The organism is Pseudomonas sp. GW822-FHT07A10 (assembly GCF_058798795.1).
Window position 1 is genome coordinate 1 of the sequence record NZ_JBXAKV010000026.1, and the last position, 46,914, is coordinate 46,914.

General features: G+C 59.3%; 43 protein-coding genes. 22 read left to right on the forward strand and 21 right to left on the reverse strand.

The window, feature by feature from the left end:
* Positions 1-81 precede the first annotated feature (81 nt).
* The 11 genes from AC1RL4_RS28295 to AC1RL4_RS28345 form a co-directional block, all read right to left on the reverse strand.
* Positions 82-1,311 (reverse strand): multifunctional CCA addition/repair protein, encoded by a 1,230-nt coding sequence (locus AC1RL4_RS28295; protein WP_230175392.1) that lies wholly within the window; start codon positions 1,309-1,311, stop codon positions 82-84.
* Positions 1,312-1,374: 63 nt separating this feature from the next.
* Positions 1,375-2,937, reverse strand: a complete 1,563-nt coding sequence (locus tag AC1RL4_RS28300; protein WP_018928846.1) for a SpoVR family protein — start codon at positions 2,935-2,937, stop codon at positions 1,375-1,377.
* Entirely contained in the window at positions 2,934-4,205 is a 1,272-nt protein-coding gene (locus tag AC1RL4_RS28305; protein ID WP_018928847.1) for a YeaH/YhbH family protein, read from the reverse strand. Before AC1RL4_RS28305 ends, AC1RL4_RS28300 begins: the two co-directional genes overlap by 4 nt.
* 203 nt (positions 4,206-4,408) lie before the next feature.
* Positions 4,409-6,331, reverse strand: coding sequence for a PrkA family serine protein kinase (locus AC1RL4_RS28310; protein ID WP_007904259.1), 1,923 nt, complete (start codon positions 6,329-6,331; stop codon positions 4,409-4,411).
* A 296-nt stretch (positions 6,332-6,627) separates the two neighbouring features.
* The gene (gene glpE / locus AC1RL4_RS28315; RefSeq protein ID WP_018928848.1) at positions 6,628-6,957 is read right to left on the reverse strand and encodes a thiosulfate sulfurtransferase GlpE; all 330 of its coding nucleotides are present in this window, start codon (positions 6,955-6,957) and stop codon (positions 6,628-6,630) included.
* Between the two features lie 33 nt (positions 6,958-6,990).
* Positions 6,991-7,872, reverse strand: coding sequence for a symmetrical bis(5'-nucleosyl)-tetraphosphatase (locus AC1RL4_RS28320; RefSeq protein ID WP_028940277.1), 882 nt, complete (start codon positions 7,870-7,872; stop codon positions 6,991-6,993).
* On the reverse strand, positions 7,872-8,252 hold the full coding sequence (gene apaG, locus AC1RL4_RS28325; RefSeq protein ID WP_019580734.1) for a Co2+/Mg2+ efflux protein ApaG: 381 nt from the start codon (positions 8,250-8,252) through the stop codon (positions 7,872-7,874). The genes AC1RL4_RS28320 and apaG overlap by 1 nt, the downstream gene beginning before the upstream one ends.
* A 115-nt stretch (positions 8,253-8,367) precedes the next feature.
* Positions 8,368-9,186 (reverse strand): 16S rRNA (adenine(1518)-N(6)/adenine(1519)-N(6))-dimethyltransferase RsmA, encoded by an 819-nt coding sequence (gene rsmA, locus AC1RL4_RS28330; RefSeq protein ID WP_019580735.1) that lies wholly within the window; start codon positions 9,184-9,186, stop codon positions 8,368-8,370.
* Positions 9,183-10,172 carry a 4-hydroxythreonine-4-phosphate dehydrogenase PdxA gene (pdxA, locus tag AC1RL4_RS28335; RefSeq protein WP_019580736.1) on the reverse strand — a complete coding sequence of 330 codons (990 nt, stop codon included), beginning with the start codon at positions 10,170-10,172 and terminating at the stop codon, positions 9,183-9,185. Before pdxA ends, rsmA begins: the two co-directional genes overlap by 4 nt.
* A complete protein-coding gene (gene surA, locus AC1RL4_RS28340; RefSeq protein ID WP_157755455.1) occupies positions 10,169-11,485 on the reverse strand; it encodes a peptidylprolyl isomerase SurA in 1,317 nt (438 codons plus the stop codon). The genes pdxA and surA overlap by 4 nt, the downstream gene beginning before the upstream one ends.
* Entirely contained in the window at positions 11,466-14,279 is a 2,814-nt protein-coding gene (locus AC1RL4_RS28345; RefSeq protein WP_230175387.1) for an LPS-assembly protein LptD, read from the reverse strand. Before AC1RL4_RS28345 ends, surA begins: the two co-directional genes overlap by 20 nt.
* A 130-nt stretch (positions 14,280-14,409) precedes the next feature.
* Here AC1RL4_RS28345 and AC1RL4_RS28350 point away from each other — a divergent pair, with 130 nt between their 5' ends.
* From AC1RL4_RS28350 to AC1RL4_RS28360, 3 genes are read left to right on the forward strand one after another with little or no spacing between them, the layout of a single operon-like run.
* The gene (locus AC1RL4_RS28350) at positions 14,410-15,429 is read left to right on the forward strand and encodes an aminoglycoside phosphotransferase family protein (RefSeq protein ID WP_019580739.1); all 1,020 of its coding nucleotides are present in this window, start codon (positions 14,410-14,412) and stop codon (positions 15,427-15,429) included.
* Positions 15,426-16,097, forward strand: a complete 672-nt coding sequence (gene murU / locus AC1RL4_RS28355; RefSeq protein ID WP_019580740.1) for an N-acetylmuramate alpha-1-phosphate uridylyltransferase MurU — start codon at positions 15,426-15,428, stop codon at positions 16,095-16,097. Before AC1RL4_RS28350 ends, murU begins: the two co-directional genes overlap by 4 nt.
* 1 nt (position 16,098) lies before the next feature.
* Entirely contained in the window at positions 16,099-16,863 is a 765-nt protein-coding gene (locus AC1RL4_RS28360) for a TerB family tellurite resistance protein (protein WP_026331828.1), read from the forward strand.
* Positions 16,864-16,985: 122 nt separating this feature from the next.
* On the opposite strand, the gene AC1RL4_RS28365 is transcribed toward AC1RL4_RS28360, so the two are convergent.
* Complete coding sequence (locus AC1RL4_RS28365) at positions 16,986-17,978, reverse strand: alpha/beta hydrolase family protein (RefSeq protein WP_019580742.1); 993 nt, start codon at positions 17,976-17,978, stop codon at positions 16,986-16,988.
* 73 nt (positions 17,979-18,051) lie between these two features.
* On the opposite strand from AC1RL4_RS28365, the gene AC1RL4_RS28370 reads away from it, so the two are divergent.
* The 14 genes from AC1RL4_RS28370 to AC1RL4_RS28435 all read left to right on the forward strand — a co-directional run bounded on the left by AC1RL4_RS28370 (position 18,052) and on the right by AC1RL4_RS28435 (position 34,130).
* Positions 18,052-20,448, forward strand: a complete 2,397-nt coding sequence (locus tag AC1RL4_RS28370) for a PAS domain-containing sensor histidine kinase (protein ID WP_230175385.1) — start codon at positions 18,052-18,054, stop codon at positions 20,446-20,448.
* 72 nt (positions 20,449-20,520) lie between these two features.
* Complete coding sequence (locus AC1RL4_RS28375) at positions 20,521-21,162, forward strand: response regulator (RefSeq protein WP_172901164.1); 642 nt, start codon at positions 20,521-20,523, stop codon at positions 21,160-21,162.
* 277 nt (positions 21,163-21,439) lie between these two features.
* On the forward strand, positions 21,440-22,564 hold the full coding sequence (locus AC1RL4_RS28380) for an ABC transporter ATP-binding protein (protein WP_018928861.1): 1,125 nt from the start codon (positions 21,440-21,442) through the stop codon (positions 22,562-22,564).
* A 49-nt stretch (positions 22,565-22,613) separates the two neighbouring features.
* On the forward strand, positions 22,614-23,657 hold the full coding sequence (locus AC1RL4_RS28385) for an ABC transporter substrate-binding protein (RefSeq protein ID WP_018928862.1): 1,044 nt from the start codon (positions 22,614-22,616) through the stop codon (positions 23,655-23,657).
* 213 nt (positions 23,658-23,870) lie between these two features.
* A complete protein-coding gene (locus AC1RL4_RS28390; RefSeq protein ID WP_018928863.1) occupies positions 23,871-25,118 on the forward strand; it encodes an ABC transporter permease in 1,248 nt (415 codons plus the stop codon).
* A gap of 12 nt (positions 25,119-25,130) precedes the next feature.
* Positions 25,131-25,955, forward strand: coding sequence for an ABC transporter permease (locus AC1RL4_RS28395; protein WP_018928864.1), 825 nt, complete (start codon positions 25,131-25,133; stop codon positions 25,953-25,955).
* Positions 25,956-26,094: 139 nt separating this feature from the next.
* Positions 26,095-27,243 carry an iron-containing alcohol dehydrogenase gene (locus tag AC1RL4_RS28400; RefSeq protein ID WP_019580746.1) on the forward strand — a complete coding sequence of 383 codons (1,149 nt, stop codon included), beginning with the start codon at positions 26,095-26,097 and terminating at the stop codon, positions 27,241-27,243.
* 91 nt (positions 27,244-27,334) lie between these two features.
* Positions 27,335-28,009 (forward strand): ribulose-phosphate 3-epimerase, encoded by a 675-nt coding sequence (gene rpe / locus AC1RL4_RS28405; protein ID WP_007941649.1) that lies wholly within the window; start codon positions 27,335-27,337, stop codon positions 28,007-28,009.
* Complete coding sequence (locus AC1RL4_RS28410; protein WP_028940282.1) at positions 28,006-28,824, forward strand: phosphoglycolate phosphatase; 819 nt, start codon at positions 28,006-28,008, stop codon at positions 28,822-28,824. Before rpe ends, AC1RL4_RS28410 begins: the two co-directional genes overlap by 4 nt.
* A 71-nt stretch (positions 28,825-28,895) precedes the next feature.
* Positions 28,896-30,377 (forward strand): anthranilate synthase component I, encoded by a 1,482-nt coding sequence (trpE, locus tag AC1RL4_RS28415; RefSeq protein WP_018928867.1) that lies wholly within the window; start codon positions 28,896-28,898, stop codon positions 30,375-30,377.
* 467 nt (positions 30,378-30,844) lie between these two features.
* Positions 30,845-31,438, forward strand: coding sequence for an aminodeoxychorismate/anthranilate synthase component II (locus AC1RL4_RS28420; RefSeq protein WP_018928869.1), 594 nt, complete (start codon positions 30,845-30,847; stop codon positions 31,436-31,438).
* A 9-nt stretch (positions 31,439-31,447) separates the two neighbouring features.
* Entirely contained in the window at positions 31,448-32,497 is a 1,050-nt protein-coding gene (trpD, locus tag AC1RL4_RS28425; RefSeq protein WP_018928870.1) for an anthranilate phosphoribosyltransferase, read from the forward strand.
* Positions 32,494-33,330 carry an indole-3-glycerol phosphate synthase TrpC gene (gene trpC / locus AC1RL4_RS28430; protein ID WP_018928871.1) on the forward strand — a complete coding sequence of 279 codons (837 nt, stop codon included), beginning with the start codon at positions 32,494-32,496 and terminating at the stop codon, positions 33,328-33,330. Before trpD ends, trpC begins: the two co-directional genes overlap by 4 nt.
* Before the next feature lie 98 nt (positions 33,331-33,428).
* A complete protein-coding gene (locus tag AC1RL4_RS28435) occupies positions 33,429-34,130 on the forward strand; it encodes a lipoate--protein ligase family protein (protein WP_028940283.1) in 702 nt (233 codons plus the stop codon).
* A 26-nt stretch (positions 34,131-34,156) separates the two neighbouring features.
* Here AC1RL4_RS28435 and crp read toward each other — a convergent pair whose 3' ends face one another.
* Positions 34,157-34,801 (reverse strand): cAMP-activated global transcriptional regulator CRP, encoded by a 645-nt coding sequence (gene crp / locus AC1RL4_RS28440; protein ID WP_018928873.1) that lies wholly within the window; start codon positions 34,799-34,801, stop codon positions 34,157-34,159.
* A gap of 249 nt (positions 34,802-35,050) precedes the next feature.
* Between crp and AC1RL4_RS28445 the strand changes: the two genes are divergently transcribed.
* Positions 35,051-35,473 (forward strand): OsmC family protein, encoded by a 423-nt coding sequence (locus AC1RL4_RS28445; protein WP_007941657.1) that lies wholly within the window; start codon positions 35,051-35,053, stop codon positions 35,471-35,473.
* A 238-nt stretch (positions 35,474-35,711) separates the two neighbouring features.
* Positions 35,712-36,506: an adenosylmethionine decarboxylase gene (speD, locus tag AC1RL4_RS28450; RefSeq protein WP_018928874.1), complete on the forward strand. Its 795-nt coding sequence runs from the start codon at positions 35,712-35,714 to the stop codon at positions 36,504-36,506.
* Between the two features lie 93 nt (positions 36,507-36,599).
* Here speD and coq7 read toward each other — a convergent pair whose 3' ends face one another.
* The 6 genes from coq7 to hemJ form a co-directional block, all read right to left on the reverse strand.
* Entirely contained in the window at positions 36,600-37,247 is a 648-nt protein-coding gene (gene coq7 / locus AC1RL4_RS28455) for a 2-polyprenyl-3-methyl-6-methoxy-1,4-benzoquinone monooxygenase (RefSeq protein ID WP_019580750.1), read from the reverse strand.
* A 121-nt stretch (positions 37,248-37,368) separates the two neighbouring features.
* Positions 37,369-37,707: a histidine triad nucleotide-binding protein gene (locus AC1RL4_RS28460; protein WP_007906873.1), complete on the reverse strand. Its 339-nt coding sequence runs from the start codon at positions 37,705-37,707 to the stop codon at positions 37,369-37,371.
* A gap of 80 nt (positions 37,708-37,787) precedes the next feature.
* Positions 37,788-38,576, reverse strand: a complete 789-nt coding sequence (locus AC1RL4_RS28465) for an SDR family NAD(P)-dependent oxidoreductase (protein ID WP_018928876.1) — start codon at positions 38,574-38,576, stop codon at positions 37,788-37,790.
* A gap of 62 nt (positions 38,577-38,638) precedes the next feature.
* Positions 38,639-39,598: a DUF805 domain-containing protein gene (locus AC1RL4_RS28470; protein ID WP_028940284.1), complete on the reverse strand. Its 960-nt coding sequence runs from the start codon at positions 39,596-39,598 to the stop codon at positions 38,639-38,641.
* Positions 39,599-39,689: 91 nt separating this feature from the next.
* Entirely contained in the window at positions 39,690-40,658 is a 969-nt protein-coding gene (locus AC1RL4_RS28475) for an NAD(P)H-dependent flavin oxidoreductase (protein ID WP_019650353.1), read from the reverse strand.
* A gap of 33 nt (positions 40,659-40,691) precedes the next feature.
* Positions 40,692-41,123, reverse strand: coding sequence for a protoporphyrinogen oxidase HemJ (gene hemJ / locus AC1RL4_RS28480; RefSeq protein WP_204124728.1), 432 nt, complete (start codon positions 41,121-41,123; stop codon positions 40,692-40,694).
* Positions 41,124-41,258: 135 nt separating this feature from the next.
* On the opposite strand from hemJ, the gene argC reads away from it, so the two are divergent.
* Together argC and erpA are read left to right on the forward strand one after the other, a co-directional pair.
* Positions 41,259-42,293 (forward strand): N-acetyl-gamma-glutamyl-phosphate reductase, encoded by a 1,035-nt coding sequence (gene argC / locus AC1RL4_RS28485; RefSeq protein ID WP_230175383.1) that lies wholly within the window; start codon positions 41,259-41,261, stop codon positions 42,291-42,293.
* Between the two features lie 168 nt (positions 42,294-42,461).
* A complete protein-coding gene (gene erpA, locus AC1RL4_RS28490) occupies positions 42,462-42,812 on the forward strand; it encodes an iron-sulfur cluster insertion protein ErpA (protein ID WP_007906865.1) in 351 nt (116 codons plus the stop codon).
* Between the two features lie 73 nt (positions 42,813-42,885).
* Here erpA and AC1RL4_RS28495 read toward each other — a convergent pair whose 3' ends face one another.
* Complete coding sequence (locus tag AC1RL4_RS28495; protein WP_019580755.1) at positions 42,886-43,977, reverse strand: anhydro-N-acetylmuramic acid kinase; 1,092 nt, start codon at positions 43,975-43,977, stop codon at positions 42,886-42,888.
* Between the two features lie 3 nt (positions 43,978-43,980).
* A complete protein-coding gene (locus tag AC1RL4_RS28500) occupies positions 43,981-45,399 on the reverse strand; it encodes a peptidoglycan DD-metalloendopeptidase family protein (protein WP_019650356.1) in 1,419 nt (472 codons plus the stop codon).
* A 210-nt stretch (positions 45,400-45,609) separates the two neighbouring features.
* On the opposite strand from AC1RL4_RS28500, the gene tyrS reads away from it, so the two are divergent.
* On the forward strand, positions 45,610-46,809 hold the full coding sequence (gene tyrS, locus AC1RL4_RS28505; RefSeq protein ID WP_019580757.1) for a tyrosine--tRNA ligase: 1,200 nt from the start codon (positions 45,610-45,612) through the stop codon (positions 46,807-46,809).
* Positions 46,810-46,914: the final 105 nt, after the last annotated feature.

Consider the following 46,914-nt stretch of genomic DNA (forward strand, 5'->3'; position numbering starts at 1 on the left):
TGAGACAACACCGAGGAGCTTAGCTGCTCTCGCCGGGTGTTCGGCCAACATACAAGGAGCGAGGCTTGCCCGCGAAGCTTTTCAGGCTGACGCCGCGTCTTTGTAAGCCTTCAACGCCTTGAGCCGCTCGCGCTTGATCGCCTCGCCCAATTCCGGCCCCTTGAATCCCTTCTCCAGCAACGGCTGAACCGCCACGCTTCGCGCTGCAGTCGCCGCCCCGCGCAAATAATCCGCCTGTGGATAACTTCGCTGTTCCAGGCCTTTGCGCCCTCGAGCGTCCATCTCGCACGCCGCAATAAACTCCTCAAAGCGCTGAGGTCGACGATAGACGTCGAAGCTCTGCAGCAACTCCAGCAAGGTCGACGGTTTCAGCTCCAGAGCCCGATGGCCATGGGTGTGATACTCGCCCACCAGCAGTGCCAATTCCTGACAATCCTTCGGTGCCTTGAAGCGCACGTTGACCGCTTTGATCAGCTTCAGGCCTTTGTGCTCGTGGGCGATGTGGCGAGGCCATTCCTCCTCGGGCGTCAGTCCTTTGCCCAAGTCATGCAGCAGGCAGGCCCAGCGCACGGTCAGCGGTTGTTTGTGCTGTGCCGCTTGCTCCAGCACGCTCAGGGTATGCACGCCTGTGTCGATTTCCGGGTGGTGGGCCTCGGGTTGCGGTACACCGAACAGCGCATCGACTTCCGGCATCAGCACTTTGAGCGCACCGCACTCGCGCAGCACCTGGATGAACACCTGGGGTTGGTCTTCCATCAGCGCGCGGGCGATTTCTTTCCAGCTGCGTTCCGCGGTCAGTGCCTCCAGTTCACCCGATTCGCTGAGTTGCCGCATCAGCGCCAGTGTCTCGGGGGCGACGGTGAAACCCAGCCCTGCATAACGCGCGGCGAAGCGGGCAACGCGCAGAACGCGGAGCGGATCTTCGGCGAACGCGGGGGAAACATGACGAAGCAGGCGAGCCTCGAGATCCCGCTGGCCATGGTAGGGGTCGGTCAGGTTCTGCTGATCGTCTTCGGCCATGGCGTTGATCGTCAGGTCACGACGAATCAGGTCTTCTTCGAGCGTGACTTCGGGGCTGGCGTGAAAGGTGAAGCCGCCGTAACCGCGTCCGCTTTTGCGCTCAGTGCGGGCGAGGGCGTATTCCTCACCGCTTTTGGGGTGAAGAAACACTGGAAAATCCGCACCCACCGGGCGAAAGCCCTTGGCGAGCATTTCTTCGGTGGTAGCGCCTACCACGACCCAGTCGATATCGGTGACAGGCCTGCCCAGCAGGCGATCGCGTACCGCACCACCGACTTTATAAATCTGCATAAAAAACCTCCGTTAGCCCGACAGAATAACCTTTGCGTCGAACTTCCGGAGGCCGAAACAGGATCAAAGATGAATGACAGCCAAGTCTAACCGGCCGTAGTCCCCCTCGCCGTGTTCGCTTCTGGGTGGAACATGGTGGGTTTTCACCACCTGATCCCCTTGCAGGGTTTCCAGGTGAATGTCGAAGCCCCAGAGCCGGTGCAGGTGCTTGAGCACTTCCTCGGTGGAATCGCCGAGCGGCTTGCGGTCGTGCTGCTGGTGACGCAAGGTCAGCGAGCGGTCCCCGCGCCGGTCGATGCTGTAGATCTGGATGTTGGGTTCGCGATTGCCGAGGTTGTATTGCGCCGCGAGGGTTTCGCGGATGGTTCGATAGCCCTCTTCGTCGTGGATCGCCGGAACCAGCAGATCATCCTTCTGGTCGTCATCGAGGATGCTGAACAGCTTCAGGTCGCGGATCACCTTGGGTGACAGGTACTGCAGGATGAAGCTCTCGTCCTTGAAGCTGCTCATGGCGAATTTGATGCTGGACAACCAGTCTGTGCCGGCGATTTCCGGGAACCAGCGGTAGTCCTCTTCGGTAGGCTGTTCGCATATCCGCCGGATATCGCGATACATGGCAAAACCGAGGGTGTAGGGGTTGATTCCGCTGTAGTAGGGGCTGTCGAAGCCCGGCTGGAACACCACGCTGGTATGGGACGTCAGGAACTCCATCATGAAGCCATCGGTGACCAGGCCTTCGTCATACAAGTCGTTCATCAAGGTGTAGTGCCAGAAGGTGGCCCAGCCTTCGTTCATTACCTGTGTCTGGCGCTGTGGATAAAAATACTGGGCGATCTTGCGCACGATCCGCACTATTTCACGTTGCCATGGCTCCAGCAGCGGGGCGTGTTTTTCGATGAAATACAGGATGTTTTCCTGAGGCTCGGCGGGGAAGCGTGCGTTGTCCTTGTCGCTGAATTTGTCCGCGCCTTTTGGAATGGTCCGCCACAAATCGTTGATCTGCTTTTGCAGATGTTCTTCCCGATCCTTCTGCCGACGGCGTTCTTCTTCGGCGGAAATCGGATAAGGGCGTTTGTAACGGTCGACCCCGTAATTCATCAGCGCATGGCAGGAATCGAGCAAGTCCTCTACCGCGTCGATACCGTGGCGTTCTTCGCACTGCATGATGTACTGCTTGGCGAACACCAGGTAATCGATGATCGAACTGGCGTCGGTCCAGGTGCGAAACAGGTAATTACCCTTGAAGAAGCTGTTATGGCCATAGCAGGCGTGAGCCACCACCAGGGCCTGCATGCAGATGGTGTTTTCTTCCATCAGATAGGCGATGCAAGGGTCCGAGTTGATCACAATCTCGTAGGCCAGCCCCATCTGGCCGCGGCTGTAGGATTTTTCGGTACTTAGGAAGTGTTTGCCATAGGACCAATGGTGATAACCCAGGGGCATGCCCACTGAGGCGTAGGCGTCCATCATCTGTTCGGCAGTGATCACTTCGATCTGGTTGGGGTAGGTATCGAGCGCATAGCGGGCCGCGAGACGACTGATTTCGCGGTCGTAGGCCTGGATCAGCTCGAACGTCCATTCAGAGCCGGTGGAAATGGGTTGGCGCTTTTGCTCTTTGGCGGTCATGTCACTAACCTGCGCTGGAAGAGTTCACGGAAGACCGGATAGATGTCCCCGGCCGAGACCAGTTGCTGCTGGGCAAAAGTGTCAGAGAAGGCTTCGGCGATGCGTTCGTACTCGAACCACAGGGCCTGGTGTTCGCGCGGGGTAATCTCTACATAAGTGTAGTACTGCACGAACGGCATGATCTGATTGATCAGAATGTCGCGGCAGATTGGCGAGTCGTCGTTCCAGTTATCGCCGTCGGACGCCTGGGCGGCATAGATATTCCACTCATTGCTCGGATAACGCTCGGCCATGATCTCCTGCATCAGTTTAAGGGCGCTGGAGACGATGGTGCCGCCGGTTTCCCGGGAGTAGAAAAACTCCTCCTCATCCACTTCGCGGGCACTGGTGTGGTGGCGGATGAACACGACGTCGATTTTGTCGTAGTTCCGCTTGAGGAACAGGTACAGCAGGATGAAGAAGCGCTTGGCGATGTCCTTGGTCGCCTGGGTCATGGAGCCGGACACGTCCATCAGGCAGAACATCACTGCTTTGGAGCTCGGGTTCGGCTGTTTGATCAACAGGTTGTACTTGAGGTCAAAGGTGTCGAGAAATGGCACCCGGTGAATGCGCGCACTGAGTTTCTCGATTTCCGCTTCGAGTTCCTGGATGTCGCCGAAGTTGTCCGGCTCCTCCCGTCTAAGCCGGGCGAGCTCCTCTTTGACTTCGCGCAGTTTTGCCCGGCTGCTGCCGGACAGGGCGATGCGCCGGGCATGGGCCGAACGCAGCGTACGGATGATGTTGATCCGTGACGGGTTGCCCTCGTTGCTGATGCCCGCGCGTACGGTCTTGAAGGTGTCGGTGCCGGTCAGGTGACGTTTGACCAGGTTAGGCAGTTCAAGGTCCTCGAACATGAATTCGAGGAATTCTTCCTGGGTGATCTGGAAGACGAACTCGTCCATCCCTTCACCCGAGTTACCGGCCTTGCCGGGGCCTCTGCCGCCGCCACCTCCGGGCGGACGGGCAATGTGCTCGCCGCTGGTGAACTCCTTGTTGCCCGGGTGCACGATGGTCTGCTTGCCGCCCCGGCCATGGTGAAGCACCGGCTCGTCGATGTCGCGGCCGGGAATGCTGATTTGCTCGCCGTGTTCCATATCGGTAATGGAACGCCGGCCTACCGCCTCTTCGACGGCCTTTTTGATGTGATCACGGTAGCGCCGCAGAAACCGCTGACGGTTTACCGTGCTCTTGTTCTTGCCATTGAGACGTCGGTCGATCACATAGCTCATGACTGCTCCTTAGAAGCTGTCCTGAAAGGGGCGAGCGGTTACGCAGCATCGACCTGTGCCGAGGGATGTTCACGCTCCCCCAAGCGCTTCTGGATGCTGCCTGAACCTCGTTACCGACTTTCGAACACCTCCCAGAGGTCTGTGTAACAGAAAAAGCGTACACAGGCCTCTGGCTAACGACAACCGGTCTGGCCGGCAGCGGGTTACTGTGATTTTCTGACCCGCAAGTACCACTCGGACAGCAGTCGTACCTGTTTGTCGGTGTAGCCCCGCTCGACCATCCGTGTGACGAAGTCGTTGTGCTTCTGCTGGTCCTCTTTGCTGGCCTTGGCGTTGAAGCTGATGACCGGCAGAAGGTCCTCGGTGTTGGAGAACATTTTCTTCTCGATGACCACCCGCAGTTTTTCGTAGCTGAGCCAGGTTGGGTTCTTGCCGTTGTTGTTGGCACGGGCGCGCAGTACGAAGTTGACGATTTCGTTGCGGAAATCCTTCGGATTGCTGATGCCGGCCGGTTTCTCGATTTTCTCCAGTTCCTCGTTCAGGGCTACGCGGTTGAGGATCTCGCCGGTTTCCGGGTCGCGGTATTCCTGATCCTGAATCCAGAAGTCGGCGTACAGCACGTAGCGATCGAAGATGTTCTGGCCGTACTCGCTGTAAGACTCGAGGTAGGCAGTCTGGATCTCCTTGCCGATGAACTCGATGTAACGCGGCGCCAGGTACTCTTTCAGGAAGCGCAGATAGCGTTCGCGTGTCTCGGCCTGGAATTGTTCCTGTTCGATCTGCTGTTCCAGCACGTAGAGCAGATGCACCGGGTTGGCGGCGATTTCGTGCGGATCGAAGTTGAAGACCTTCGACAGGATCTTGAAGGCGAAGCGGGTCGACAGACCGTTCATGCCTTCGTCGACACCTGCTGCATCGCGGTATTCCTGGATCGACTTGGCCTTCGGATCGGTGTCCTTGAGGTTTTCGCCGTCATACACGCGCATCTTGGAGTAGATGTTGGAGTTTTCCGGCTCTTTAAGGCGCGAGAGCACGGTGAACTGAGCGAGCATTTTCAGCGTGTCGGGCGCGCAATGGGCCTTGGCCAGCGAACTGTTGAACAACAGCTTGTCGTAGATCTTCACCTCGTCGCTGACGCGCAGGCAGTACGGCACTTTGACGATATAGATCCGGTCGATGAAGGCTTCGTTGTTCTTGTTGTTGCGGAAGGTGTGCCATTCCGATTCGTTGGAGTGGGCCAGCAGAATCCCGGTGAACGGAATAGCCCCCAAGCCTTCGGTGCTGTTGTAGTTGCCTTCCTGAGTGGCCGTCAGCAATGGGTGCAGCACCTTGATCGGTGCCTTGAACATTTCGACGAATTCCATCAGGCCCTGGTTGGCCCGGCACAGCGCGCCCGAATAGCTGTAGGCATCGGCGTCGTTCTGCGGGAACTCTTCCAGTTTGCGAATATCGACCTTGCCCACCAGTGCCGAGATGTCCTGGTTGTTTTCATCGCCCGGCTCGGTTTTCGCAACTGCAATCTGGTTGAGGATCGACGGATAGAGTTTCACCACGCGGAACTGGCTGATGTCGCCGCCGAATTCGGCCAGGCGCTTGGTGGCCCATGGCGACATGATGGTGTTGAGGTAGCGCCGGGGAATGCCGAAGTCTTCCTCGAGGATCGCGCCATCTTCAGTGGCGTTGAACAGACCCAGGGGCGACTCGAAAACCGGCGAGCCCTTGATTGCGTAAAAGGGCACTTTCTCGATCAGCTGTTTGAGCTTTTCGGCCAAAGATGACTTACCGCCACCGACTGGGCCCAGCAGGTAGAGGATCTGTTTCTTTTCTTCCAGACCCTGAGCGGCATGGCGGAAATACGACACGATCTGGTCGATGCATTCTTCCATCCCGTGGAAGTCTTCAAAGGCCGGATAGCGGCGGATCACCTTGTTGGAAAATATGCGCGACAGCCTCGAGTTGGTTGAGGTGTCGAGCAGTTCCGGTTCGCCGATGGCCAGCAAGAGACGCTCGGCCGCGGAAACGTAGGCGCTGCGGTCCTTTTTGCACAGTTCCAGATACTCTTGCAGCGAGAGTTCTTCCTGGCGCGTGGACTCGAAGCGTTGTTGGAAGTGGCTAAAGATACTCATGACGTCACCTCGCTCGATACGTGGAGCCGACGCCGGATCACTCAGTCGATGCTGGCAGCAACCGAACAGGCAGTTGCTGTTTACCCCCCAGAACTCTTCCGGAGCTGACTACTCCGAAAGCTACTCCCGATGACCCGTGCGCCGGTGTACCGGCTCTCCCCTGTTTTGGATGGCCTGCGCTTAAGGATAGTTGGGAATTTGGGAGGTAAAGGCAAGATACGTAATTAGTTGTGGCAGACCGTTCGTCTGTAATCGCGCGAGCCCACGGGGGCCGGGGCTTGCGCATTACAAAATAATTATTCGGAAGTGCCTTGCGCCGTTTCCGAAGGATAGGTCGTACGCCACAGCTCAAAACCGCCGTCCATGCTGTAGACGTCGGAAAAGCCCTGGCTGATCAGATAAGCAGCTGCGCCCTGGCTGGAATTTCCGTGATAGCAGACCACTACCGTCGGCGCATCCAGATCGGCGCCCTGGATGAAAGCATGCAGAGAGTGGTTATCCAGATGCTTCGAGCCGGTGATGTGCAGCGCGGCAAATGTTGCCGGGTCGCGGACATCGACCACCACCGCGCCTTGTTCGCGCAGGGCCTGGGCCTGTTCTGGGGGGATACGTTTGAATTCGCTCATGGCGGGCTCCTGTGGCTCGGCTGAAAGCGCAGTCTAGCGCGGGGCGCTGGCTGACGTTTGTTCGGGAATAGAGGTGGCGACTGCCGGTCGAAGGTGGCCATGGGCGTCGCATTTGCATTGCAGGCGCTCAAAGGTGTCGACATTCATCAGGGTCATGGCGCCACCCCAGACGCAACCGCTATCGAGTGCAAACAGCCCCGGTTCGTCGCACTGGCCTTCGAGCGCCGCCCAATGGCCGAAGATGATCTTCAGGCCTTTGGTTTTACGCTCCTTGTGCGCGAACCACGGCGCATAGCCCGGCGGTGCGGTGTCGATGCCTTCCTTGCCCTTGAGGTCGAGTTTGCCGTCGCTGGTGCAAAAACGCATCCGGGTGAAATAGTTGGTGATGACTCGCAGGCGGGCGGCGCCTTTGAGATCGCTATTCCATTTCACCGGCTCGTTGCCGTACATGCCGTCAAGGTAAGGCGCGAAGCGGTTGTCATCGTGCAGGGCTTCTTCGACTTCGGCGGCGCACTTCAAGGCTTTGCGCAGCGACCATTGCGGCGGGATACCGGCATGGACCAGGGCGATATCACGTTGTTCATCGTAGTGCATGAGCTTTTGCTGGCGAACCCACTCCAGCAGGTCCGCGCGATCGGGTGCTTCGAGGATCTCACGCAAGGTATCGGCTTTCTTCAGGCGCTCGATGTTTTGCCCGACGGCCAGCAAGTGCAGGTCATGGTTGCCGAGTACGCATACCAGCGACTCGCGGATGCCATAGAGGAAGCGCAGGGTTTCCAGCGACTGTGGGCCACGGTTGACGAGATCACCCACCAGCCACAGGCGATCTCGGGCAGGGTCGAAGGCCACTTGCTCGAGCAGGCATTTGAGCGGTTCAAGGCAACCTTGCACATCACCGACGGCATACGTCGCCATCAGTGCAACGCCCCAGGGACCGCCAGACGGAACGGCGCGATGATGGCGTCGAAGTGCTTACCGTCTTCGGCGAGCATCTGGTAGGTGCCCTGCATCGTGCCGACCTTGGAGGTCATGACGGTGCCGCTGCTGTAAGTGTGGCTCTGGCCAACCTCGATCAACGGCTGCTGGCCGACGACGCCCGCACCGCGAACCTCCTCGACATGGCCGTCACCGTCGGTGATGACCCAATGCCGTGAAAGCAGTCTGGCGGGTAGCAGGCCATTGTTTTGCACGGTGATGGTGTAGGCGAAGGCAAAGCGGTTTTGCTCGGGTTGCGATTGTTCTGCCAGATAGCGGGTGACGACGCTGACGTCGACCTGATAACGAGGATCGGACATGCAAAAGGCCTTAGAAACGAAGCGGAACGCGGGGCGTAGCTGATAGAACTCAGTCTAGGCCAAGTATCGGGTAGTAAACCAGAGTGGCGTCCTACCCGATAGCGCTCATCGCCTGTCAGTCGGTGGCAGGCTTTTGTAGGACTTGTTCGCTGAGCTTGTCGGCCAGGCGTACGAAGGCGGCCAGGTCGAGCTGCTCGGGGCGCAAGCTGCCATCGACGCCGGCGGCTTCGATTTCGGCGTTGCTCAGCAATAGTTTCAGTGTGTTGCGCAGGGTCTTGCGGCGCTGGTTGAAAGCTTCACGTACGACGCGCTCCAGCAGGCGATGATCCTTGGCCGGGTGCGGCAGTACCGCGTGGGGCACCAGGCGCACGATCGCGGAGTCGACTTTCGGCGGAGGATTGAACGCACCCGGGCCGACGTTGAACAGATGCTCGACCCGGCAATGGTACTGAACCATGATCGACAGCCGACCCCAATCGCCGCCGCCAGGACCCGCCGCCAGGCGCTCGACCACTTCCTTTTGCAGCATGAAGTGCATGTCGCGAATCAGGTGTGCGTTGTGCAGCAGGTGGAAAATCAGCGGCGTAGAGATGTTATACGGCAGGTTGCCGACCACTCGCAGGCTGTTTGGTGCGGCGTTCAGGCTGTTGAAGTCAAACTTCAGCGCGTCGCCCTGATGCAGGTTGAAGTTGCTCTTGCCGGCGAACTGCTGGTTGAGGATAGGGATCAGGTCCTTGTCCAGCTCTACGACGTCCAGTTGAGCGCCGCTGTTGAGCAGGCCGGCGGTCAGTGCACCCTGGCCCGGACCGATTTCCAGCAGGCGGTCTTCAGGTTTGGCGTGAATGGAGCGCAGGATACGGTCGATAACGCCAGCATCGTGCAGGAAGTTCTGGCCGAAGCGCTTGCGCGCCCGGTGTTGGTAATGCTCGGTCATAAACGGGTCTCGGCCATCTGGTAGGCGGTTTCCAGGGCGACTTGCAGGCTGCCGGTGTCGATGTTGCCGCTGCCGGCCAGGTCCAGGGCGGTGCCGTGGTCGACCGATGTGCGGATGATCGGCAAGCCGAGGGTCACGTTGACTGCCGCGCCGAAGCCTTTGTATTTCAGCACAGGCAAGCCCTGGTCGTGGTACATCGCCAGCACCGCGTCGCAGTGCTCCAGATATTTGGGGGTAAACAGAGTGTCGGCGGGCAGGGGGCCGCGAAGGTCCATGCCCTCGCCGCGCAGGCGCTCTAATGTAGGTTCGATGATGTCGATTTCTTCATGGCCCAGATGACCGCCTTCACCGGCGTGGGGGTTGAGCCCGCAAACCAGGATGCGTGGCTGGGCGATGCCGAACTTTTCTTTCAGGTCGGTGTGCAGGATCCGTGTGACCCGCTCCAGCCGCTCCGGCGTAATCGCGTCGGCAATTTCGCGAAGGGGCAGGTGAGTGGTGACCAGCGCTACACGCAAGCCGCGGGTGGCGAGCATCATCACCACTTGCGCGGTGTGGGTCAGGTCAGCGAGAAACTCCGTGTGCCCGGAAAAGGCGATCCCGGATTCATTGATCACACCCTTGTGCACCGGGGCGGTGATCATGCCGGCGAAATGCCCATCCAGACAGCCCTGGCCAGCACGGGTCAGGGTTTCCAGAACGAAAGCCGCATTGGCCTTGTCCAGTTGCCCGGCGGTGACCTTGGCGTTGAGAGGCGTATCCCACACATACAGGCTGTTGGCGGGCGCAGGAGCATCCGGCCAGCTGTCCGGCGTTACCGGCAGCAGATCGACAACCACGCCCAGCTGCGCGGCCCGCTCAAGGAGCAGGTCGCGGCTGGTAATGGCAATCAGGGGATGTGGCTGGGCTTGCGAGGCGAGCAGCAGGCACAGGTCGGGACCTATGCCGGCTGGTTCGCCGGGGGTCAGCGCGAAACGCTTGGGTTTCACTGCGCTGCCTGGTCTGCACCAGGGAGTTTGATTTCTACGTACGCTTCGTCACGGATCTGACGCAGCCAGGTTTGCAGCTCTTCGTCGTATTTGCGGTTACGCAGTACGGTCATCGCTTGCTGCTCACGGGCCTGGGCGGTGCTGTCGGTGGCGCGGCGGCCAAGGACTTCCAGAACGTGCCAGCCATATTGGGTCTTGAACGGCTTGGACAGCTGACCTTGCGGGGTCTTGGCCATCACTTCGCGGAATTCAGGTACCAGCGCGTTCGGGTCGATCCAGTTCAGGTCGCCACCGTTGAGGGCCGAACCCGGGTCCTCCGAGAAGCTTTTCGCCAGCTCGCCGAAATCTTCGCCCGCTTCGATACGGGTATAGAGCGACTGAGCCAGGGCCTTGGTTTTTTCTTCGTCGCGGATCGGGCTCGGTTTGACCAGGATGTGCCGCACGTGTACCTCGTCACGCACCTGGGATTCGCCGCCACGCTTGTCGAGGATCTTCAGGATAATGAAGCCGCCCGGGGTGCGCATTGGCTGGGTCACGTCGCCAACGGCCATGGTGCCGAGCAAGCGATCGAACGGAGGTGGCAGTTGAGCGGCTTTACGCCAGCCCATGTCGCCGCCTTCCAGTGCGGTTTCGCTGGCGGATTTGGCGATTGCCAACTGACCGAAGTCAGCGCCTTGCTTGAGTTGCTGGTAAACCGCGTCGGCTTGTTTGGCGGCATTCTGAATCGCGTCGGAGTTGGCGCTTTCCGGCGTAGGAATCAGAATGTTGGCCAGGCGGAACTCTTCGGACAGCTGCATTTTGCCGAGATCGGATGCCAGGAAGTTCTTCACTTCCTGCTCGGACACCTGGATGCGCTCCGCCACACGGCGCTGACGCACGCGGCTGATGATCATTTCGCGGCGGATCTGGTCGCGGGCATCGTCATAAGACAGGCCGTCGCGAGCTAAAGCGGCGCGGAATTGTTCGATCGACATGTTATTGCGCTGGGCAATGGTGCCGACAGCCTGGTTCAGCTCTTCATCGGTAATGCGGATGCCGGAACGCTCGCCGATCTGCAATTGCAGGTTTTCGACGATCAGACGCTCGAGCACTTGCTGATCCAGTACGCCGGTAGGCGGTACGGCAGCACCGCGTTTGGCGATGGTTTGCTGAACTTCGTGAACGCGCCGGTCCAGTTGGCTCTGCATGACCACGTCATTGTCGACGATGGCCACCACTTTATCGATGGACTGTACCGCGGCGTTGGCCGCGGTACCCAGGAACAGCGCGCCCAGCATCAGCGGGCGCAGACAATCAGAAAGCTTGGTCTTCACGTTCACGATAACCTTGGATGCCTTTGTCGAGGAAACTCTCTACTTTGGCGCCGGTGAGGCCGCCGAGTCCCTTCAGAACAATTTGGAGGAAGACGCCGTGGTCGCCTTTTTCGTTTTGTGGGGCTTGCTGACTGAATTCGTCATAGGAAACCCAGTAACGGTTGATCAGGCGTAGTTTCCAGCAGCAGTTGTCGTACTCGAAACCACCAAAGGCTTCCAGGGTACGGTTGCGGTTGTAGTCATACTGCCAGCGGCTGATGGCGTTCCACTGCGGCACGATCGGCCAGATCACCGAGAAGTCGTGCTGTTTGATCTTGTAGTAGTCCTTCACGTAGCCAGGTGTGCCCGGGGTGCCGTAGTCACCGCCGCCCACCGTCCATTTACCGGTGTTCTGGTCATAACGGACCTGGTCATTGCGATAGCGATAACCGGCGTTGATGACCTTGTTCGGGTTGTCTTCTGGCTGGTAGTGGAACATCGCGCTGCCCGAGCGAGGGCTGCGGCTGTCCGGGTCCCAGTTGTAGTCGGCGGTGGTGCGCCAGTCACGGTTCCAGCGGTATTCGTATTCCAGCGCGTACGGTGAAACATTGGCTTGAGCATCGGCGCGGGTTTTTGCGTCGATACCTGGCAACTGGACTTCGCGGTCCTTGAAGTACATGGCTTGGCCGACGCTGATACGTTGACGCTCGAAACCATTGTCTTCGATCCAGCGGCTGGTCACGCCCAGGGACAGTTTGTTCTCGTCGCCGACACGGTCGGAGCCGGAGAAGCGGTTGTCACGGAATAGCGACGCGTAATTGAAGGTGTATTCGCTGGTGTCGAATATCGGAATATCCTTCTGGTCTTCCTCAGGTACATAGAGGTAGAACAGGCGCGGTTCGAGGGTCTGGCGATAATTCTTGCCGAACCATTGGGTGTCACGATCGAAATACAGGCCGCTGTCGATACTGGCGATAGGCACGCCACGATTCTGGTTACTGCCGAAATGACCATAGAGGTTTTCAGTCCCGGCGGCAGCTGCGGCTTGATCCTGGGCTACGATTTGGCTTTTGCCGGTACCGTCCAGATCCAGTTGGTACTGGGTGTATTGATACTTGAGCGATGGCTTCAGGAAGCCATAGGTCCAGTTCAACGGCAGGCTGACAGCCGGTTTGAGATTCAAGCGGTCGCCGTTGGCACGTGCCAGACCTTGAACGTTGTTATCAAGACGCGGTTCGACGGTGCCATCTTCGTTTATGAAGTTGCCATTCTTCAAATCGCGGTCGAACCGGACGATTTCCGTCTCGTAATCGAAGTTCAAACCTTCCGGATGATATGGCAGCTGACCATTGAAGGTGATCTGCGGCAAACGGTCATACGGAGTGATGTTCGAAACGGTCGCCAGCTGATAGGCCTGGGCGTTCAAACGAGCGGTGTAGCTGTCGCCACGATAGGTGACAGAGCCCTGCTGGTTCATGTAGTCAGCGCTTTTCACGCCAATCTGGTCAGTCTGCAGATCCTGGAAGTAATACGGATCGCTGATCTTGGTGTAGTCGACTTGCGTAAAGACGCGGGAGTCGAGGCCACCCTTGTGCTGCCAGTTGTACATGTAGCGGTTTTTTTCGTAGTCGGTCTGCTTGCTGCGATCGGTATCTTCGTCGTTGAGGTACGCGGCGCCGAACTGGCCTTCGCTGGACTTGGTCAGGTAGCGGAATTCGCCTTCCATCAACAGGCCATGCTTGGCCATGTAACGCGGGTACAACGTGGCATCGTAGTTCGGTGCCAGGTTGAAGTAGTACGGAGTGACCAGCATGAAGCCGGTATCGCTGCCGGTGCCGATGGTCGGCGGCAGGAAGCCGGACTGGCGACGGTCGTCGATCGGGAAATAGATGTACGGCGTGTACAGAACCGGAATGTCCTTGACCCGCAGCGTCACGTTGGTCGCGGTACCGAAACCGGTGGCCGGGTTCAAGGTGATGTTGTTGCCCTTGAGCTGCCAGGCATTGCTGTTCGGTTCGCACGTGGTGTACGTACCGTCCTTGAGACGGATGATCGCGTTCTCGGCACGTTTGGCGTACAGCGCGTTACCGCGGATACGCGACTTGTGCATCACGTATTCGGCGTTGTCGACCTTGGCTTCACCGGTGTCGAGCTGCACGTCGGCGTGGTCGCCCACGATCAGTGCGCCATTGTCGCGAATGCGCACGTTGCCGGCCAGTTCGCCACGGCTCTCGGCCTGGTACAGGTTCGCTTCGTCGGCTTCGACCTGCATGCTGCCCTGACGCATGACCACGTCACCGGCCAGGGTCGCGACCTGCTCTTCCTGCTTATAGCGGGAGGCCTTGGCGCCGATAAAGGTTGGAGCGTCACTTTTATTCGTCTTGTCATTCATGCCAGGACGAATCGGTTCGATATAGGAACCAGAGCAGTAAGGACCGGTTTCGGCCAATTGCGCTGCGGTGAGCTTCTCGCGCGGAACCCAGTCGAGGTGGCTGTAGTCTTCACTACGCGACTTCAGGCCGCGGCCCTTGGACTCGGTAACCAGCACAGGCTTGGCGCCGGTGTCTTCGCTGGAGGCGGTGCCTGCCGGGGTTTCTCCAGTGGCGGAAACTGCGCTGCCTTCATGCACGGGGCGCGGCGGCAATGCAGCGGCCGGTGCCTTTGGCGCACAGTCCCAGGCACCCGAAGCAGAGACTGAGCAGTCATACTGTTCCGCGGCGACCACGAACGACGTGGCCAGGGGTTGCAGGGCCAGCAGACTGCCGGTAACCAACAACGGAAATTTTTTACGAAACGCGGGGGATTTCAATGCCATCTTATTAGTCCGGGCTTCCTGCGTGCCATCTGCCCGCGGTGTGGGCCGCACGCCTCTCGATGGTCTGAAAAAGATGCTGGATAATAAAGCATGACCCGCTTGACGGCTAGCGCCGTCGGAGACCCTTGCAATGCCTGACCAAGATGTACGCTTGCAACACCTGAAAGTTTGGCTCGATGAACAGTTGGCTATCCTCTTTGCAGAACAAGGTTGGGGCACCGTACCCCCGGCCACGTTGACCGCGGCCAGTAGCGACGCGAGTTTTCGGCGCTATTTCCGCTGGGAAGGCGCAGGCAGAAGTTTCGTCGTGATGGACGCGCCACCGCCCCAGGAAAACTGCAAACCCTTTGTGGATATCGCTTTTCTGCTGGCGAAATCCGGCATAAACGTGCCGAAAATTTATGCCGAGGACCTGGAGCGCGGTTTCCTTTTGCTCAATGACCTGGGCAACAAGACTTATCTGGACGTGATCGACAGCGAAAATGCCGACGATTTGTTCAAGGATGCCCTGCAAGCGTTGTTGGCTTTCCAGCAATTGCCGATGGTGGCGCCGCTGCCGAGTTATGACGTCGCGCTGCTGCGTCGCGAGCTCGAACTGTTCCCCGAGTGGTACGTGAAGCGCGAACTGGGTATCGAGTTCGATGCTGCGCAGCAGGTGCTCTGGCAGCAGGTCAGCGACCTGCTGATCGACAGCGCTCTGGCTCAGCCTAAAGTCCTGGTGCATCGCGACTACATGCCGCGCAACCTGATGATCAGCGAGCCGAATCCCGGCGTGCTGGATTTCCAGGACGCGGTCTACGGGCCGGTGACCTATGACGTGACCTGCCTGTTCAAGGACGCCTTCCTCAGCTGGCCTGAAGAACGCGTGCGCGGCTGGCTGGAAGATTACTGGCGGCAAGCCGGTGCGCTCGACATCCCGGTGCAGCCGGACTTTGAAGACTTTCTGCGCGCCAGCGACCTGATGGGCGTGCAGCGTCACTTGAAAGTCATCGGCATCTTCGCCCGCATCTGCCATCGCGACGGCAAGCCACGCTATCTCGGTGATGTGCCGCGCTTCTTTGCTTATATAGACGCGGTCATTGCCCGTCGCCCTGAATTGGCTGAGCTGGATGTGTTGCTGGCCAGTCTGCGTGCTGGAGTGAAGGCATGAAGGCAATGATTCTGGCGGCGGGTAAAGGCGAGCGCATGCGTCCGCTGACCCTGACCACGCCAAAACCGCTGGTTCGCGCCGGCGGAGCGCCCTTGATCGAGTATCACTTGCGCGCGCTGGCGGCAGCAGGGTTTACCGAGATCGTGATCAACCATGCCTGGCTCGGTCAGCAGATCGAAGATTATCTGGGTGATGGCTCGAAATATGGCGTGAGCATTCAGTATTCGCCGGAAGGTGAACCGCTGGAAACCGGTGGTGGTATTTTCCGCGCGTTGCCGTTGTTGGGTGATGAGGCTTTTGTGGTGGTCAACGGCGACATCTGGACCGACTACGACTTCAGCGTGTTGCACCAGCCCATCGTCGGGCTCGCTCATTTGATCCTGGCGGACAACCCGGCGCATCACCCGAACGGGGATTTCACCCTGGTCGATGGCCATGTGCAGGACGGTCAGCCGGATACCTCAACCCTGACCTACAGCGGCATCGCCGTGCTGCACCCGCAGCTGTTTGACGGTTGTGCGGCCGGGGCCTTCAAGCTTGCGCCATTGTTGCGCAAAGCCATGGCCGATGGACAAGTGACGGGCGAGCGCCTGAATGGACATTGGGTGGACGTCGGCACTCACGAGCGCCTGGCTGAAGTAGAAACCTTGATAGAAGCGAGACGCTGACATGTTGTGGCCAGGGACTCTGATTGGAGCCGGAGTGGGCTTTGCCATAGCCAGCATTCCGGGGGCCATGCTCGGTGCTTTATTGGGACAGGCGCTGGATCGGCGCTTGCACCTGCAGAGCTGGGCGCATTTATGGGAAAAATTCGGTGGCCGCTCGGTGCTGCGCAACGATGAACTGCTGTTCGTGTTGCTGGGCCGATTGGCCAAGAGTGATGGGCGGGTAGTGGATGGCCACATTCAGCAGGCGCGACAGGAAATGCGTGCGCTGGAGATGACCGAGTCGGCGCAACGTCGGGCGATAGCGGCGTTCAACCGCGGCAAGTCGGGGCACGATCGGTTGCGTGGTTATCTGCGACGCTTGAGTGCTCAGCCCCATGCGGCGGAAGGCGTGTTGCGTGCCTGTTGGCGGATGGTCTGGGCCGATGGCCGCGCCGGTAGCACCGAGCGCGAACTGATTGCCCAGTGGGGCAAATGGTTGGGCTGGACGCCGCAACAGGTGCAGGCACTGGCGAGCGACTATGAGCCGAAGCGACCATTGGTCAGCAGCGCGATCACGTATCAGGACGCCTTGCGGCTATTGGGCGTGTCGGCGACCAGCGAGCCGGCACAGATCAAACGCGCCTATCGACGCCTGCTCAGTCGCCATCATCCGGACAAGATTGCCGGCAGCGGTGCGACGGCGTTGCAGGTTCGTGAGGCGACGGACAAGACTCGTGAATTGCACAACGCCTACACGTTGATTCGTGAGCGGCGGGATTTTCGCTAGCAAGACAGAGTTGTGTCGCCCCATTCGCGGGCAAGCCTCGCTCCTACAGGTTTTATGATCGCCGGGCGCGACACGTAATCTGTAGGAGCGAGGCTTGCCCGTGAATGGGGTGACGCGATCCATCAGTCCGCCGCAGGCTGCGGATTCAACCATCCCCGCACCCGGCGAACCAACTGCTCTTGCTCAGCCTTGGCATTGCCCGGCAGTGCCTTGAGCGAGACCTGGCTGAACGCCGATGTCTTCAAACGTTTATTGGCCTGCAAGCGCTCCAGTGCCGCATTGCGATCCAGTGGTTTGTCCATATAGAAGATGTCGGCAGTCGGCAGCTTGATCGTCGGCGTCAACTCGGCAAGCTCAGGCTTCGCCGTAACAGGCGTCTGGGCGGCGACCATCACGAACTTCTCGACTTGCGATGGCTGCTTCTCGCTCAGATAGCGCGCGGCCCAGTAAGCGCCGGTGCCATGCCCCAGCACGACGACCCTGCGCGCACTTTGCTGTTCGGCATAAGCGATGGCCGCGTCGATGCGGGCGAAAATTCGCTCGGCGTCGGCTTTGGCGTGTTCTTCGGTGGTTTCGGCGATAGCCTTGTCGGCCACCTCCGCTTCGCCGCCGGCGGCCTGTTCGATGGGCGCCGCGGTGGTCGAGTCTTTGTTGCCGGCATCAGGCGCTTTGGGCACTGGTGCCACTTCGACGATACGTGGCGCAATGGCTTCGCTTTGCAGATCCGGCAAGGTGATACTCAGGCTGCTCCACTCGGCGTCCGGCAATTGGCGGCGCAATGGGCTGATTGCTTGCGGCCAGTCAACGGTTTCACCGGCACCCGGGATGATAATCACCGCGCCTTTGGGCTCGGCGGTATTGGCCGGTTTCCACAGGGCGAGAAAGCTGTCGGCGCCGGCTTGCAGTTGTTGCTGTTCCTGCGCAGGGATTTGTCGCTCAAGTGCCGTGGCTTCTTCCTGACTACGCTCAAGCAGTGGCTGGCGTTCGACCGGTTTTTCTTCGGTGGGTTTTTCCGCAGTGGCAGGTGCCGGGTCGGCCGCCTCGACGGAAAAGGCGCACGGCAGGATCAGCGACAGGCACAATGCTGGCAGTGCCAGGCGGTAGACAGGGGGCATCGGATATTCCAGGCCAGAAGTTATTCCGGCAGCCTAATGGGTTGGTCAGTATTTGTCAGTGTGTGAGACTTCGATGATGCATTTTCGCTGCCTGTGGGTTATCGGCTGTTTGTGGTTTCCCTTGATGGGCTGGGCGGCTCCCGCGCCACCGGCGCATGTCGTGTCATTGTCTTCGGCGCAACAGCAATGGCTGGCGCAGCATGAAGAGTTGCGGGTCGGGGTGGTGTTGCAAGCGCCCTATGCCCAATACGATCGCCGCTTGCAGCGCCTGTCCGGGGTGAACATCGAGTTGATGAAATGGCTGGCCAAGTCGCTCAAGGTCGAGCTGAGCTGGCGTAATTATCCTGATCTTGCGCAACTGGAAGCCGCCGCGCGCGAAGGCGATATCGATATTGCGCCGGGGCTGACCCAAACCCCCGCCGGTTTACGATTCTGGCAATTTTCCGATCCGTACATGCGGGTGCCGCAACTGGTGGTCAGCGACCAGAAGAGCACCGGTGTGGTGGAGCTGGAAAAACTCGACAGTCAGACCCGCGTCGCCGTGCGCATGCCCAGCGTCACCGCCGACTTCTTGCGTAGTACCTATCCGCATTTGAACCTGCAGGGCGTGCCTCTGGAGCGCCAGGCACTGCAACTGTTGTTGAGTCAGCAGGCCGGTTACGCGGTGGTCGATGAAGCGCAATTCGGGCGTCTGTCAGCCGAGCCTGAGTTTGCCGGGCTGGCCGTGGTGGGCGACATCGGTTTCCCGCAACTGTTGCGAGTGGCCACGCGTCGGGACTGGCCGGAGTTGGCCGGCATCGTCGAAAACGCGCTGCGCGCGATTCCGGCCAAAGACCTCGAGCGACTGCACGATCAATGGCTGCAACCCAAGTACCCGCGGCTGTCCGATTCACCGGTTTTCTGGAAAAACCTCTGTCTGCTGTTGCTGGTGTTATTGCTGAGCAGCATGGTCATTGTGTACTGGCAGCGTCGTCAGCAACACGGTCTGGAGCAACGTTTGCTGGCGGCGCGCGAAGACATTGCCCTGCGCGAGGCCAGCGAAGAAGCCTTGCGCCTCACGCAGTTCTCTATTGATCAAAGCACCGTCGGCATCCTTTGGGTCAACTGGGACAGCCATGTGCGCTACGCCAACCGCGCCGCCGAAAGCATGCTCGGCTATCCGGCGGGCGGGATCATCGATCGACCATTGATCGATTTCGAGCCCGGTTTGCACATGGACCGCTGGCTGAGCCTGTGGAAGCGCGCCCGGGCCAGTGAGGAAGGACCGCTAAGTTTCGAAACCAATTGCGTGCGGGCCGATGGCAGTATTCTGCCGACGGATGTCTCGTTGAGCTTCTTGCGTTTTCGCGAGGGCGAATACCTGGTGGTTTACCTCAATGATGTCACCGAGCGTCGTCGCGCCCTGGCCGCCTTGCAGGAAAGCGAAGCGCGGCTGCAGGGGATCGCCGCCAACGTCCCCGGACTGGTCTTTCGTCTGGAGCGCGCACCGGTGACCGGGCAGATCGACTTTGCCTACATCAGTGAAGGCAGCGAGAGCCTGGTGGGGTACTCGCCGGCCACCCTGGCCCAACGGGACAAGGGCCTGCGCAGCCTGGTGCATCCGGATGACAAGGCCAGTTATCACCAGACTCAGGACCATGCACTGGACACCGATAGCGACTGGTCGTGGCAGGGACGGATTCTGACCCGTCAGGGCGAACAGCGCTGGGCCGAGATCAAGGCCATTACCCGCCGACTGGAAGACGGCGCCTATGTCTGGGACGGGATCGTCTGGGACATCACCGAGAGCAAGCGCATCGAGCTGGAGCTGGCCAGCTCCCGTGAGCAGTTGCGCGAGTTGTCTGCGCACCTGGAGAGCGTGCGGGAAGAGGAGAAGGCGCGGATTGCCCGGGAGGTTCACGACGAGCTGGGGCAGATGTTGACTGTGTTGAAGCTGGAAACGTCCATGTGCGAACTGGCTTATGCGCAGCTCGACCCTGGCCTGCACGAGCGCTTGAACAGCATGAAACGTTTGATCGCGCAGCTGTTTCAACTGGTGCGTGATGTGGCCACGGCGCTGCGGCCACCGATTCTCGATGCCGGGATCGCCTCGGCCATCGAGTGGCAGGCCCGACGGTTCGAGGCGCGTACGCATATTCCGTGTCTGGTGCAAGTGCCGGATAACTTGCCGGTGCTCAGCGATGCCAAGGCCATCGGCCTGTTCCGGATCCTTCAGGAAGCGCTGACCAATGTCATGCGCCACGCCCAGGCGCATACTGTTGAACTGACGCTGGCCCTTGAGGGCGATGAACTTTGTCTGACCGTCAGCGATGATGGCGTAGGATTTGTCGCCGCGCCTGGCAGGCCGACATCCTTTGGCGTGGTCGGCATGCGTGAGCGGGTGTTGATCATGGGCGGGCAATTATCGCTTGAGAGTGAGCCGGGGGAGGGCACGACCCTGACGGTGCGAGTGCCGCTGGATGAAGCCTGATGGTTTTGTGTTGTTTGAGCTGGCGCCTTTGCAGGCAAGCCCGCGATAGATCTTGGTTCTGACATAAGAAGAATGGAGAAGAACGTGATCCGTGTACTGGTAGCCGAAGACCACACCATCGTTCGCGAAGGCATCAAGCAATTGATCGGCCTGGCCAAGGACTTGCTGGTGGTCGGGGAGGCGAGCAATGGCGAGCAGTTGCTCGATACCTTGCGCCATGTTCCCTGCGAAGTGGTGTTGCTGGACATCTCCATGCCTGGGGTCAACGGCCTGGAAGCGATCCCGCGGATTCGCGCCATGAGCAATCCGCCGGCGATTCTGGTGCTGTCGATGCACGACGAAGCGCAGATGGCCGCTCGGGCGTTGAAGGTCGGCGCTGCGGGTTACGCGACCAAGGACAGCGATCCGGCATTGTTGCTGACGGCGATTCGCAAGGTCGCGGCGGGCGGGCGCTACATCGATCCGGACCTGGCCGACCGCATGGTTTTCGAGGTTGGCCTGACCGATGCGCGGCCGTTGCACTCGTTGCTGTCGGAGCGTGAATTCTCGGTATTCGAACGCCTGGCCCAGGGCGCCAACGTCAACGACATCGCCCAGCAATTGGCCTTGAGCAGTAAAACCATTAGTACCCACAAGGCGCGGCTGATGCAGAAACTCAACATCACCTCCCTGGCTGAACTGGTGAAGTACGCGATGGAACACAAACTCCTGTGATCCACACGACCCGCTGATTCACTGCAAATACCTGTGCGAGCGTGCATGTCCAATTACGACATGCCCGCAAAGCCGCTTTTACCGGTTCCTGTGGCTTGCAGCTCACCGCCCGTCGCCATCAATAATCGACATATCCATCCCCGCCATCCTTGTAGGGCAATCCCTACCCCCAACCTTCCATCCGGCTGAGGCGATTCTCTCCTGCACCCCGATTTGCGCGGCTCCCAGCGTCCACTAGGCTTAGTCCACAGCAGTCATCAATAACAAAGGTGTGGGTATGAGCCAGGTTGATTCAAGCGCAGGGGCCAGCGATATTCTGGTCAGCTTTCGTGGAGTGCAAAAGAGCTACGACGGCGAGAACCTGATTGTCAAAGACCTCAACCTGGAAATTCGCAAAGGCGAATTCCTGACCTTGCTCGGGCCGTCCGGTTCCGGCAAGACCACCAGTCTGATGATGCTCGCCGGCTTCGAAACGCCGACCGCCGGGGAGATTCAACTGGCCGGGCGTTCCATCAACAACGTGCCACCGCACAAGCGCGACATCGGCATGGTGTTCCAGAACTACGCGTTGTTTCCGCACATGACCGTGTCCGAGAACCTGGCGTTCCCGCTGACCGTGCGCGGCTTGAACAAGAGCGACGTCAGTGACCGGGTCAAGCGTGTGCTGAGCATGGTTCAGCTCGATACTTTCGCCCAGCGATATCCGGCGCAACTGTCCGGCGGTCAGCAGCAGCGTGTGGCCCTGGCTCGCGCCCTGGTGTTCGAACCGCAATTGGTGTTGATGGATGAACCGCTCGGCGCACTGGACAAACAACTGCGCGAACACATGCAGATGGAAATCAAACACCTGCACCAGCGCCTCGGCGTGACCGTGGTCTACGTGACCCACGACCAGGGCGAAGCCCTGACCATGTCCGACCGCGTCGCCGTGTTCCACCAGGGCGAGATCCAGCAGATCGCGCCACCGCGCACGCTCTACGAAGAGCCGAAAAATACTTTCGTCGCCAACTTCATCGGCGAGAACAACCGCCTCAACGGCCGCTTGCACAGCCATACCGGTGATCGCTGCGTGGTCGAGCTCGGTCGTGGTGAAAAGGTTGAAGCACTGGCGGTCAACGTCGGCAAGACCGGCGAGCCCGTCACACTGTCGATTCGTCCGGAGCGCGTGAGCCTCAATGGCTCGAGCGAGTCCTGTGTCAACCGCTTCTCGGGAAGGGTGGCGGAATTCATCTATCTGGGCGACCACGTCCGGGTTCGCCTGGAAGTCTGCGGCAAGACCGACTTTTTCGTGAAACAACCGATTGCCGAGCTCGATCCTGCGCTGGCTGTCGGCGACGTGGTACCGCTTGGCTGGCAGGTCGAACACGTTCGCGCGCTCGACCCACTTCTAGAGGCGCATTGATCGCCCCCTGCTTCACCAACACCAACCCTGCACGTGGAGAGAACAATAAATGTTGAGATCCCTGAAATTCACCGCCCTGGTCGTCGGCATGATCGGCGCGGCGCACGCGATGGCGGCTGGCCCGGACCTGACCGTGGTGTCCTTTGGCGGGGCGAACAAGGCGGCGCAGGTCAAAGCCTTCTACGCACCATGGGAAGCGGCGGGCCACGGCAAAATCGTCGCTGGCGAATACAACGGCGAAATGGCCAAGGTCAAAGCCATGGTCGACACCAAGAGCGTGTCCTGGGACCTGGTGGAAGTTGAATCGCCGGAACTGTCCCGTGGTTGCGACGAAGACATGTTCGAGCAGCTTGATCCGAAGCTGTTCGGCAAGTCTGAAGACTACGTCAAAGGCGCTATCCAGCCTTGCGGCGTGGGCTTCTTCGTGTGGTCGACCGTGCTGGCCTACAACGCCGACAAGCTGAAAACCGCTCCGACCAGTTGGGCTGATTTCTGGGACACCAAGAAATTCCCGGGCAAGCGCGGCCTGCGCAAAGGCGCCAAGTACACCCTGGAATTCGCACTGATGGCTGACGGCGTTGCGCCGAAAGACGTTTACAAAGTGCTGGCCGGCAAAGATGGCCAGGACCGCGCGTTCAAGAAACTCGATGAGCTCAAGCCAAGCATCCAGTGGTGGGAAGCCGGCGCACAACCGCCGCAATACCTCGCCTCCGGTGACGTGGTCATGAGCTCGGCCTACAACGGCCGGATCGCCGCGGTACAAAAAGAAAGCAACCTGAAAGTGGTGTGGAACGGCGGCATCTACGACTTCGACGCATGGGCGATTCCAAAAGGTCTGGACAAGACCCGTGCTGAAGCTGCGAAGAAGTTCATCGCCTTCTCGGTACAGCCGCAACAGCAGAAGACCTACTCGGAAAACATCGCCTACGGCCCGGCCAACACCCAGGCAGTGCCATTGCTGTCCAAGGATGTCCTGAAAGACATGCCGACCACCCCGGAGAACATCGCCAACCAGGTGCAGATCGACGTCAGCTTCTGGGCTGATAACGGCGAGCAACTGGAACAGCGCTTCAATTCCTGGGCAGCGAAGTAACCAGAGGGCTAGCCCTCTTGTGAGGGCGAGCCGTTGTGGTGAGGGGGCTTGCCCCCGTTGGGTCGCGAAGCGGCCCTAAAACCTGCAACCGCGATGTATCAGGTACACCGGATGCAATGGTTTCACGGCTGCTTCGCAGCCGAACGGGGGCAAGCCCCCTCGCCACAATTTCGCTCCCCCTTATCGATTGATCAAAGATTTCCGGAGTACGCCATGGCTATCGCCGTTCCCGTGAACGCGGGCACCGACCCCACCTTGAAGCAGCGGCTAAAGCACGCCGAGCGAATCAACCGCTGGAAAGCACAAGCCTTGATCGCGCCGTTGGTGCTGTTTCTGTTGCTGGTGTTCCTGGTGCCGATCGTGGCGCTGCTCTACAAAAGCGTCGGTAACCCGGAAGTAGTCGGCGTGATGCCACGCACCGTGGCAGCCATCGCCAGTTGGGATGGCCGAGGCCTGCCGGCAGAGCCTGTGTACAAGGCCGCCAGTGAAGACCTCGCCGAAGCCCGCAAGAATCAGACCTTGGGTGATTTGTCCAAGCGCTTGAACATGGAGTTGGCCGGCTACCGCAGCCTGCTGACCAAAACCGCGCGCGCCTTGCCGTTCGCCACGGAGCCTGCTTCTTATAAAGAAGCGCTGGAAGGACTCGACGAACGCTGGGGCGATCCGGCCTATTGGCAGGTGGTGCGCCGCAACACCAGTGGTGTGACGCCTTATTACCTGCTGGCCGCCGTCGATCACCGTATCGACGACCTAGGCGAACTGGCCCGGGCCACTCCCGATCAGGCGATCTACCTCGACATCTTTGCCCGTACGTTCTGGATGGGCCTGATCATCACCATGATTTGCCTGGTGCTTGCTTATCCGCTGGCCTACCTGCTGGCGAACCTGCCCTCGCGCCAAAGCAACCTGCTGATGATTCTGGTGCTGTTGCCGTTCTGGACCTCGATTCTGGTGCGGGTCGCGGCGTGGATCGTGTTGCTGCAATCGGGCGGCTTGATCAACAGCGGCCTGATGGCCATGGGCGTCATCGATAAGCCGCTGGAGCTGGTGTTCAACCGCACCGGGGTCTACATCTCGATGGTGCACATCCTGCTGCCGTTCATGATTCTGCCGATCTACAGCGTGATGAAAGGTATCTCGCCGACTTACATGCGTGCGGCGATTTCCCTGGGCTGCCACCCGTTCGCCAGTTTCTGGCGGGTGTACTTCCCGCAGACCTATGCCGGTGTTGGCGCCGGTTGCCTGTTGGTGTTCATCCTCGCCATCGGCTACTACATCACCCCGGCGTTGCTGGGCAGCCCGAACGATCAGATGGTCAGTTACTTCGTCGCCTTCTACACCAACACCAGCATCAACTGGGGCATGGCGACCGCGCTCGGTGGACTGTTGCTGCTGGCGACCGTGGTGCTTTATCTGATTTACAGCTGGCTGGTGGGCGCCAGTCGCCTGCGCCTGAGCTAAGGGGAGAGTGAAATGCTGAGTCCTTATATGTCGCCCATCGAACGGGTGTGGTTCTACAGCTTGCGGATTCTCTGCGGCTTGATTTTGTTGTTCCTGATCTTGCCGGTGCTGGTGATCATTCCGCTGTCGTTCAACTCAGGGAGTTTTCTGGTCTACCCGCTGCAAGGCTTCTCGCTGCACTGGTATCAGGACTTTTTTGCCTCGGCGGAATGGATGCGTTCGTTGAAGAACAGCATGATCGTGGCTCCGGCAGCGACCGTGCTGGCGATGATCTTCGGTACGCTGGCGGCGATCGGCCTGACCCGTGGCGACTTCCCGGGCAAGGCGCTGGTGATGGCGCTGGTGATTTCGCCGATGGTGGTGCCGGTGGTGATCATTGGTGTGGCCAGTTACCTGACCTTCGCGCCACTGGGGTTCGGCAACAGCTATACCTCGTTGATCGTGGTGCACGCCGTGCTGGGCGTGCCGTTCGTGATCATCACGGTATCGGCGACCTTGCAGGGGTTCAACCAGAACCTGGTGCGGGCCGCGGCCAGCCTGGGAGCTTCGCCGCTGACGACGTTCCGCCGGGTGACCTTGCCGTTGATTGCGCCGGGGGTGATTTCCGGTGCGCTGTTTGCCTTCGCTACCTCGTTCGATGAAGTGGTGGTGACGCTGTTCCTCGCCGGTCCCGAACAAGCGACCTTGCCTCGACAGATGTTCAGCGGCATCCGCGAAAACCTCAGCCCGACAATCGCCGCTGCCGCGACGCTGCTGATCGCATTCTCGGTGATCCTGTTGCTGACCCTGGAATGGCTGCGTGGGCGCAGCGAAAAACTGCGTACCGCCCAAGCCTGACGCCAACTGTGATCGTTCCCGCGCGAGCGTGGGAACGATCGACAGAAGCACCTCGATCATTCACCAACTTAATAGCAGACAAACCCCAATCCCCAGCTACTATTGTGCCCAGCTCCCCTATCTATAAGAGGCTGCGCACATGAGTCTTTCCTCTTTCAAAATCGCTCACAAACTGATCACCGGCGCAGGTGCCATCGAGCAACTGGCGGCCGAGCTCACACGTCTGGACATCGACAACCCGCTGATCGTCACCGATGCCGCGCTGGTCAAGTCCGGCACGGTGGAGCTGGCGCTGGCGCAGCTGGGCGAGCGCAGTTATGAGATTTTCGACCGGGTGTTGCCGGACCCGGAAATCGCCATCGTCGAAGATTGCATGCGGGTTTACCGTGAGGGTGGGCATGACGGGCTGATCGGCCTCGGCGGCGGCAGTGCCATCGATATCGCCAAGAGTGTTGCCGCCTATGCCGGTTATCACGGTGCGCTGGAGGATTTGTTCGGCATCGATCAGGTGCCGCGCAAAGGCCCGCCGCTGATCGCCATCCCGACCACCGCTGGCACCGGTTCGGAAGTGACCAACGTGGCCATCCTCTCCGACAAGGTCGCGCAGCTGAAGATGGGCATCATCAGCGATTACCTGTTGCCGGACGTGGCGCTGGTCAGCCCGCAAATGACCCTGACCTGCCCGCGCAGTGTCACCGCCGCCAGTGGCGTCGATGCGCTGGTGCACGCCATCGAGTCCTACCTGTCGCTCAACGCCTCGCCCATCACCGATGCCTTGGCCATTGGCGCGATCAAACTGATTACCAAGGCGCTGCCCAAGGCTTACGCCAATCCCGCCCACCTGCAAGCCCGCGAAGACATGGCCACTGCCAGCCTGATGGCCGGCATGGCGTTCGGAAATGCCGGGGTCGGTGCGGTGCATGCGCTGGCGTATCCGCTGGGTGGGCGTTTCAACATTGCCCATGGTGTCAGCAATGCCTTGCTGCTGCCGTATGTCATGACCTGGAACAAGATGGCCTGTGTGGAACGCATGCAGGATATTGCCGAAGCCATGGGGGTGAAGACCGCTCATCTGAGCGCCAGTGAGGCGGCGGACAAAGCCGTGGAGGCGATGACCGAGCTGTGCGCCGCCGTGGAGATCCCGCGAGGTCTGCGCAGTTTCGGGGTACCCGAGGAGGCGATCCCGGCCATGGCCGTGGAAGCCGCCGGCACCGAACGCCTGATGCGCAACAATCCGCGCAAGTTGAGCGCCACCGATATCGAGAAGATTTACCGAGCGGCCTATTAGGACTTGCCCCAATCATCGCAGCACGGTGCGCGCGTCAAAGCATGAGGTATACAATGCGCGCCATCGTGATTCTGCTCAGAAAAGGTGCGTCATGCAGCCCTTCGTTATTGCTCCGTCGATTCTCTCCGCCGACTTCGCCCGCCTGGGCGAGGAAGTGGACAACGTCCTGGCCGCCGGCGCCGACTTCGTGCACTTCGATGTCATGGACAACCACTACGTGCCGAACCTGACCATCGGCCCGATGGTCTGCTCCGCGCTGCGCAAGTACGGCGTGACCGCGCCGATCGACGCGCACCTGATGGTTAGCCCGGTGGACCGCATCGTCGGTGACTTCATCGAAGCCGGTGCGACCTACATCACCTTCCACCCGGAAGCCACGCTGCACGTCGACCGTTCCCTGCAACTGATCCGCGAAGGCGGCTGCAAGGCGGGCCTGGTGTTCAACCCGGCGACCCCGCTGGACGTGCTCAAGTACGTGATGGACAAGGTCGACATGATCCTGCTGATGAGCGTCAACCCGGGCTTCGGCGGGCAGAAGTTCATTCCAGCCACCCTCGACAAGCTGCGTGAGGCTCGGGCGCTGATCGATGCTTCCGGGCGTGACATTCGCCTGGAAATCGACGGCGGGGTGAACGTGAACAACATTCGCGAAATCGCCGCTGCCGGTGCCGACACTTTCGTGGCCGGCTCGGCGATCTTCAATGCGCCGAACTACCAGGAAGTGATTGAAAAAATGCGCTCCGAACTGGCGCTGGCTCGCCCATGAGCGGTTTTGAGCAGCTGTTCCCGGGGCGTCTGCCGCGGCTGGTGATGTTCGATCTGGATGGCACGCTGGTCGATTCGGTCCCTGACCTCGCAGCGGCTGTGGATAACATGCTGCTCAAACTCGGGCGTGACCCGGTCGGCATCGAACCGGTGCGTGAGTGGGTCGGCAACGGCGCGCCGGTGCTGGTGCGCCGTGCACTGGCCGGCGGCATCGATCATTCGTCGGTCGATGACGGCGAAGCCGAAGGTGCACTGCAGATTTTCATGGAAGCCTACGGTGAGGGGCATGAGCTGACCGTGGTCTATCCCGGTGTGCGCGACACCCTGAAATGGCTGCACAAGCAGGGCGTGGCGATGGCGCTGATCACCAACAAGCCGGAGCGCTTCGTCGCGCCGTTGCTGGATCAGATGAAGATCGGCCGTTACTTCAAATGGATCATCGGTGGCGACACCCTGCCACAACAGAAACCTGATCCGGCTGCGCTGTTTTTTGTGATGAAAATGGCCAACATTCCGGCGTCGCAATCATTGTTCGTCGGCGACTCGCGTAGCGATGTGCTGGCGGCGAAAGCGGCGGGGGTCAAATGCGTGGGGCTCAGTTACGGCTATAACCATGGCCGGCCGATTGCCGAAGAGTCGCCGGCGCTGGTGATCGATGATCTGCGCAAACTAATTCCCGGTTGCCTGGATCCGGCCGCTGAGATAACGTTGCCCGACGCTGTTCAACCCCCTGCTGGAAACGCCATCGTGGTGGTCACTCGCAAACTCTGGATGAAAGTCATCAAGGCCCTGGCCCGCTGGCGTTGGCGCGCCTGACTTGTTCCTGGCCGGCTATCCGGCGCGTTTGCATACCTGACCGTTAGACCCTCAAGCCACGAGGCTACTCCATGATCCGCGAAGAATTCCTGCGTTTGGCCGCTGCCGGCTACAACCGCATCCCGCTTGCCTGCGAAACCCTGGCCGACTTCGACACGCCGCTGTCGATCTACCTGAAACTGGCCGACGAGCCGAACTCCTATCTGCTGGAGTCGGTGCAGGGCGGCGAGAAGTGGGGCCGCTACTCGATCATCGGCCTGCCGTGCCGCACCGTATTGCGGGTTCACGACCACCACGTCAGCGTGACCCACGATGGCGTCGAGATCGAAAGCCACGACGTTGAAGACCCACTGGCCTTCGTCGAAGCCTTCAAGGCGCGCTATAACGTGCCGACCATCGCCGGTCTGCCGCGTTTCAACGGCGGTCTGGTGGGTTACTTCGGTTACGACTGTGTGCGTTATGTGGAGAAGCGTCTGGGCAAATGCCCGAATCCGGATCCACTGGGCGTGCCGGACATTCTGCTGATGGTCTCCGATGCAGTGGTGGTGTTCGACAACCTCGCCGGCAAGATGCACGCGATTGTCCTGGCCGATCCGTCGCAGGAAGATGCTTTCGAACAAGGTCAGGCGCGCCTGCAAGCGCTGCTGGAACAACTCCGTCAGCCGATCACGCCACGCCGTGGCCTGGATTTCAGCAAGCAGCAATCGGCCGATCCGGTGTTCCGTTCGAGTTTCACCCAGGACGATTACGAGAAAGCCGTCGACACCATCAAGGAATACATCCTGGCCGGTGACTGCATGCAGGTCGTGCCGTCCCAGCGCATGTCGATCGACTTCAAGGCTGCGCCTATCGATCTGTACCGGGCGCTGCGTTGCTTCAACCCGACGCCGTATATGTACTTCTTCAACTTCGGCGACTTCCACGTCGTCGGCAGTTCGCCGGAAGTGCTGGTGCGGGTCGAAGACAACCTGATCACCGTGCGCCCGATTGCCGGCACTCGCCCACGCGGGGCCAACGAAGAGGCGGACCTGGCGCTGGAAAAAGACCTGCTGTCGGACGACAAGGAAATCGCCGAGCACTTGATGCTGATCGATCTGGGCCGCAACGATACTGGGCGCGTCTCGGAAATCGGTTCGGTGAAGCTCACCGAGAAGATGGTCATCGAGCGTTATTCCAACGTGATGCACATCGTGTCCAACGTCACCGGCCAATTGAAGGCCGGGCTGACAGCGATGGACGCACTACGGGCGATCCTGCCGGCCGGCACCTTGTCCGGCGCACCGAAGATTCGCGCGATGGAAATCATCGACGAACTGGAGCCGGTCAAGCGGGGTGTCTACGGCGGCGCAGTCGGTTACTTCGCCTGGAACGGCAACATGGACACCGCGATTGCGATTCGCACCGCCGTGATCAAGAACGGTGAACTGCATGTGCAGGCCGGTGGCGGCATCGTCGCCGACTCGGTACCGGCGCTGGAATGGGAAGAGACCCTGAACAAGCGTCGCGCGATGTTCCGCGCCGTGGCCCTGGCCGAACAAACCCCGGAAAACTGATCCACATAGAAAACGCGGCGCCTGCGAGGGCGCCGCGTTTTTTTATGCCTGTCATTCCCCTTTTAATCTTTTGATCTTGTGCTTCGGCCGCTCTCGACACCGCCAAAGAACTTCCAGCCTTTTGCCATCTGTCGCTAACCCTTCGATTGTTTCGCGAGCTGTCGCTCCGGCCATATTGCACGCTCTGCCCAGCTACGTTACTGTGCCCAGACGTATGAATGAGACCTTTCCCGTGTTGATCGTCAGCAAACTCCTGGATCAAGTCATCAAGGCACACGCCCGTTGGCGTTGGCGCGCCTGAATCTTTTCTGCCGGCCTGGCCGGACCTGTACCGCTTTGCCTTCTTTACCTGTACGAAATGCCGCTTTGCTGGCGCCACTCCAGCACCCGTCAAAGCGCAGCGCACTGCGGGTAAATCATTCGAAGGCCGTATTAAAAGTCAGTGAATTCAAGAGGTTCTTAACGCCATGTTGCTGATGATCGATAACTACGACTCTTTTACTTACAACGTTGTGCAATACCTCGGCGAGCTAGGCTCCGAGGTCAAAGTCGTGCGCAACGATGAACTCACCATTGCCGAAATCGAAGCCCTCAAGCCTGAGCGCATCGTCGTGTCTCCCGGTCCTTGCACCCCGACCGAAGCCGGTATTTCCATCGAAGCGATCAAATACTTCGCCGGCAAGCTGCCGATTCTCGGCGTTTGCCTGGGTCACCAATCCATCGGCCAGGCGTTTGGCGGCGATGTGGTCCGTGCCCGTCAGGTCATGCACGGAAAGACCAGCCCGGTATTTCACGAGGACAAGGGCGTATTCGAAGGTCTGAATCGCCCGTTGACGGTCACCCGCTACCATTCGCTGATCGTCAAGCGCGAAACCCTGCCCGATTGCCTGGAGCTGACTGCCTGGACCCAGCTCGAAGACGGCTCGGTGGATGAGATCATGGGCCTGCGTCACAAGACGCTGAACATCGAGGGTGTGCAATTCCACCCCGAGTCTATCCTCACCGAACAGGGGCACGAGCTGTTCGCCAACTTCCTCAAACAAACTGGCGGCACGCGCTAAGGACTTTCCATGGATATCAAGACAGCCCTGAGCCGTATCGTCGGCCACCTCGACCTCAGTACCGATGAAATGCGTGATGTCATGCGCGAAATCATGACTGGGCAATGCACGGATGCGCAGATCGGCGCGTTCATGATGGCCATGCGCATGAAGAGCGAAAGCATCGACGAGATCGTCGGCGCCGTGACGGCGATGCGCGAGTTGGCGGACAAGGTCGAACTCAACACCCTCGACGGCGTGGTCGATGTGGTCGGCACCGGCGGCGACGGGGCCAATATCTTCAACGTCTCGACTGCTTCCTCATTCGTGGTCGCAGCGGCTGGTTGCACCGTGGCCAAGCACGGTAACCGTGCAGTGTCGGGCAAAAGCGGCAGCGCCGATTTGCTGGAAGCAGCGGGTATCTACCTGAACCTGACCCCGGTTCAGGTTGCACGCTGCATCGACAACGTCGGTATCGGTTTCATGTTTGCCCAGACCCATCACAGCGCTATGAAGCACGCCGCCGGCCCGCGCCGCGAGCTGGGCTTGCGCACCTTGTTCAACATGCTCGGCCCGCTTACGAATCCGGCCGGCGTGAAACATCAGGTGGTGGGTGTATTCAGTCAGGCGTTGTGCCGACCATTGGCCGAAGTCTTGCAGCGCTTGGGCAGTAAACACGTGCTGGTGGTGCACTCCAAGGATGGCCTGGACGAGTTCAGCCTGGCGGCACCGACCTTTGTCGCGGAGTTGAAGAATGACCAGATCACCGAGTATTGGGTCGAGCCCGAAGACCTCGGCATGAAGAGCCAGAGCCTGCACGGTCTGTCGGTGGAAAGCCCGGCGGCTTCCCTGGAACTGATTCGCGATGCCTTGGGCAAGCGCAAGACCGAGAACGGTCAGAAAGCCGCCGAGATGATCGTGCTCAATGCCGGCGCCGCGCTGTACGCCGCCGACCATGCCAGCAGTTTGAAAGAAGGCGTTGCCCTGGCGCACGATGCGCTGCACACAGGCCTCGCTCGGGAAAAACTTGAGGAGTTGGGTGCATTTACCGCGGTATTCAAAGTGGAGAATGAGGGATGAGTGTACCGACGGTTCTGGAAAAAATTCTGGCCCGCAAAGTCCAGGAAGTCGCCGAGCGTAGCGCTCGTGTGAGCCTGGCAGAGCTGGAAAACCTGGCCAAGGCGGCCGATGCACCCCGTGGTTTCGCCAAGGCATTGATCGATCAGGCCAAGAAGAAACAGCCGGCGGTGATTGCTGAAATCAAGAAAGCTTCGCCAAGCAAGGGTGTGATTCGCGAGAACTTCGTGCCTGCGGACATTGCCAGGAGTTACGAGAAGGGCGGGGCTACTTGCCTGTCGGTGCTCACCGACATCGATTATTTCCAGGGTGCGGATGCGTATCTGCAACAAGCCCGGGCGGCGTGCAAACTGCCGGTGATCCGTAAAGACTTCATGATCGATCCGTACCAGATCATCGAGTCCCGCGCCCTGGGCGCTGATTGCGTGCTGTTGATCGTCTCCGCACTGGATGACGTGAAAATGGCCGAGCTGGCGGCCGTGGCCAAAAGTGTCGGTCTCGATGTGCTGGTGGAAGTCCACGATGGCGACGAGCTGGAGCGGGCCTTGAAAACCCTCGACACGCCGCTGGTGGGCGTGAACAACCGCAACCTGCACACCTTCGAGGTCAGCCTGGAAACCACCCTCGACCTGTTGCCGCGTATTCCGCGCAATCGTCTGGTGGTCACCGAGAGTGGCATTCTTAACCGCGCCGATGTCGAGCTGATGGAAATCAGCGACGTGTATGCGTTCCTGGTCGGCGAAGCGTTCATGCGCGCCGAAAGCCCGGGTACTGAACTGCAGCGCCTGTTCTTTCCTGAGCGCGGTGTTCCAGTGAGCGGCTCTACGCTCGACTGAACACATTTTCGCAGGCAACCCGATCCCCTGTGGGAGCGGGTTTGCCCGCGAAGAGGTCATCAAGCACCCCAAAGACTTCATGTCTTACGGAGTCATCCATGTCCCAGCCAACCTCTCTGACCATCGAAGCCGGCCTGCTCGCCGAACAGGACCTATTGGCCCATGTGTGCGCCGGTGATTCGGAGTTCGGCTTGCTGTTCTGGCAACCCACAGATCGGGCATTGGTCATGCCGCGCCGCTTGAATCGCTTGCCGGGTTTCGAGGCGGCGAGTGAGATATCAGCCGCTGCCGGTTGGCCGGTACTGCTGCGCGAAACTGGCGGCGAGCCGGTGCCGCAATCGGCATCGACCCTCAACATCGCGCTGGTCTACGCGCCACCGCGTAGCGAGGGTGACCAGAACCGGATCGAAACCGCCTATCGGCGACTCTGTGACCCGATTTGCCAGCTGCTTGACGAGATGGGCGGTGTGTCGTCCCTGGGCGAAATTGAGGGCGCGTTCTGCGACGGCCGTTTCAACGTCAACCTCGATGGTCGCAAGATGGTCGGTACCGCTCAGCGCTGGCGGCAGAGCAAGGGCGGTCAGCGTCCGGTCGGGCTGGTGCACGGGGCGATGCTGATCGATAACGAGCGAGAGTCAATGGTCGCGGCGGTCAATCGTTTCAACGAAGCCTGCGGTCTGGAGCAGCGGGTTCGCGCAGAAAGCCACATTGCCCTGCATGAAAAATTTGCCGCTCCTGATGCACTGGAACAGCTCGATGCGTTGTATCGCCAAATGCTGGCAGAAGTGCTCGGGGCTTAAGTGTTCCAGGCTTCCGTTTTCAGAGCCTAGCGCGTACCGAAGACCACCATGGTCTTGCCTTTGACGTCGACCAGGTTGCGTTCTTCCAGATCCTTGAGCACGCGTCCGACCATCTCACGGGAACAACCGACAATCCGGCCGATCTCCTGGCGGGTCACCTTGATCTGCATGCCATCCGGGTGGGTCATGGCGTCTGGCTGCTTGCACAGCTCCAGCAGGCAGCGCGCCACGCGGCCGGTTACGTCGAAGAACGCCAGGTCGCCGACCTTGCGAGTGGTATTGCGCAGGCGTTGTGCGATTTGTCCGCTGAGCACGTAAAGAATGTCTGGATCCTGTTGAGACAACTCGCGGAATTTCGCGTAGCTGATTTCCGCGACTTCGCACTCGACTTTGGCGCGCACCCAGGCACTGCGTTCCTGTTCCAGCCCGGCTTGCTCAAACAGACCCAATTCGCCGAAGAAGTCGCCGGAGTTGAGGTAGGCAATGATCATTTCACGGCCGTCGTCATCCTCGATCAGGATGGTCACCGAACCCTTGATGATGAAGAACAACGTGTCCGAGCGGTCGCCGGCACAAATGATGTTGCTCTTGGCGGCATAGCGACGGCGCTGGCAGTGCATCAACAGTTTGTCGAGGTTCTTGATTTTGGATATGGGGGTAATAGCAACCATGGTTGTATCCCGAAAAGACTGCACGGTGTGTTTGTTTTTTGTAGGGGGGGCTGGTGAAGCCTGAGTTTTTTGTTCGCTACAAAGCTGGCTAAGCGCCAGTGAATTGGCGTCAGCTTAACAGACACATTCCTTCAAGATTCGAGAATTTACCTACGACGCATACGGTTATGTCCTAGGAAGGCGAAGCGCTGCCAATCAAGGGCCCTGTGCTAAGCTGGCGACCCTTTTTTATACAGTGGAGTCTTGGCGATGAAGGCACGCATCCAATGGGCAGGCGAAGCCATGTTCCTCGGTGAATCCGGCAGCGGTCATGTCGTGGTCATGGACGGTCCGCCCGATGCCGGCGGTCGTAACCTGGGTGTCCGGCCGATGGAAATGCTCCTGCTGGGTGTTGGCGGTTGCAGCAATTTCGATGTGGTCAGCATCCTCAAGAAGTCGCGTCAGGCCGTCGAAAGCTGCGAAGCCTTCCTCGAAGCCGAGCGTGCGACCGAAGATCCGAAGGTGTTTACCAAGATCCACATGCACTTCGTGGTCAAGGGCCGCGGGCTGAAAGAAGCCCAGGTCAAGCGCGCCATCGAGCTGTCGGCCGAGAAGTACTGCTCGGCCTCGATCATGCTCGGCGCGGCTGGCGTGGCGATTACCCACGACTACGAGATTATCGAGCTCGGTTGAATCGACATTCAACTATCATAAAAGCGGTGCAGACTCTGGTGATCCATAGCTGACGTCTGCATAATGCGCCACTTTTTTCAGGGCAGTGATCGGTCACCCGACAGGTCGCTTGCCTGAACAGACAACCAAAATCGCCATCGCGAAGAGGTGTTAACCGTCCTACGCAGGTGCGTCGTTCGCATCTGACGGGCATGCTTGATCACGCGGCCAGCCCGCAATACATAGAGAGTTTTTAACGGTGAAAAGCAAACTCAAGCTCCACGGGTTCAATAACCTGACAAAGACCTTGAGCTTCAACATCTATGACATCTGCTACGCGGAAACCCCGCAAGACCAGCAGGCTTACGTCGAGTACATCAATAAAGAGTACAACGCCAAGCGCCTGACGCAGATCCTCACAGAAGTTGTCGATATCATTGGTGCCAATATCCTGAACATTGCCAGTCAGGACTATGAACCCCAGGGCGCCAGCGTCACGATTCTGATCTCTGAAGAGCCGGTAACCCCCACCGACAGTCAGATTGAAGAGTCTCCGGGCCCGTTGCCCGAAATCATCCTGGCCCACCTCGACAAGAGCCACATCACGGTGCACACCTACCCGGAAATCCATCCGGTGGACGGTATCGCGACGTTCCGTGTGGACATCGACGTGTCGACCTGTGGCGTCATTTCACCGCTCAAGGCGCTCAACTTTCTGATTCACCAGTTCGATTCGGATATCGTGACTGTGGATTACCGCGTACGCGGCTTCACCCGTGACGTTGAAGGCAAGAAGCACTTCATCGACCACGAGATCAATTCGATCCAGAACTACCTCTCCGAAGACACTCGCGACGCGTACCAGATGACCGACGTGAACGTGTATCAGGAAAACCTGTTCCACACCAAAATGCTGCTGAAGAACTTCGAACTGGATAACTACCTGTTCGGCGACGCCACCAGCAACCTGTCTTCTGAGCAGCGTGCCCAGGTGACTGAGCGTGTGAAACACGAAATGCTCGAAATCTTCTACGCGCGCAACATGCCGAGCTGAGATTTCCGAGTACAAAAAAAGGCGACTACCGCAAGGTAGTCGCCTTTTTTATTGCTGTTGTCCGCGAAGAGGCCCGACCAAACAACTCAATTATCAGATCCGATAGGTACTCTTAGTCATCACCTTGGCCAGCAGACTCATCCCGAACTTCACCGGTGCAGGAAAGCGGAACCCTCCAGCATCCAGCGCACTTTCGGCGTGATGTTCTTCATCAATGCGCATCTGCTCAAGGATCGCCCGGGATTTTTCGTCCTCGGCGGGCAGTTGTTCAAGGTGTTCGTTCAGGTGTTTGCAAACCTGATGCTCGGTGGCGGCAACGAAACCCAGGCTGACTTTGTCGCTAATCAACCCGGCCACCGCGCCAATCCCGAACGACATTCCATAGAACAGCGGATTGAGAATGCTGGTGTGGCTGCCCAACTGGTGGATGCGCTGTTCGCACCAGACCAGATGATCGATTTCTTCTTCGGCGGCATGTTCCATGGCAGCGCGCACTTGCGGCAACTTGGCGGTCAGGGCTTGACCTTGATACAGCGCCTGGGCACAGACTTCGCCGGTATGGTTGATGCGCATCAAACCGGCGACGTGCCGGGTGTCCTCGTCGCTCATTTGCGCATCCGGCTGCACGATGGCAGGCGACGGACGGTAGGGCTGACCACTGAAGGGCAGCAAAGTACGCATCGCGGCATCGGCTTGCAGCAGAAGACGGTCAATTGGCGAGTAGTGACGTTGGGTAGTCATGCTGACCTCCGGGAAGAATCTCGGCGGCCAGTTTAACCCAATCGGCCGGGGAGGGTTTGCGCTGGGTCATCTGTGGTGAGGGAGCAAGCGCCCTCGCCACATAAACCGGTACTGCTTGCAATCAGCCCGGAGGCCAGTGCATCTGGCGCTGACCCAGCACGTGCATATGAATGTGATAAACGGTCTGCCCGCCCAATTCATTGCAGTTCATGACCACCCGGAAACCTTCTTCACAGCCCAGTTCCAGAGCCAGACGCTGCGCGGTGAACAGAATATGCCCGGCCAGAGCCTTATCGTCCTCGGTGAGGTCGTTAAGGGTGCGCACCGGTTTCTTCGGGACCACCAGGAAATGCACCGGGGCCTGTGGCGCGATGTCGTGGAAGGCCAGTACCTGGTCGTCCTCGTAAATGATCTTCGCCGGGATTTCCCGGTTGATGATCTTGGTGAACAGAGTATCCACAGCTGTTTTCTCCGTTGTTTGGCTGGCTTGAGTGTACGCATGGGCCCTGCCTGAGCCCAGTTTTTTACCTTGAAGGCTGGTCAGCGAGGGCAGTACGCCTTATTGACCATGCCCGCGATTGTCCGGGTCAGCCAGCGCGAGCCGAGCCGTGGCAGGAAGGCGAACCAGCGATTCAGGCGACCGGGGATGATAATGGCGCGATTTTTCTCCAGGGCGCGCACGGTATAGAGCGCGACTTCCTCTGGGCTCATCAGCAGTTTGCTCTCGCCCAGCTTGTCGGTGTTCAGTTGCGCGGTCCGAAAAAACGCCGTGCGGGTCGGGCCGGGGCAGAGCACTGACACCTTGACCGCGCATTTTTTCAGTTCGACGCGCAAGCCTTCGGAAAAATTCAGCACATAAGCCTTGCTGGCGTAATAAGTGCTCATCCAGGGGCCGGGATGGAACGCCGCAACCGAGGCGACGTTCAGAATCTGCCCGCCGCCCTGCAAGGCCATGCTGTTACCGATGGCATGACACAGGCGAGTGAGGGCCAGGATGTTCACTTCGATCAGATCCTGCTCGGTCATCCAGTCCTGGGCCAGGAATGGGCCACAGGTACCGATGCCGGCGCAGTTGACCAGCAGATCGATTTGCCGCTCACCTTCCTCCAGCTCCAGCAGAAATCCGGACAGGCGCAACGGTTCTCCCAGGTCACAGGCACGAAACAACACTTCCACGCCGAAACGTTGAGTCAGTTCAATCGCAATACTTTCCAGCTGATCACGCTGTCGGGCCACCAGCAACAGGCTGCGGCCGCGCCGGGCGAGCGCTTCGGCCATCGCCAGGCCGATGCCGCTGGAAGCGCCAGTGATCAGAGCGTAACGGGTCATGCAGTTCTCCATCGCAACAGCTCCGCGCCAGCGACGCAGGTGTCACGGGCGGGGAGCGCTGTTCATTCTTTTGCAGAGTCTACAGGGGGCTGGGCCGCTTCGGCTGCATCGTCGGTTGAATCTGCTGCCGAGTCGACTTCGACGGGCGCAGCTTCGACTTCATCGGTGGTCACAGAGCTACTTTGATAGGCGCTATCAGTGGCGCTTTCATACTCATCCTGAATTGCCGTGAGACCTCCGGTCAGCCCGCCAACGAACATGATCGCAATAAACACCAGCCACAATGAAGCCAGTACCCTGACTGCGTTGCTGTTGGGCGGCGGCGGTGCGCCATATCGATTGGCAGTGTTGTTACCCGGCACGATCATTATCACGAACGGGAAAGCGCCCCCCACGAACGGCACAAGGTTCAACAGCCAGAGCCAGCCAGACCAGCCGATATCGTGCAGGCGCTGCACACTGAACTGAATGCTGATGAACGCGAGTATCACGATCAGAATAACGGCCAGCAGACCCGCGACAATCAGGCCGGCAGTCGAGTTGGTGCTGATGAGGCCGAAGCCGAAAATGGCCAACACCGAGCCAATGCCCAACGTCACCAGCGTCAGAGCCATTGTCCAGGCCAGAAAGCGCAGTCGGCCGATGCGGCCACTGAAACTGAATGCCTTGAGTGTGGCGAACTCCGGCAGCGCTTCGCCGACGGTGGCGCGCGGTGGAGCGTAGGGGGACTCAGGCTCTGCCGATGGCGATGGGTTGGTGTGAACGTCGGACAGGTTCAGCTCGATCGAGGGTTCGGCTTCGATTCGGGCATCGATGCCGGTTTTCGTCAGCGCCTGAAGATAAGTTTGCGCATCGGCATGTGACAGGTCGCGTTTGAGCGCAACCATCCGGCCACTGAACAGGCGTTCAATAGCTGCGACGTCGCTTTTGAACAGCTCGGCGAGATTGAGCTTGGCGGTGGTGGCATCAACACCGGGCAGCAAAGCACCATCGAAGACGATCTTGAAACGGTTTTCGCTCATGGCCGAGGCATCCTTGTCGCGAGAGTTGTAATGGAAAGTGTAACAAGGGGGAGTTTAAGGCCGGCCGGGTTGGGCAGGCCAAACTTTCCTGTCAGCGCGGCCAGCGCTTGGGCAGTGCTGCCGCCAGTTCCAGCGCCTTACGGTATTCGGTGCCGAGACGTTCGACCAGTTGGTCGACACTCGGCAGATCCTCGATTTCCCCGACACCCTGGCCCGCAGACCACACGGTTTTCCAGGCTTTGGCTTCATCGTTCAAGGGTTTGAGCTTGGAACCGAAGTCCACCTCGCCCTTGCTTTGCAGCGCCGCCATGTCGAACCCGGCGGCCTCCAGGCTCTGACGCATGAAGCTTGCCGGAACCCCAGACACCGCTGGAGTATGGACGATGTCCGCGGCTCTGGCAGTCAGGAGCATCTCCTTGTAGGCGTCAGGCGCATGACTTTCGGTGGTGCCGATAAATCGCGTACCGAAGTAGGCCAGATCCGCACCGAGCAATTGCGCAGCAAGAATCTCGTGGCCATGGTTCAGGCAGCCAGCCAGCAGCAGGGTCTTGTCGAAAAACTGGCGGATCTCGGCGATAAGCGAGAACGGGCTCCAGGTCCCGGCGTGACCACCGGCCCCCGCGGCAACGGCAATCAAACCGTCGACACCGGCTTCGGCGGCTTTTTCTGCGTGTCGACGGGTCGTCACGTCGTGAAACACCAGGCCACCGTAGCTGTGCACGGCATCGACCACTTCCTTCACGGCGCCGAGGCTGGTGATCACGATCGGTACTTTGTGTTCGATGCAGATCGCCAGGTCCGCCTGCAATCGCGGATTGCTGTGGTGAACGATCAGGTTCACCGCGTAAGGGGCAGGGTTTTCCAGTGTCGCCAACCCTGCTTCGATTTCTTCCAGCCAGGCCTTGAAACCGCTGCTTTCACGCTGATTCAGCGCAGGGAAACTGCCCACCACGCCATTACGGCAGCAGGCGAGCACCAGCTCGGGGTTGGAGATCAGGAACATCGGCGCCGCCACTACCGGCAGTCGCAAGCGTTGTTCGAGCAGAGCGGGCAGCGACATTGGTAGTACCCCGAGTGAGTGTGCCTGTTGGATTTAAAACGGCCGGACGACGACCAGAATTACGATAGCCAGCAATATCAGAACCGGCACTTCATTGAACCAGCGATAAAAGACATGGCTGCGGGTGTTTTCGTCACGGGCAAAACGTTTTACCTGTGCGCCGCACATGTGGTGGTAGCCGATCAGGATCACCACCAGGGTCAGCTTGGCGTGCATCCACGCGCCCTGGCCGAAATAGGCGCTCGGGTTGAGGCTGATCAGCCAGATACCGAAGACCAGGGTGGCGATCATCGCTGGCCCCATGATACCCCGGTACAGCTTGCGCTCCATGATGCTGAAGCGTTCCTTGCTGACGGTGTCTTCGCTTTGCGCGTGATAGACGAACAGGCGCGGCAGGTAAAACAGGCCGGCAAACCAGCAGACCATGCTGATGATGTGAAGCGCTTTGAGCCACAGATAAAGCATTTTTGGTTATTCCCAGGTTCACGGTAGTGAAGATAGTAGGGGGTAGAGCGCCCGCACGTCACCTTGACGGTTGTCGCAGGGCCGCGCGGCCCCTATTATCGACGGCTTTCCAGTGGGTTCGTTGAGGGCAGGTTTATGGTCAAGGTCGGTATCGTCGGCGGCACGGGTTACACCGGTGTCGAACTGCTGCGTCTGTTGGCACAGCATCCGCAGGCAGAAGTGGTGGTGATCACTTCCCGATCCGAGGCCGGCCTGGCCGTGGCCGACATGTACCCGAACCTGCGAGGCCATTACGACGGCCTGGCGTTCAGCGTTCCGGACATCAAGACCCTCGGGGCTTGCGATGTAGTGTTCTTCGCCACGCCGCACGGTGTCGCCCATGCCCTGGCGGGTGAATTGCTGGCTGCCGGCACCAAGGTTATCGACCTGTCGGCAGACTTCCGTTTGCAAGACGCCGATGAATGGGCCAAGTGGTACGGCCAGCCGCACGGTGCGCCGGAACTGCTGGATGAGGCGGTCTACGGCTTGCCGGAAGTCAATCGCGAGCAGATCAAGCAGGCACGCCTGATTGCTGTACCGGGTTGCTACCCGACCGCGACGCAATTGGGTTTCCTGCCATTGCTCGAAGCCGGTCTGGCCGATACCACACGCTTGATTGCGGACTGCAAATCCGGTGTCAGTGGTGCCGGTCGTGGCGCTTCCGTAGGTTCGCTGTACTCCGAGACGTCGGAAAGCATGAAGGCCTACGCCGTAAAAGGTCACCGTCACTTACCGGAAATCCGTCAGGGGCTGCGTCGTGCCGCGGGCAAGGACGTTGGCCTGACGTTCGTTCCGCACCTGACGCCGATGATTCGCGGTATTCATTCGACGCTCTACGCGACTGTCGTGGACCGCTCGGTGGATCTGCAGGCTCTGTTCGAAAAGCGTTATGCCAACGAACCGTTCGTCGACGTAATGCCAGCCGGCAGCCATCCGGAAACCCGCAGCGTGCGAGGTGCCAACGTTTGCCGTATCGCCGTGCATCGTCCGCAGGATGGTGATCTGGTGGTGGTGTTGTCGGTCATCGACAATCTGGTCAAAGGCGCGTCGGGTCAGGCTGTGCAGAACCTGAATATCCTCTTCGGTCTGGATGAGCGCCTGGGCCTTTTCCATGCGGGCATGCTGCCGTAAGGCTTTATCCCGCGCAGCAAAAAGGCCCGTTGAACGGGCCTTTTTGCATTCTGGTCTGACAATTGGGTTGATTGATATACCGTAACAATAGTTGACCGATTTTCTGGGAGAAGCGGATAATGCGCGTCATCACGCATTATGGCGGCGTAACGCCGGGAGATAGTCAGCATGAGCGTCGAATCCTTCACCCCCACGGCTTTGCAATTCACCCACGGTGCTGCGCACAAGGTGAAGAGCCTGGTCGATGAAGAGGGGAATGATCGCTTGAAGCTGCGCGTATTCGTTACGGGCGGCGGTTGTTCAGGGTTTCAGTACGGCTTCACCTTCGATGAAGAAGTGGCCGATGACGACACCATTGTCGAGCGCGAAGGCGTCAGCCTGGTGGTCGATCCGATGAGCTTCCAGTACCTGGCAGGTGCCGAGGTGGATTACCAGGAAGGTCTGGAAGGTTCGCGTTTCGTGATCAAAAACCCGAACGCCACCACCACGTGTGGCTGCGGCTCTTCGTTCTCGATCTGATCGCAACTCACCGCATCAACAAGCGCCGCAGGGTCTCAGGACTCTGCGGCGTTTTGCTGTCTGGGGTTAAGGTTCAGGCGGGGTAGATGGCGCCGAGAATGCGCAGGCCACGGGCGCCGGTGACGCTTGGGCGGTTGGTCGCGATACCTTCCAGGCAGCAATGAGCCAGCCAGGCAAAGGCCATGGCTTCAACCCAGTCCGGGTCTACACCATAAGCGGCAGTGCTGCTGACTTTCGCGTTCGGCAACAGGCTGGCCAACCGTTTCATCAACGTGGCGTTGTGTGCTCCGCCGCCGCAGACCAGCAGCTCCTGGGTATCCGATTGAGCGCTTTGCAATGACTCGACGATGGTCAGGGCGGTCAACTCAAGCAGTGTGGCCTGTACGTTTTCGGCTGCGAAGGTTGGCAGCTGTGACAGATGCTGCATCAGCCATGGCAGATTGAACACTTCGCGGCCAGTGCTCTTCGGGCCTTGAGTTACAAAGAACGGATCACTGAGCAGCTCATTCAACAGAGCCGGTTCAACCTTGCCGCTGGCGGCCCATTGGCCATCGCGATCGAAGTTGTCGCCGCGTTGCCGGTGAATCCAGGCATCCAGCAGGACGTTCCCCGGACCGCAGTCAAAACCCGCGACAGGCTTGCCGGGTTCGATCAGGCTGAGGTTACTGAACCCGCCGACGTTCAGCACCGCGCGGTTACCGGGCTGCTGTTCAAACAAGGCTTCGTGAAAGGCTGGAACCAATGGGGCGCCTTGTCCGCCAGCGGCTACGTCGCGGCTGCGGAAATCGCTGACCACGGTGATGCCAGTCAGCTCGGTGAGCAGCGCAGGGTTGCCGATCTGCACTGTGAACCCGCGTGCCGGTTCGTGGCGAATGGTCTGGCCGTGGCTGCCAATCGCGCGAATGTCGCCGGGCTTGAGGTTTTGTTGGTCGAGGAGGGTGTGAATGCCCTGTGCGGCCAGTTTCACCCAGTTTTGCTGGGCAATGGCGGAGCGGGCAATCTCGTCCGGACCGCTGGCGCACAAGCCAAGCAGCTCGGCGCGCAGGGATTCGGGCATGGGGATGTAATGCGTGGCGATCAGCTTGATCGCCGGGGCTTGCTCGATCAGCGCAATGTCCAGGCCATCAAGGCTGGTCCCGGACATCACACCTATATAGAGCGCCATGGCTTAGCGTTTGCTCGAAGCCAACAGGGTGGCTTTCTCTTGGTCCATGCGCGCCATCAGCGGTTGGCTTTGCGCAAGGAAGCGTGAGCGTTCAGCTTTGGAGATCGGATCGGCCATCGCTACCTTCTGACCCAGCGGGTCGACGTGCACACCATTGACCTGGAACTCGTAGTGCAGGTGCGGGCCGGTGGAGAGGCCGGTGGTGCCGATGTAGCCGATCACCTGACCTTGCTTGACGCTGCCGCCAGTCTTGATGCCTTTGGCGAAGCCCTGCATGTGGCCGTACAGCGTACGGTAAGTACTGCCGTGCTGGATAATCACGGTATTGCCGTAACCGCCGCGGCGACCGGCCAACAATACCTGGCCGTCGCCGGCAGCCTTGATCGGTGTGCCGCGCGGTGCTGCGTAATCGACACCCTTGTGGGCGCGGATCTTGTTCAGGATCGGGTGCTTGCGGCCCATGGAGAATTTCGAGCTGATGCGGGCGAAGTCTACCGGAGTACGGATGAACGCCTTGCGCATGCTGTTGCCGTCAGCCGTGTAGTAGCTGCTGTTGCCTTGTTTGTTGGTGTAGCGCACAGCGGTGTAAGTCTTGCCACGGTTGGTGAAGCGCGCGGAAAGAATGGGACCGTTACCGACGGCTTTACCGTTGACGACTTTCTGTTCATAGATCACATCGAACTCGTCACCTTGGCGAATATCCTGGGCGAAGTCGACGTCATAGCCAAATACGCTGGCCATATCCATGGTCAGGCTATGGGACAAACCGGCACGGGCTGCGGATTGCGACAGCGAACTGTTGATCACGCCATGTACGTAGGCGGTGCGAACAGTGGGCTTGGCGGTAATGCGGTTGAATGTATAACCCTTGTCGTTCTTGGTCAGGCTGATGCTTTCCGTGTCGCTGACTTTGCTGTGCAAATTGGTCAGTTGGCCGTTCGGGCCGAGTTCGAACTCGAGCTTCTGGCCATGTTTGAGCTGGCTGAACTGCTTGGCCTGCTTGTCGCTGGCCAGCACTTCATGCACCGAAGTGGCCGGAAGGCCGACTTTCTCAAACAATGTCGAGAGGGTGTCGCCTTTGGCAACGATCACTTCCCTGTGGCCTGGCGCCTTCTTTTCTTCGACGACTGGCGCGGGGGCGGCCTGGGCGGCTTCCTGGGTGTTTTCGGCGCTGTTTTCGATCTGCGCGAAAGGGGAGGCTGCCGGCTCATTTGTGGCTTGGACGACGTCGGCGGCGTCTTGATCTTGTGTCAGTTGTTCTACAGGGCTTTCCAGTTCAAGACTCAGGGTCGTCTTTTTGGCTTCAACATCACTGGAAGGAAATACCAGAAGCGCCAGGCTCAGAAGGGCGGCGATACCGCTTGCTGCGAGCAGGTGGGTCTTCGGGTAAAGCGGTGGCGCTTTAGACGATTCTTTGGTCATAAGTAATTTTGACTTTGAAAAAATGAATTGGAAAAGATGAATGACATGATGAAGACGAAATAACTGTATAAAATATAACCAAATCATCTCTGAAGCAAGCCTGCGGACGCTCTGTCCGTGGATTGGCGTCCGTGCGCCGGGCAAAACTTGTATTTGACGCCCGATCTTGTATGGTTGGTCCCCTTTGAATTCGAGTCTTGCAGGTCTGTTATGAAGTCGGTTGAAGAGCAGCTAGCGCTGATCAAGCGTGGTGCAGAAGAACTGTTGGTCGAGTCCGAGCTGATCGAAAAGCTCAAGCGTGGCCAGCCGCTACGTATTAAGGCAGGCTTCGATCCGACCGCGCCGGATTTGCACCTGGGTCACACCGTGCTTATTAATAAGCTGCGCCAGTTCCAGGATTTGGGCCATCAGGTGATCTTTCTTATTGGTGACTTCACCGGGATGATCGGTGATCCGAGTGGCAAGAGCGCGACACGTCCACCGCTCACTCGTGAACAGGTTCTCGAGAATGCCGAGACCTACAAGACTCAGGTCTTCAAGATTCTTGATCCGGCCAAAACCGAAGTGGCGTTCAATTCCACCTGGATGGATCAGATGGGGCCGGCTGACTTCATACGTCTGACTTCGCAATACACCGTGGCACGCATGCTCGAGCGCGACGACTTCGACAAGCGCTACACGACCAATCAGCCAATCGCCATTCATGAGTTCCTTTATCCGCTGGTTCAGGGTTACGACTCGGTCGCTTTGCGCGCGGATGTCGAGCTGGGCGGTACCGATCAGAAGTTCAACCTGCTGATGGGGCGTGAGCTGCAGCGTGGTTATGGTCAGGAGGCTCAATGCATTCTGACCATGCCGTTGCTCGAAGGGCTGGATGGCGTGAAGAAGATGTCCAAGTCGTTGGGCAACTATGTCGGTATCCAGGAGGCGCCGGGTGTCATGTACGGCAAGCTGGTCTCTATTCCTGATGTGCTGATGTGGCGCTACTTCGAACTGCTCAGCTTCCGCTCCATGGAAGAGATCGATGCTTTGCGGGCTGACGTCGAGGCGGGCGCGAATCCGCGTGACATCAAGATTAAGTTGGCCGAAGAGATCGTTGCGCGTTTCCATGGTGAAGAGGCAGCGGCCAATGCTCACCGTGCGGCGGGCAACCGTATGAAAGACGGCGAGCTGCCGGATGATTTGCCAGAGATCGAATTGATCGCTACCGAAGATATGCCGATTGCTGCTGTCCTTAATAAGGCGGGCCTGGTGAAGAACTCTGCCGTGGCACGTGATCTTTTAGGTTCCGGTGGTGTGCGTATAGATGGTGAAGTTGTCGATCGCACCTTTATATACGCGCTGGGCGCGACCCACGTTTGCCAGGCTGGGAAGAAGGCATTTGCGCGTATTACGCTCAAATCCGAATAAAGCTGAAATCAGGGGTTGACGGCAGATTCTGGACGTCTATAATTCGCCCCACTTCCGGCGCAGTCGAAACGGAAAACTCCTTGTTAAACAACGAGTTACGCAGTT

Bases quoted from the DNA above. Each gene is read 5' to 3' on its own strand.
- AC1RL4_RS28295 (WP_230175392.1), bottom strand. From the start codon at position 1,311: ATGCAGATTTATAAAGTCGGTGGTGCGGTACGCGATCGCCTGCTGGGC.
- AC1RL4_RS28300 (WP_018928846.1), bottom strand. From the start codon at position 2,937: ATGACCGCCAAAGAGCAAAAGCGCCAACCCATTTCCACCGGCTCTGAA.
- AC1RL4_RS28305 (WP_018928847.1), bottom strand. From the start codon at position 4,205: ATGAGCTATGTGATCGACCGACGTCTCAATGGCAAGAACAAGAGCACG.
- AC1RL4_RS28310 (WP_007904259.1), bottom strand. From the start codon at position 6,331: ATGAGTATCTTTAGCCACTTCCAACAACGCTTCGAGTCCACGCGCCAG.
- glpE (WP_018928848.1), bottom strand. From the start codon at position 6,957: ATGAGCGAATTCAAACGTATCCCCCCAGAACAGGCCCAGGCCCTGCGC.
- AC1RL4_RS28320 (WP_028940277.1), bottom strand. From the start codon at position 7,872: ATGGCGACGTATGCCGTCGGTGATGTGCAAGGTTGCCTTGAACCGCTC.
- apaG (WP_019580734.1), bottom strand. From the start codon at position 8,252: ATGTCCGATCCTCGTTATCAGGTCGACGTCAGCGTCGTCACCCGCTAT.
- rsmA (WP_019580735.1), bottom strand. From the start codon at position 9,186: ATGACCGAGCATTACCAACACCGGGCGCGCAAGCGCTTCGGCCAGAAC.
- AC1RL4_RS28345 (WP_230175387.1), bottom strand. From the start codon at position 14,279: ATGGCATTGAAATCCCCCGCGTTTCGTAAAAAATTTCCGTTGTTGGTT.
- AC1RL4_RS28350 (WP_019580739.1), top strand. From the start codon at position 14,410: ATGCCTGACCAAGATGTACGCTTGCAACACCTGAAAGTTTGGCTCGAT.
- murU (WP_019580740.1), top strand. From the start codon at position 15,426: ATGAAGGCAATGATTCTGGCGGCGGGTAAAGGCGAGCGCATGCGTCCG.
- AC1RL4_RS28360 (WP_026331828.1), top strand. From the start codon at position 16,099: ATGTTGTGGCCAGGGACTCTGATTGGAGCCGGAGTGGGCTTTGCCATA.
- AC1RL4_RS28365 (WP_019580742.1), bottom strand. From the start codon at position 17,978: ATGCCCCCTGTCTACCGCCTGGCACTGCCAGCATTGTGCCTGTCGCTG.
- AC1RL4_RS28370 (WP_230175385.1), top strand. From the start codon at position 18,052: ATGATGCATTTTCGCTGCCTGTGGGTTATCGGCTGTTTGTGGTTTCCC.
- AC1RL4_RS28375 (WP_172901164.1), top strand. From the start codon at position 20,521: ATGGAGAAGAACGTGATCCGTGTACTGGTAGCCGAAGACCACACCATC.
- AC1RL4_RS28380 (WP_018928861.1), top strand. From the start codon at position 21,440: ATGAGCCAGGTTGATTCAAGCGCAGGGGCCAGCGATATTCTGGTCAGC.
- AC1RL4_RS28385 (WP_018928862.1), top strand. From the start codon at position 22,614: ATGTTGAGATCCCTGAAATTCACCGCCCTGGTCGTCGGCATGATCGGC.
- AC1RL4_RS28390 (WP_018928863.1), top strand. From the start codon at position 23,871: ATGGCTATCGCCGTTCCCGTGAACGCGGGCACCGACCCCACCTTGAAG.
- AC1RL4_RS28395 (WP_018928864.1), top strand. From the start codon at position 25,131: ATGCTGAGTCCTTATATGTCGCCCATCGAACGGGTGTGGTTCTACAGC.
- AC1RL4_RS28400 (WP_019580746.1), top strand. From the start codon at position 26,095: ATGAGTCTTTCCTCTTTCAAAATCGCTCACAAACTGATCACCGGCGCA.
- rpe (WP_007941649.1), top strand. From the start codon at position 27,335: ATGCAGCCCTTCGTTATTGCTCCGTCGATTCTCTCCGCCGACTTCGCC.
- AC1RL4_RS28410 (WP_028940282.1), top strand. From the start codon at position 28,006: ATGAGCGGTTTTGAGCAGCTGTTCCCGGGGCGTCTGCCGCGGCTGGTG.
- trpE (WP_018928867.1), top strand. From the start codon at position 28,896: ATGATCCGCGAAGAATTCCTGCGTTTGGCCGCTGCCGGCTACAACCGC.
- AC1RL4_RS28420 (WP_018928869.1), top strand. From the start codon at position 30,845: ATGTTGCTGATGATCGATAACTACGACTCTTTTACTTACAACGTTGTG.
- trpD (WP_018928870.1), top strand. From the start codon at position 31,448: ATGGATATCAAGACAGCCCTGAGCCGTATCGTCGGCCACCTCGACCTC.
- trpC (WP_018928871.1), top strand. From the start codon at position 32,494: ATGAGTGTACCGACGGTTCTGGAAAAAATTCTGGCCCGCAAAGTCCAG.
- AC1RL4_RS28435 (WP_028940283.1), top strand. From the start codon at position 33,429: ATGTCCCAGCCAACCTCTCTGACCATCGAAGCCGGCCTGCTCGCCGAA.
- crp (WP_018928873.1), bottom strand. From the start codon at position 34,801: ATGGTTGCTATTACCCCCATATCCAAAATCAAGAACCTCGACAAACTG.
- AC1RL4_RS28445 (WP_007941657.1), top strand. From the start codon at position 35,051: ATGAAGGCACGCATCCAATGGGCAGGCGAAGCCATGTTCCTCGGTGAA.
- coq7 (WP_019580750.1), bottom strand. From the start codon at position 37,247: ATGACTACCCAACGTCACTACTCGCCAATTGACCGTCTTCTGCTGCAA.
- AC1RL4_RS28465 (WP_018928876.1), bottom strand. From the start codon at position 38,576: ATGACCCGTTACGCTCTGATCACTGGCGCTTCCAGCGGCATCGGCCTG.
- AC1RL4_RS28470 (WP_028940284.1), bottom strand. From the start codon at position 39,598: ATGAGCGAAAACCGTTTCAAGATCGTCTTCGATGGTGCTTTGCTGCCC.
- AC1RL4_RS28475 (WP_019650353.1), bottom strand. From the start codon at position 40,658: ATGTCGCTGCCCGCTCTGCTCGAACAACGCTTGCGACTGCCGGTAGTG.
- hemJ (WP_204124728.1), bottom strand. From the start codon at position 41,123: ATGCTTTATCTGTGGCTCAAAGCGCTTCACATCATCAGCATGGTCTGC.
- argC (WP_230175383.1), top strand. From the start codon at position 41,259: ATGGTCAAGGTCGGTATCGTCGGCGGCACGGGTTACACCGGTGTCGAA.
- erpA (WP_007906865.1), top strand. From the start codon at position 42,462: ATGAGCGTCGAATCCTTCACCCCCACGGCTTTGCAATTCACCCACGGT.
- AC1RL4_RS28495 (WP_019580755.1), bottom strand. From the start codon at position 43,977: ATGGCGCTCTATATAGGTGTGATGTCCGGGACCAGCCTTGATGGCCTG.
- AC1RL4_RS28500 (WP_019650356.1), bottom strand. From the start codon at position 45,399: ATGACCAAAGAATCGTCTAAAGCGCCACCGCTTTACCCGAAGACCCAC.
- tyrS (WP_019580757.1), top strand. From the start codon at position 45,610: ATGAAGTCGGTTGAAGAGCAGCTAGCGCTGATCAAGCGTGGTGCAGAA.